This is a genomic window from Chitinophagales bacterium (assembly GCA_013816805.1).
Lineage (GTDB): Bacteria > Bacteroidota > Bacteroidia > Chitinophagales > UBA10324 > MGR-bin340.
In genome coordinates, this window is the sequence record JACDDS010000001.1 from 373,358 (window position 1) to 417,149 (window position 43,792).

The following is a 43,792-nucleotide window of genomic DNA, read 5'->3' on the forward strand; positions in this document are numbered from 1 at the left end:
AATCAATCAGCTATTTACGGAATTGGCGAGACAGGCCTGGACTATTATTGGGATAAGATTTTTATTGAGGAACAACAGGAAAATTTTCAGTTACATATCGATTGGGCAATGCAGCTTGATCTTCCTGTCATAATTCACAGTCGTGATGCATTAAATGATTGTATTTCAATTATTCAGAAAAACAGGAATGAAAAGCTTAGAGGAATTTTTCATTGTTTTTCAGGAAATGTGGAACAGGCACAGCAAATTACAGATATTGGTTTTTATATAGGAATCGGGGGAGTACTGACATTTAAAAACTCCGGCCTGGATAAGGTGGCGGAGCAGATTGATTTAAAACACATTGTATTGGAAACAGATGCTCCCTATTTGGCTCCTGTGCCATTCAGGGGAAAGCGTAATGAGAGCAGTTACATTACCAGGATAGCTGAAAAAATGGCAAGCATTAAAAGTAGTACCGTTGAGAGCATTGCTGAAATCACCACGGCAAACGCCCGAAAACTTTTTAAAATATAATTTGATGGTTATTTTTTTGAAATTTGCAGCTTCCATTTACAGAATCAATAAATATTTCCGGAGAGATGTCCGAGTGGCTGAAGGAGCACGCCTGGAAAGTGTGTTTACGTCAAAAGCGTAACGTGGGTTCGAATCCCACTCTCTCCGCAACCTAGAAATCAAATTAAACTGTTCCCTCGTAAATTTAAGGATTTATGGGGGAATTTTAGTTTCAGGAAGTCAAATTGTTCATAAAATAACAACAGTTTGGTTACCTATCTGGTTACCTTTTCTACCCTTGGCCGTTATAGGTAACCTATATGCTGAAACGCTTATCCACATTGTGTTTCAACCCCAAAAATGTTAATAACTTTTCTTTAAATTTGATATGATTTATATAGATTTGCTATAAAAGCAAATGGTAAAAAATAAAACGCTAGGCTTACTATTCTACCTAAGAAAAGATAAACTCAATAGAAATGGTCTGGCGCCCATCTATTTGCGTCTCATAGTTGACGGACAGCGTTCCAACCTCTCCACCAACCGCTCTATTTCACCCGATAGGTGGAACGATGAAGCCGATAAAGCAAGGGGATCGAATGAAGAGAGCAAAAGCCTCAACCAATACCTGGAAAGCTTTAAAAGCAAAGTCTATGAGCATCATAGGGATCTTTTAGAGAAGGGCAAGACTATCACTGCAGAAACCCTTCATAATGCCATTTTGGGTGTAGGTGACAAGCGATATGAGCTGGTTGAGGTCTTCAAACAGCATAATAAGGAAATGAAACAAAAGGTGGGTAAGGATTTTGCGCTGGGGACGATGGAGCGGTACGAGACCACCCTGCAGCATATAGAGCAATTCCTGAAGTCAAAATACAAACGAAGCGATATTCCGCTCTTTGAACTAAACTTCAAGTTTGTAACCGACCTTGAGCACTATTTTAAAACCCGTTCGCAATTGCAACCACAATTCCACGCTGAAGTATATCCATAATGTAAGGAAGATCATCAATATAGCAGTAGCCAATGACTGGCTTATAAAGGATCCTTTTTTAAAGTACAAATCCAAGCTCGAGGATACAAAGTTCATTTACCTCACTATAGAAGAATTGGAGCGTATCAAAAACAAACCAATTAGAATTCCAAGGCTTGATTTGGTCCGTGATCTTTTCGTTTTCAGCTGTTACACGGGCCTGGCATACGCCGATTTAAAAAAATTGACCTCCAATCAAGTGGTCATTGGTATTGATGGCGAAAAATGGATACAGGAATACAGGAAAAAATCTGATATCAGATTCAGCATTCCCTTACTGCCGGAAGCACTCGAAATCATTGAAAAGTATAAGAATGACCCCCAGGCCGTTTACAAAGGCAAGCTTTTGCCGGTAATCAGTAACCAGAGGCTGAATGGTTATCTTAAAGAACTGGCAGACATATGCGAGATTGAAAAGAACCTTACATCACACGTGGCCCGCAAGACATTCGGAACCACGGTACTTCTCAATAACGATGTGCCCATAGAATCGGTGAGCAAGATGCTTGGTCATGCCGATATCCGTACCACTCAGAAAAGTTATGCAAAGGTTCTAGACAAAAAGGTGAGCGACGATATGGGAAAGCTCAAAGAGAAAATTTATGGCCAAAAGCCTGAAATCAAAATGCTTGTCAGCGCATGAGCAACTATCTGGAATATTTTGAAAAATTACTTACGGACGAGGATACTCGAGAAATAGTTTTCAGAAAAGTGGATAAAATCGATAGGGAAAATATGTCCAAGCCTTTTTGTGAACGTTATTCCATAATGATTTTTTCCTGTTTCACCCTTTTTCAAAAAGAAGCCGATAATGCAATACAGCAAATAAAACAGCATGTATATGAATTAAGCGATGAAAAGAGAATTACTGTTTTCATAAATCAGGTGTTTGGTAACATCAGTATGCTAAAGGCTAAAAATGGTAAATGGAAGGGCCTTGAAATGATTAACTTGAACCGCAATGATCACAAAGCTTTTAAAATTGCTACCGATAATGTACTTGATTATTTAGACAAACAGCTTTTTTTAGAATATTACAATTATATAGATATTTCAAATGCAGTTGATGAAGAACTTGATGAACTTAATTACATATGTGCGTTTTACAATTTGTATATTTTTTTTAATAACCATCGTACTGATCGCAAATGCAACTGTTTAAAGGCTGCTTATGATAAATCTATTTATACCACTAATGTTGAGAAAGAATTTTTTGTTAAAAAATATGTTCATTACGTTCGTAAATGGCGGAATACACAAAGGGATTTAGGTGCTGAAAGGTCAGAAGTAGATTTCATTAAATCCCAGATAAATAAGAAGCGATTTAGTGTTGATGATTCTGGAAAACGGATCCATTACTTCATCAGGAAATTCGAAGTTACACTGCCTTATTTTTCGTTTGATAAGGAATATTTTACAGAAAATATTTCTCCATTCTTTGAATGGAAAAATCAATTTCTTAAAGATAGGTTGGAAGAAATTCAAATAGGTGAAAAGGAGTCGTCCGAAATACAAGTATCAGAAAACATTCGGGGTAAGGTTAAGACCGATTTAACAGTTGCTCAGCTTGGTTATTTATTCAGGTCATTAAAAAAACAAGGGGCTATTCACTTTAAAAGTGATACAGAAGCAACGAATTTCGCTGCGGATTTTTTTAGCAGTGAAAAAACTGAAAATATTTCTCCTGAACAAGCGAGGAAAAAATCTTATGTTCCTACAATAAAAGATTTATCTGGATTAAACGATTTGTTGAATAATATGCGCAATGAAATTCTTTCTCACCTGTCAAAAGCATCGAAGTTGCATCAAACTAAATCAAACTAGTTTACTTTTCTTCAAAAAAATAATTAGCTGAAACGCTTATCCTGTCTGCGTTTCAATGGGGGACAGTCCCCTTTTGTCCCCCATTATACCTGTATTTATCCATAACAATGCAATTACTTTGGATCATTAAATCATTCAAAGCTATGCCGGTCCAAGTTGTAACTACAGACGATCTAGTTTCTTTCAGAGAGGAATTACTTCATGACCTGAAAGAGTTTCTAAGTGCCCAGCCAAAGCACCGCAAATGGTTGAAATCTGAAGATGTGCGTGAGATGCTCAATATTTCACCGGGAACACTTCAGACCCTTCGCATCAACCGCACTTTACCTTTTAGCAAAGTAGGAGGTACCATTTTCTATGAATATGATGATGTAATAAAGGTATTAAATGAAAACAAACGCACTGCTGAAAAATGAAGACTTTGTTAGTCCTTACAGCAAGAAGCAAGCAGCTAAGGAAAAGTGGCTCAATAGCCATACACTTGTTCGGTTCGTTAAAATCCTTAATAGGGATCGCTCATAATTACCATCATCATGGCCTTATTGGATTCTCAAAGAGTGGTTATAAAAGTGGTTTCAAACTGGCACAGGCAGATTATCTGCACCAATGTCAATATAACGGAAATTCAAAACTGATTTCTTATCTTTTTATTCCTACTCGTTATTCAGTATTGTAATGGCAGAATGGGCAAACAAATATCCCGTTGTCTCTATATTTAAAAATGTAACTGATTTTCAGGCAAGTGAAGAATATCCAATTCTTGATACAGTTTATCAGATAAACAATGGTACTCACCGTAAGTTAATCGAGCCGCTTCGGCAGCTCGTAGCAGAAGGCAATACAGATGCTTACAACACAGCAAAAAAAAGATTGCCCTCATTCGCTCCTTGCGGCATTTTTGATGGGGCACGTAAAGCGGATAGGCTGAAAGCCTATTCTGGCTTTGTGGTGCTTGACCTTGACAAGCTTTCATCTGAACAAGTTTATCAGATAAAGGAAAAAATAACGACTTCACCATTTACATTTAGCTGCTTTAGCAGCCCAAGCGGGAGTGGGTTAAAGATCCTTATTGAAGTAAACAGCCGGCAGGAGCACCATGAGCAGGCTTACAGGCAGACTGCCGACTATTTCGAGCAGTACACAGGCATATGCTTCGACCGTTCGGGAAAGGACATTACAAGGCTTTGCTTTATGTCTTACGATCCACAAGCTTACCTAAATGTTACCAACGAAAAATTTCCTGTTATTATAGCTGACAAAGTACAAAGTCACAAACAAAGGCCTGGAAAGCCAATTGTTGCCCCTACTGAAGATGAGAAGTTTGTATTATCCTTTGAAAATCAAATCAGTTTTACCGATCAAAAATCAGATTATGGAACTCACAATCGAAACAATTACATATATCTGCTGGCATCTAACTGTAACCGAGCCGGTATTCCGGAAGAGGCCACTTTGCAACTCTGTTTGCAAAGATTTGATCTCGATGGTAAAGAAATAACTGCCTCTGTTCGTAGTGCATATCACCACCACATTGCAGAGTTTGCAAAGTTTGCAAAGTTTGCAAAGTCGCAAAGTGAAGCTTCAGAGGATCACCTGAAAAACACACCAATAATTCCCGAAGAACTTTATTCTTTAATGCCAAAAATTATTTATGAAGGTGCAAAAGTTTTTCAAGGTCCACGTGAACGCGATGTTTTTCTTACCGGAGCATTATCCATTCTTAGTGGTTGTTTGCCTGGTATTAAGGGAGTTTATGATGGGCAGGAAGTGTTTCCAAATCTCTTCTCATTTGCTATAGCACCTGCGGCAAGTGGTAAGGGCGCCCTAAAATTTGCAAAAATGTTGGCTGACGTATATCATACAAATGTGGTAAGAACGAGTAAGGAAGCAGAGCAACAGTACAATAAAGAGCTTGCAGAATACAAAGCATGGCAGCAGGCATGGAAGAAGTCACATCCTACGGTTGAAGAACCGCCTGAGAAGCCAGCATTCAAGGTCATTTTTATCCCGGCTAACACAAGTTATGCAAAAATTCTCTCACACCTGGAGCAAAACGAAGGTTTTGGAATCATCTGTGAGACCGAAGCAGACACAATGGGAAATGTGTTCAAACAGGATTGGGGTGGTTATTCTGATATGTTGCGCAAAGCATTTCACCATGAGCGTATTTCCAGTTCTCGAAAAATTAATAATGAATATATTGAAGTAAATGATCCACGCCTTTCTGTGGCATTGACCGGAACACCCGGACAAGTCATTGGTCTTATTACATCATCGGAAGATGGTCTATTCAGCCGCTTTCTTTTTTATGCCTTTAAAGTTGACCAGAAATGGAAAGACGTTTCACCTCGTGCCTACCATGTGAATTTAACAGAACACTTCAAACAACTTTCTGAACAAGTATATGGTGTTGTCCAGTTTCTTTTAAATGAGGAAACCTGGATTGATCTATCGGATGACCAATGGCAGCTTTTAAATGAAAAATGTTCTTTATGGCTCAATGAAGTGGTTGTGTTTACTGCGGAAGAAGCAGCAAGCATTGTAAAGCGCATGGGATTGGTTATCTACCGCATTGCAATGCTCTTTACAGCGTTGCGAAAAATGGAAAATGCAGAGTCAACAGAAAGAATCATTTGCAGCGATAATGATTTCAGAGTCGCACTTGGCTTAGCGAAAATTTACATTGATCACTCTCTCCTGATGTTCAATAACCTTCCGAAGCAAACTGAACAAATTCATTTTAAGGGCGGTGATGTAAAAAGAAAATTTTTTGATTCCTTACCTCAAGAATTTAAAAGAGATGAGGCAATAGCTATTGCAAGCAAATTTAACATCCCTGAACGCACCGTGGGTGATTGGTTGCGAAAGATGCAGGGCCCATATCTTAGCCAGCCAAAAACCGGTTATTATAAGAAAATATAAGCATCTGACTTTGCAAACTTTGCAAAGTTTGCAACACTTCATGAAGAAGCAATAATCCTCCTCTTTATTTTTACTACTTTCTTTTTTACATTTAACAGATTATAGACATAAACATATGAAAATCGCCTGTGGACCAGAAAAAAATAGAATTTATTCAAATTTTTCGCCAAAAAGTTCTTCTCGCTAACAAAGAACTCACAAAAAAAGAATTGTTTAAGGATCTTCTGCACCATTTATACTCGGGTGATGAAGAAATTGACAAAATAATTAATTTAATAAGTGCCGGTGCAGAATACACCGTTCTGAATATTCCAAGAAAAGATAAAAAGCATCGTGGCAGCGCAGACACCTTATACAACCGCATCATTATTGAGTTTGAGAATGATTTAAAAGTTTCTTTAAAACACGCTAAGGAACAGTTAGCCGGTTATATGTTAGGGCAGTTCAATAGTGGTGAAGGATATACTTATACATTGATTGCTTCTGATTTTATTAACTGGAAAGTGGTAGTGCCTGATGTAAGCCAGTTAGAAAAACTGCAAGACCTTCAGGAACATGAACTGATACTAAATGAGGTTCCTACTTCTTCATTTACACTTACGGAAAGCAATGCAGAAGATTTTTATTATTGGCTCGACCGTTTTCTTTTCAAAGAAGAAAAGCAAAGAGCAACATTAAAAAGAATTGAAGAAGCCTTTGGCTACCGCAGTTCAACTTTCATAGAAAGTTTTCGCCAAATATCTGCCGTGTTTCAGGATGCAAAAAAGTATGGTGAAGTACAGGTAAGCTATGAGCAATGGAGAAAGTTTTTGAGCATTGCTTATGGTTCATTTGCTGATACTGACAGCGCTTTTGTTATACATACCTATTTAAGCGTATTGGCAAAAGTTTTAGCGTATGAAGTATTAAGCAATGATGATTATGTGGACGATGCAGAAATGAAAGCCATTTTAAACGGCAGCATTTTTCATAAATACAACATCCGCAATTTCGTTGACAATGATTTTTTCCATTGGGTTCATAAAGACATTTACTTTCAAAAATTAAAAAAAGTCTTTCGCCTGGTGGCGCAGGAAATTTCAACTTTTGACTTTAATAAAGTTGATGAAGACGTTTTAAAAGGAGTTTACCAGGACCTTATTGATTTAGATACACGCCATGCTTTAGGTGAATATTATACACCGGATTGGCTTTGCGAAAGAGTAGTGCAGGAATTTGATTTTAAAGCAACAGATAAAATTTTAGATCCCAGTTGCGGTAGCGGTTCATTTCTCCGGGCTGCTATCCATCGTTTAAAAGAACTTAATCCCGAAATAACAACAGAGCAGGTAAACAACAGCATCTACGGAATAGACATACACCCTTTGAGTGTGCAAATTGCTAAAACAACTATGCTGGTAAGTTTAGGAAAAGAAGTTATTAATGCAAAGAAGCCCATTCATATCAACATCACGTTAGCTAATACTTTATTAGCTCCTGAAGGTGTAAAGAATTTATTTGGTGGTGAGTTTTTAATGCACATTGATAAAGACAAATATTACCTGAATACACAGGTGTTTGAAGATGTACGTTTGTTTGATGAAGCCTTAGAAATTTGCGAAGAATTAGCCGAACAAACACAGGGAAAGAAAATAGAAACCTTACCGGTATTTAGCAACATTTTAAAAAGGCAGTACAAGCACGGTGGTATTAACGACCAAACCACTGCAAGTTTTTACCAGATTTACACAGGCTTAAAAAAAGTAAAAGAAGCCGGCAGAGATAGCATCTGGAAGTTCATTGTACAGAATTTATACAAGCCTTATTTCCTTAGCGAAAAGTTTGATTATGTTATTGGCAATCCGCCTTGGTTTACTTTCAGCAGTATTAAGAATGAAGAATACCAAAATATCCTGAATGCTTTGGCAGAAAATTACCATGTAAAACCAGATAAGGTTGCCAACTTTCCCCACCTTGAAATTGCCGCAATTTTTCTTTCTTATTGCACCAGTTATTTTTTAAAAGATAAAGGACAATTAGCCTTTGTACTGCCAAGAAGTTTTTTTAGTGCAGACCATCATGATAACACAAGAAGCGGAAAAGCAAAGGGCTTTCGCTTAACCAATATTTGGGATCTGCTACAGGTACAACCTTTGTTCCGTGTGCCTTCATCAGTTTTATTTGCAATAAAAGCAGATGATAAAAAAAGAAGCCTTCCTGCTTCAGGGCAAAGTGGGCTTTCTTTTAGTGGCAACCTGCCTGCACATAACTGTAATTGGGAAACAGCTTCTAAGAAATTGACAGAAGAAGAAGTAAAATGGTTTTACAGTAAGCAGGGAAATTCATCTGCATTCTCCAATAAGAAAGTTAAAGCCCAAACAAAAATAAATCCATACAAAGCATTATTTAAACAAGGCGCTACGATTGTTCCAAGAACTTTTTATTTCATCCAGTTTACACAGGAATTGCCGCCCGACTTTGAGGACAGGATTATTAATATTAAAACTTCAGATGCTGTACAACCTGATGCAAAAGTGCCGTGGAAAGGCTTAGATTTTTCAGGCAAAATTGAAAGCCAATTTATATTTAGAACTGCGTTGTCAAAAAGCATTTTGCCTTTTGCATTATACAAACCTGATTTGATTGTTCTTCCTATAACCATTGAGCTTAACAAGAATAATCAAAAGCAAATCAAATTACATTCTGCTAATGAATTAATGAAACAAGGTTATTTAAATGCCTCCAAGTGGTTTCAAAATACAGAGAATGTTTGGAAGGTTCATAGAACTGAAAAAAATCAGGTAATCAGCAGTGAAGATTATTTGAATTGGCAGAATAAACTTACTGAACAAAATTTGATGAACCAATTTGTTGTACTCTATAATACATCTGGTAAAGATGCAAATTCAGTTGTGGTTGACAGAAAGAATTTAGATTTTGAATTTTTGATAGACCACAAAAACTACCTCTTTACAACATCTTTAAAAGAGGAGGCTTACTATCTGTCCTCTTTTTTAAATTCAAGTATTCCGAATGAAATGATGAAAGACTTTCAGTCAAAAGGTTTGTTTGGTGCAAGAGATGTACACAAAAAAATTCTTGACATCTATTATCCAAAATATGATGATACAAATGAAGTGCATCAAAAATTAGCCGCACTTAGCCAAACAGCCCACGCTAAAGCATCACAATATTTAAAAGACAATGTTCCCAAACAGGAGCTTTCTGCCATACACTTAGGCAGGATAAGAACAGATATTAAAAAACATCTTTCAGAAGAAATGAAAGCAATTGATAAGTTGGTTAAAAAAGTGATTCAATAACACCACATTTTTATAGGAACTAATATTTCTTTAAATCTAATATTAAGTGCTACATTTGAGACAACTTACCTAAGATAGCCCTTCATTTAACAACTCTCACTAACTTTGCCCTATGAATTCCCGGGATCATAAGAAACAAAGAATATTGGAAAAACAATATTCCAAAGTGATGAAAACCTTTCAACCACCTGCTGTTGATCCTTTAAGAAATCAATGGACTAAACCCGGTGATTTCTTTACACAATTTTCTTTGTATAAGGAAAATCCCCGCAGCATTACTTCTACCAATACCTCCATCATCCGTTCAGTGTAATTATGCCAAATTGGAAAGAGGTACTTGATGAAATCCAGCAAGAAGTTAATAGTGGAAATCAAGGTGCTCTCGATAAAGTAAGGCGAAAGTATCTTGCAAAAATATTTGATAGAACGGGCCGTAACGTTATCGCTTATTACTCCGGTTGGCTTCAGAAAGGTAATGTTGCTGATGTTATCGTAAATGATAAGGATAAGAATGCTCTGATGGTCAACATTCACAAACTCGACCGTTCAAAAGCCTCGATTTAATTCTTCATACACCAGGAGGCGATTTAGCAGCAACCGAAAGCATCGTCGATTATCTATATTCAATGTTTGGAGAAAACATAAGGGCCATTATCCCTCAAATTTCTATGTCCGCAGGCACCATGATTGCATTTTCGTGCAAACAGATTATGATGGGAAAGCAATCGAATTTAGGGCCAATAGACCCACAGTTGGGTGGTGTTGCTTGCCAGGCTGTACTTGATGAATTTCAGCAGGCAAAAGACGACATTAAAAGTAATCCTCATGCAGCACCACTGTGGCAACAGATCATTAGTAATTATCACCCTACTTTTCTTGGCACGTGCCGCAATTCCATTGATTGGTCTGAGAAATTGGCTATTGACTGGTTACGTAGAAATATGTGCAACGGCAACTTGAGAAAGACTAAGAAAATTCTTAAAGCATTCAGTGATCATCAAAGAAGCAAATCGCACGCTCGGCATATCTCAAAAGATGATTGTAAAAAAGTTGGTCTATCGATAATTGACATGGAAACTGATCATGATCTTCAGGATTTGATTCTCACTGCACATCATGCTTTCATGCACACTTTCGGCAGCACATTTGCTAACAAGATTGTAGAAAATCATTTAGGAATCGCCTACGTCGAGATGCAAGCAACTTTCCAGGCACAAATGCCACCTCCGATTCAGAATTAATGCAAGATCTGTTGAGTGTTAAGCAATCACAACTTTTAACCACTAATGCCAACGGCAACAGCAAAAATCATTCACACTTTTCTCCTTCTTTGAAAAGCTAAAATCGAAGAGTGAAGTAATTTGCATAAAACGGGTACATTTGTTAAACGTTGAAAACTGTAATGAAAGAAAGATAGAAAGTAGTGTGAAGAGTTGAAATAAATTTAATCACTATTGCTTCCTTGTCAGCAACACTTTACCTGGGAATTCTCGGTTATTTATGCGGGCTTTTACAAAATATATTCCCTCCGGTAAAGAAGCATTAAGCTGTATTTCGGTTCGAAGCGTTCCATCTACCATTGCTGACTGCCTTCTTAAAACCAATTGACCTGCAGTATTCAGTAATTCAATATCAACCAACTGATCAGCATTGCCAGGAGCTTTTAAGGTTATTTGAAATGTTCCAGTGGTTAAGTTAGGCGAAAGAGTTAAGGGAACTTGTATTTCTTCATATTCATTTAATTCACGATAAGCTACTGCGTTAGTTTCAAAAACATTTTTTCTTAAGCATACGATCCAATAATCTTCATAGTTGTTACCCGATGCATTATGTAAACCGATAACGTCTCCGTTATCTGACTCTGCAAAACCCGCTACTATATACTTGTTCGTTTGCGTTACTACGATGTCATTAGCAACTTCATCGAGTGATCCACCCATGGAGATTTCCCCTGATAGAGATAAATTTGAATCTAATTTCACAATCCAATAGTCAAAATATCCAGGATCACTATGGTTGCCTGTTACTTGTCCATCATGAGATTCGCTCTGTCCTGCTATCACAAAACCACCATCGTAAGTAGGTTTGATGGAGCTTGGACCATCAGTCTCACTGCCACCAAATGAATTTTCATTCAGCAGTTGGCCGACGTCGTTAATTTTAACAGCCCAATAATCGCTAGCTCCATGATTACCCGTTACATCTCCATCGGTGCTTGAACCCGTACCTACAAAAACAAAATTTCCATCATTACTCTGAATAATCGAACTTATTCCTTCTGACCCACTGCCTCCATATGACTTTTCCCAAATGATATTCCCTTCACCGTCAATATCGACCGCCCATGCATCACCAAATAGAGTTGAACCATGATGTCCAGTTACATCTCCGTCCTTAGAATACGATACACACCCAAAAATATATTCTCCATTACTCAAAGGAATAATTGAATTTGGATATTCAGAAGCACTACCACCGTATGTTCTTTGCCATAAAATCTTTCCGTAACTATCTATTTTAAAAACCCACGCATCATATGGGCCTCCATGGTAGTTAGTTACATCTCCATCGGTTGATGACGTGTAACCAACAACAATATATCCGCCATCATTAGTGATTTCGATACTGTGAGGAGCATCAGTACGGGAGCCACCATAGCATTTTTCCCATTGAATGTTCCCTGCTGAATCAATTTTTAAGATCCAGATGTCCTCTGATTCTTCATATATAACAGGGTGATGTCCGGTTACATCGCCATCCATTGAACTTGAAAACCCTGCCACTATAAACCCATTATCCGGGGTTTGTCTAACGCACCACGGTACATCGTAACTTGTCCCTCCATAACACTTTCCCCATTCTGCCTTCCCATTCTTGTTGAGTTTAACAATCCAATAATCATCCAAGCCATGGGCTCCCATTACTCCGCCGCCATTATGACTAGCATTGCCTGCTACTATAAACCCACCGTCTCTGGTTTGCTGAATAGAATGAGCTATGTCGGAGCCCGGGCTACCTAATGTGTTTTGCCATTTAATAGCCGGATTAACCTGGGCCGTAGAAGTAAATGAAATAAAACAAAATACGCCGTAAAAAAAGAGGATTGCTTTCATTTTTGAATAATTTTAGGTTCTGCTTTATCGATTTGACCTTATATTTTAATTAGTTTTATAACGTCTTTTTGACCATTAGATAAGACAGTCTTAAGAAGATAAATTCCCGGAGCATAGTTTTTTCCAAAAACAAATTGATTTTCAGAAGCAGTTAAAACATCTAGGACAGTACCTGTCATACTACATACTTCAATAAGAGAATATGTTTCCGGAATAACTATCGTAAATTCTTTATCTGTTGGGTTTGGATAAACTGAGATGATACTTTCATTAATGTCGTGTTTGGGCATGGATTGCTCCGGCGAGGCACAGGAATAGAATAGAGAAAGTAAAGGTTTTCAAAGAAGATAGGGTTATAGTTGGTGAAGTAAAAATTCATATGAGCCACATACTGGCTGTATATAAAACTAAAGGTAATCGAAAAGGTTTAATCATAATAAAAATATTTTATTTATTATTTTTTAATATAAATGTGAAGAGAAATTGAGGGAGAGAAAGGGGCTTAACGGTTCGATGCATTTCCCCCTTCCTTTGTACAAAATGTCCTTATTTAGATCATGACTCATTCGTGAACGTTCCGATTTATTTATTCGAGAATCGGAAGAATTGTTTTGGCAATACCAATGTTTATCCGTGTACACTTCTTAAAGTCATTAACGAGTTTGACAGAACAGAAGTAAAGATTGAAATTCCAATAAAAGCAAAATCAAAAAAAGGCTATACCAATTCATTTGGCATGACATCCAATCGTTGGACGCAGACAAACATTCTTTTTATGCGACCGAAATTGGATTAACACCAGAAGACGCTGTGAGAAATCAAGTTGGTTAAATTTTATAAAGCCGTTTGCCTGCTGCTTACATGGGGCTTGCTGCTATGGCGTGGAAACGAACAAGCTATCAACTATGTGCAGGCTTCAGCAGCAGTTCCAGCTTGACGAACAATGTCAAGCAACAGTTCTAACAATCATCTTTATTAATTTTATTGGGTAGTGGTTTGAGGCTGGACGTTCATTGAATGCCGCCACAGCAGCAACCCCTGAACGTTCTGTGCAAGCTAAATTGACACCCTAATTGGAACCAGCAGACATTAATCTTGATAATACTAACACTCTAACAGGCTTCTATAAGGTATTAGAAGCAAACGCAATAGTATTAGACAGAAACCATGACATTACTGAGTTGCTTCTCAAATACAAAAACAAAACAAACTCAGACGACGAAAAGCAAAAATTACAATGGGAGATTGAGGCATTCCTATATTCCTTTCACGGAAGCAGTATTTTTTCTTTCTCGGCCAGTAATGGAAAAGAGATAGGCGAAGTATCAGAATATCCTAAATTAGACACTCATCAAAGTAACGCATTTACCTATTTAAAGCTTAGGTCTGAGCTTTCAACTTCGCCATTACTAAAAGCAAGATACAATCATCTTATTTGGAAAAGTATAGTGAAAAAAAATGCAACTTTTGCAATTAACGCTTCTGAGAATTACATAAAAGCAATTGCCCAATGTTGCCAATTATCAACTACAACCGAGAGTGAATATGAACATTTAATTGGAAGGTTATTTGAGAATTTAGTTGCGGTTGTTGACGAAGCAAAAGTAAATATTGACGAAACTAAACAAGTAGCCTATCAATTACTCTTTAAATTCCCCAATCTATCTTTTTGGCTAAAACATGGAATTATAGATGATATGCTTAAACATCCTAAAATATTTAAGCCAGTAGATTTTGAGAATGTTCTTTCCATATTTGACACTCCCTTAAAAATAGTTAATAGTAAAACAGACGATTTCGCATTAGTTAATTATCACTTACCTACAGCTGTTAAAGTAGCTCAAAAAACAAAGAGTGATGTAAAGAAATGGTATAACGAAATAGGACTTGCATATTTGAGACTTGCCGAAACAGAGACAGACGAAAAGAGGAATTGGATAAAACTGGATGAATATCGAGCAGCAATTGATGCGTTCAGACAAAGTGGAAACCAACAAAAAAAGGAAGAAACCGAACAATTATATTTTCAGTTAAAGCCAGAAGTACGATTAGAAGAATTCAGAATTGATTTTGACGAAGAGACCATAAAAAAATTGCAAAAGTTTCAGGATGAACTAAAAGAGAAAGCGTTAACGCTACTAAAACAACCGCCGGATTTTATATACAGCACAATTGCAAATGGAAGTTTTTTCCCAAAATATGACGATGTTTTGATGGCTTCTAAGCAAAATAAAAATAATTTTTTAGACTTTGTAACCACAATATATTTCGACAACAATAAGAATATTACAAGAAAATCTGCAGAGAAAGACGAAACACAAGAAATCTTAAATACCTATGAGCTTCGTATGAAAGAAACTTTAATCCCCTTTCTCCATTATGTAATTGTTTTAGGAATAAAATCAGGGCATCTAACGTCTCGGAACTTTTTAAGCTTTTTAATTCGTCACTCATGGATTGGTAAACCACACACAAAAACAGATTTAAGTCGTAATCCAGAAATTACGAACTGGATAAATCAAATTGCACCCGCAATTGATGAATTTTTTAATCAAGTGTTGGCGTGGGGTGAAAGCAAATATTACGCTCCCAATTTTATTCTGTGCATAGATAGTTTAACTTTAAAAATTGAAGGACTATTTAGGAATTTCAGCGAACGCTTAAACATTCCAACCAGTAAAGGAAAAAAGAAAGGGATGCAAGAAGCTTTGGCTCATGACATAATTAATAATGAAATAATTAAGCAGTACTTTGACGAAAACGACATGCTCTTATTTGACTATGTTTTTTCTAACGAAGGTGGACTAAATATCTTAGGAACAACATAGCCCACTGCTTTTACAGTGAGAATGAATATCATCCAGACAAGATGCTACTGTTAATTGCAGTGGTGTTACGATTAGGAAAATACAATATTCACTACAAAAGCAATTAGCCAGCACACAACCATTAGTCTTTGTTGTTTAAGTAGAAACTTTGAATCATAATATCCCAAACATAACTAGCTTCTTTTCCCTTTCCCATTTCAAATATTCGTCACTTTTTACATAATCGTCCCATAAATTTTCTCCTGCCAAAACAATATTCTCGTCAATCTCGAATTTCAATCCTGTCTGCAAATAAGGAGCTAAAAAATCTGTTTCAAAAGGAATTAATATTGTGGTTTTCTCTGAAAATATCGTTTTTCTACGAGGTAGTTTGTAAGATCTGTTATAGTATCTAATTCCTTTAAAATTGTCACAAATACCTTAACGTTGTGTGCGGCTAACCAAAAACCATGCAAAATTCTACAGATAAATTGAAGCGCATTAAAGTGGACTCTTTGTATGGAAAAAAGAAGCATTTTAATGCTGCAGATCGATTCAAGAAATATCATTATAAGATTGGCATACCTCTCATTGCAATTAATATTTTGACAGGCTCAATTTTATTCTATGTGTTAACTGACGGGGCAACTAATTGGATAAAATACGTACCGCTTGTTTTAGCATTAATCGCAGCTTTATTAAGTGGTTTTCAAACCTACTTAAACTTACCTCAAAAAGTAGAAGGTCATAGACGAGTAGGTAATCGTTATTTGTCTGTCATGAAAAAATGCGATAGGCTGCAAGGTTATATTGCAGACAACTTAATCACTTTGGAAGTAATGATACAGCGGCTAGAAGAAATCGCTACTGAAGCAGATGATATAAATAAAGAAGCAGAAGCTTTTCCAACAAATGAAAACGATTATAATGTTGCCCAAAAAGGAATAAAAGATGGTGAAGAAAATTATACTGACAATGAATTAAATCTCTGAATATGGCAATATATATAGACAATTATTTACGAACTCTATCAGGCAAATATTATTTGAAAAATAATTCCGATGAAGTCACTAAAATAGATAGTTCTATAAGTAATCTATTTGGTAACCTTAATAAGGAGTTAGGCAATAAAATAAGAAGGAAATTTGTTTTTGGGTCATATGATCGAGATACTATTTTACCTAGAAAATTTGATTCTAAATCAGATGTAGATGTGATGATAATTTTTAATCACACTTAATACGAGAGAACTCCTGATACCTACAGGAGTTGGTTAAAAGACTTTGCCGATAAATATTACAAAGATCGGTATGGCTCGGATGTGGTTAAATCATTTCCAACGGTTGCAATAAGATTGAATAATATCCATTATGATTTAGTACCTGCCAAAGAAGAAGAATTTATATTTATGAAAACGATTTATATACCTGGAAATTCTGGTTGGAGAAGTACTGATCCGAATGATGTTAAACAGAAACTGACAGATGCAAATACCAAATATAATAATGTAGTTCGCCCAATAATAAGATTATTAAAAGCATGGAATTGTAATGTCAGCTATCCGTTTGATTCGTATCTAATGGAGTTGAAATTAACAGGAATGAATTTCTATAATGATACAGTCCAAACCGGCTTCTTTTACGCAGTAATGCAGCTCAATGCAGACTTGGGTGATCCTCAATTCAAGAAAGACAAAATTGAGAGTCTAAAATATAATACCAATGAAGTAAAAAAGGCTTTGGATGGAGATGATATGGATAGAGCAAAAAAATGGCTTCATAGAGTGCTGCCAGAAGCCTGACAAAGGGCACACAACATAGGCTGGTGCAATATGGGGCATCAAAACAAAATCTCATCATTTGAATTTCAATTTAACATAAGTACATGGGCTGAGTAGCGGAACATGAAATGCCCCCACATCGCCAAGCCCTAAAGCTGAATATTTTCTCACTTCTGGCATATTATCCCTTCTTAATTGATTTATATATAGCTGTAAGCTTCACCATAGCTAAAGATTTATGACTAAAGGAAATAACTATGCCTAATAAGCTACGTGAATATCGCAAACGAGCCACTATCCACAGCGGGAATAATGTTAATAACAATTAGATCAACCAATAATAGATATTTATCGATTTTAAAAGTTCTTGTTCATCTGATATTTGACCCACAGTTAATCTAGTTGTAAAGAGTTATATAACTGGGACAGTGGAAATATTTCACTTTTCTACTACTAGCTTTTCATTCCATCTCTCTTCTGCTGTTTCCAGGGTTACCAAATAGATACCAGTCGAAAAGTCACTTACATCTACTACTTTGGGTTTTGAAGAAGGTGAAAGCATGAATGTTTTTACTGTTCTGCCGTAGGTATCGGTTATAAAAAGTTTTGCTGGCTGTTGGGTATTGGAACTTATACTAAAATAGTTTTTTGAGGGATTAGGAAAAATTTTTAATACTTTATTTTCTTTTATCAATGGTGCCGAGGTTGCGATGCCGTTTTCGAGGTAAGCGACATGGTTAGCTTTTACACCACCTGCTTTGAGAAAAGTACCTCCAACATATAAATCACGATTAAAAAACCCCATGCTGAATACCGGATCCTGTACTCCAAAGCCGACGTCTAACCATTCGCTGCCATCCCAGTATGCTACCCTATTGGGATTGCAGGTATCTTTTTTACTGGTTCCAAACCAACCGCCGGCATATACACCATGTTCTCCATTAGATTGTAAATCTTCCACTTCACCGCATATCCCTGGCATCGTATGCCACATTTGCCCATCCCATGCTGCAACCCAATTTGCATCGTTGTCACCAGCCTGGTCAAAGAACCCTCCTGCAATAACCATATCATTGTAAACAGTTAATGCTTCTACTTGTCCTAAATTATCAAATTCTTTATATATAACACCGCCATCAAAGAAATCCCATTGATGCCCATCCCAGGAAGCAATGTTATTTACAAGCGAATCACCGATATAGGCAAATGCTCCTCCTACAATCAACTTATCTTTATAGATGCAGAAGTCATCTACATTGCCTTCCACGCCACCCCCTACAATTTCCCATTTCTTTCCATTATATTTTTTAATGCCTCCAAAAAAGTCTCCACCAGCAAAAAGAGTATCGTGGTACATTATAAAAGCAAATACAGGACCTGCAACTGACGGTAAATCGTCTAGAAAATGGTTGTTATAGAATCTACCTACTCCATGCTGATTGGAATATACCAACGTATCATGCAACATGATAGAACCCGTCACTTCAGCATTTATAGAAATTCCATTATGTTCTACGGTATTCCAATCAGTTCCATTCCATATAGCAAGATAGCGTGAAATCGTATCACCTGCATAGTAGAATTCACCACCCACATATAACAGGTGATTAACGGTATCCTCTGAAAAGGTATTAACGATACCTCCGGTAGGATCTTTTTCTTCGCGAACCCCAGCTCCTAATGGTGACCAAACTTGGCTAAATGATACCTGATTAATATTAAAAAGCACTATAGTAAATCCTAAAATTTTCCCAATTTTTATCATATTTTGAATATTGATTTCACAATTACCTGATCTCCTAAAATTACTTTTACAAAATAAGGACCTTCTGGCAGGTTATGGTCCAAGGTAATTTTGGCTTCCATATTTTGTAAAAAAGGTCTTTCCGAATAAGATAAAATTCTTCCAAACGGATCCAGAACCTCAATGAATAAGTTAGAGGCAGGCTTTTGAATGCTATTTTGATAAATCATTAATTTAAAATCGTCTTCTGTCGGATTTGGGAATATAGCTATTTGTAGTGAATTTTCAATGAGTGATGAATTGTTAGCTGTATCACTTTGCAGTTTATTCGTTAAACATTGGCTGTTATCTTTTACGACAGTGAGCGTTAAAGGTTCTGAGAAAAAGATACAGTTAATGCTGCTTTTAGTGTATCTACATTGATATATTACGGGCAAACCAAGCGGTACATCATCATAATTAATCGAATAAGTTGGATTTGTCTCACCAGGAATATCAATTCCATTTTTTTGCCATTGCTGGGAATAGCCACTGGCCTCAAGGGCTGTAACTACATAAGATCCATTAGATTTACAATCCACAACTGTACCGCATGCATCACACCAGGTTTGTTTCTCAACGGTTACTGTTACGTCACCTGAAGAGCAACACCCAGCCTCGTTATTCGAAGTTTTAATGCCATTAGCTGTAAAAGTATATGGTTCAGTTCTATATGGAAGAGAGGTAGTGTTTACGAGGGCACCTGTTAATTTTTGTAAATACGTGCCTGGTGACCATTGATAAAAATCAGCATCACTTGAATTAGTTAATTCTAAAGTAGCGCATTCACCTTCTTTAATGGTTATATTTCCATATTTAACACCTACGGTTGGGTCCGCATCATTAACCGTGAATTCTATTATTGCTTCATTTGTAGCATTTTCGCATCCAGGGAAATCTGAGGCTGTTTTCCCTTGGACTATATATGATACCGAACTATTATTGCTCAGATCATCGCTTGGGGTGACTGTATAACTACTTTCCGTAGCACCAGAAATTTGGTTACTTAAATTATTTTTATACCACTGATATGATCCATCATAAGTGTGGCTTCCGCTTTCTTCATCAGCGCCTGAACTTTTTATTTCTACACTTTCCCCTGTACACAGATCTAGTCTAGGAGGTGGTGTTATTATTATACTGGGAACAAGATTTACCGTAGTAAATTTTTTAATTGATTTTGTTCCTTTAGTTATTATGACCATCGCTGTAAATGATTCAGATGGATAATTATTATCTGTAGTCGAGATTGTTAGAGTATAAGAACTAAGGCTAGAGTTTGCATGTCTTAATAATATGTTCGGCATTTCGGACACATTGTACCAATCATAGGAATCAGTTTGGGAACCAAAAGGAGACGTAGCGGTCAAGCTAATATTTTCACTTGAGCAAAAAGCATCTCCATCAGCATAGTTAACTGTTATTGCAAGATCATTAATTCTATTAACATTGGCGGACCCCAATGAAAAGCATCCAGTTGTATGGTCTACTCCTGTTACCTGGTACGCCATATAATCATAAGTATAAATCTTTTTATAATTATCTGCTGCTGAAAGGTAATCCGTGTATTGATTCGGACGCGCATAAACTGTGCTCGCTTTAATCTTGCTGCTTCCTGCAATTGGATCATTATAAAGTCCGAGGGTGGGAGACCACCAATAGTGTAAAGTTGAATTCGTGCTGGACGCAGTTAACTGTTGACCTTGTGCTGTGCTTAAATCATATGATCCTAATGAGGTAGGGGTAACAGTTATTACAGGCGGATCATTGACAGTTATCTGGCAACTGGCCGAATTATTTGTATTATCCGCATCTGAAACTGTAATAGTGAAATTTCCTGACTTTTGAGGTATAAAGGTTACATTGTTTTCCTCATAGCTGCTTAGAAAAGATTTATAAGAAGATGGCTCTTGCTGACTTGATAAATTCCAATTGTATTTTGAAGCACCAGTAACTGAAAGATTTACACTTGTTCCCTGAATAGGAGCACCATTTCCTGATGTACCATTGAATAATTTGTAACTACAAGGTACAACACTAGACTCGCATGTAAGATGTATATTGGTTTTAATCTGATAAATACGAGTGATGGAATATGCGGGTAAAGTGACAAATGATTGTGAATTTACTGAAGCAGTAGACAATGTTGGAGGGGTAATAAGCAATTTAGGATATTTATCAATATTTTCTGTACTTGCTCCTTTATATACTCCACTCTGAGTATAGTATGCTATCTCATTTCCACCTATGACATACGCAATAGGGTTGAGGTAACTTTTCTTCCCAGTTGCAACGCTTATTTGTTCATAGCCAGCGCCGACAGATGTAGCCCATTCAAATTCAGATAACAATACAGATTTATCTGTTCCTCCTAAGTTTAGGATTATCACCTGCTCTATATTATAAGTTGAATTGGGCCTATTGAATTTCCAACCATATAGAACGGTATCAGTCAGGCCCACCTTTATTACTTCTGAAGTCTTAAAGCTTAATTTAATCGCTTGTGTATTCTCTCTCATAGCTTCTCCAATTAATTTCATTCCATTTCCTACAGCGGTAAGTTGCCATGGTAAAGTTATGAGCTGAACAGATGAATGTATCGGGCTGCCGTCAAAATCGAATCCATGATCATCTACAAAAAAGGCACCTTGGTGCGCATCCAGTGTCATCGTTTGAGCATAAATATGCTTAATCTTTGCAAACTCTAAGTATTGCAAAGTCATTGCTGACATAAACAACCCATGCGCCCAGCTTCCCGGCACTTGATGTAATTGATCACTCATATTATATTCTGTGATCCATGCTCCAACTGAATTTGGAATTACTTTTAATGAATTATCCCGAAAATATTTATTGACAGCTTCAAACGGGTAAGATAAAATGTCTGGTAAATCGCTTACTAAAGGAAATGCATGTCCTAGAACACCAGAAGCAGGATAGTGATGAAAGCTTAATGCATCGCCCGATATCAAATGTAATTGCGAATTGCTCGATATATCCTTTGCAGGAAGATTCATAACAGCATTCCACGTATTTTCTCGACAGATTTTACCGTCCAAATTTCCTACATCTTCGGTATTATCTCCATCTTCTAATCCTGGAGATGCAGCGACTACACTTACTTTCACATCATCATAATCATCATGAAGATGATCTATATATGAGTTCGCCGCTGAAACATACTGTTGTGCATTTGGAAAGGCACACCATGTCTTATAATGCCCACCCAAATAAATTTCGTTTCCAAGTTCTACATACTTCAAGTTAAGCTTTAAATCGTCGGCAAAATCCAAAGATTTTTTGTCATAATCATATGTAGAGTATAGCATATTAAAGAAAAATAAGGCATCCGCATGGTTGCCGTCTAAAGAAAATTTAATATCCGTAAAGTGATCACTAATAACATCGCCTTTCGGTTTGTATAAATCATCTGCAATACAGCCAATATTTTCAGGGAAATTAATTGGTAAATTATTAGCATTCAAAGGATCTTGATTCTGATAAATATCAGGTTCATAATACCAGCCTTTATTCCAATCCCAAACACCGGACCCATTATGAAGTCGGAAAAGTCTGCTGTTTAAGGAAGGTAAATTAGTTATAAGCGATAAATCATTCCATCCCCCGTACCCATTGCCAATCAGATCACTTGCATCCTGATGAACAGTTTTTGTATTTTCTGTATTATAACCTAGAAAATCTTGATACGTATCCCCATCTTCGTCCAAATCATGGACATAAGAAGATAGCACCTTTGTAGGAACATATGAAGCAGGGTAGAAATTAACATTACGTGATACAAAATCAATAAGTGCAGAGTTTAGTGAAATGTCATTCTTTGCCATTAATGATGTTTTACCATAAATAGAATCACCTTCTATGTTTATTTTTGAAAAAATGTTTCCTTCAAAATTGACCCAATGGTGTACAATACATTTATTGCTGACAATAAAAAATATTCTTGCAGGATCATGAGAAAGATTATTTACAAAAGCCCCTTTATTTAATACAAATGAATCCCGAATAAGAAAAATAAAATACGCATTGTTTCCTCCATTTAAGGTTAGTGTATCGTGCAAATATGCTGCACTATCTATCCTATATACACCTGGCGAATATGTTTTTGAAGATAGATCATTTGGAATTAAATTAGCCGGTAATCTATTGAATTTAGCAATTACTGAATCTAAATCTGTAAGAGCCGAATCTACGGTAGTGTTATTGATATATAAGCCGTTCGTTGCTGTTACCGTCGATGAAATTGATGTTTTCGCTCCAGCACGCCCCGCAGTATTCGTACTATCAACCGCTAAAATTGTATGCCCTGACAGTAGGCCATACAAACTAGTTTTATTTATCGAGGGCGGTTTTACTGTAACAATTCTATCATTCAATGCGGAGCATCCAACGCTATCAGTAACTAAAACAGAGTAAACATCTGAAAATTGATAATTAGTTACAGGATTAATCACCGAATCAATTCCTATAGTTTCCGATGTAGACCATAGTATCGTATAAGGCGCCTGACCTCCTGAAACTGTTGGTGATCCCCCCAGAGTTAATGAATTGTAACCAATGGTAAGTGTAGTATCTCTCCCAGCATTAACAATTATGGGCGCATCAATTGTTACCTTCACAGTATCTTTAGCTACACAACCATTTGAATTAGTAACGGTGAGAATGTAATTTGTAGAAGCAGAGGGTTTCACGATAGGATTTGGTAAAAACGAAACTGTATCGCTACCGACCTTCCAAATAGTACTATAAGGGGCAGTTGCTAAAGTTGCAGTAGGTCCGCCTCCTATTGTTACAGTACTGCCATTACATATTAATCGATCTATTCCAGCTTCAGCCTTAGGCGTAAGTTTAATTGAAACAATTGCCGTGTCAGTAGCAATTGAATGATCTAAATCAGTTACAGCCAGAATATAAGTTGTGGTTGTATCAGGCAATGCATTTGGATTGGCTGCTGTCGATGAACTTAATCCTATACTTGGTGACCATGAATACGTTAACGGCGTTAAACCTCCTGTACCTGTCGGACTTGCTCCTAATATCTTTGATCCACCTTTACAAAACGCTGTATCCGTTCCAGCATGCGCATACAATGTGGGCGACTTTTTACTAATTGCAAAATACCCAAATGCACTTTGATTTGCAGAATTTTGTATACTCCCACTCGTGGTTGTCCCCGTTGTGGTCACCGCCCCTGTATTATGCCATTTAGCCCCATCCCACCGTCCAATCTTTAGAGTAGAAATTGTATAAATATCGCAAGTTGTTGCATCCCAGTAGAGGGTAAGCTTTACATTGCTACTGCCAATCATTCGCTTCGTATTCCAGTACTCACAGGCACTGACGTAGGTAAGGGAATCTTTGGCACTTCCTAATGTCTGTTGTGTATTAAAGTATTCAGCTCTGAAGGCATCAGTAGCCAATGACGGTGCAGTAATCGCAATCGGCTTGTATACACTTCCTTTCCCTACCGGAAAAGTAAAGGAAGTATTTCCTATCTTGATTACGGGTCCTTTGACAAAGCTACTATTGGAAACACTGGTGGCAGTTGCTCCACTCCTAAGGGTTAGGACATTGGTTGTATCGGTAATAATATACCCATTGACTAAATCTAAATTATTGGAAACCGATACTGCCTTTTGTAATGTTATCTGTCCTCCATTTTTATCCACCACTATCTTATAAAACTGCGGTGATACTGCACCATAGATGTTTTGATTATTTGTACCGGTGAATTTGAAAGTCGTATTCCCTATGGAAGTTAATGAAGTATTGTTCCATTTAATATCTTTCAATATTTTTAATATGCCACCATTAATAATACAGTCAGCACTTTGGGAAGTGACAAACGTGTCAGCCACTTGTACCGTACCAGAAACAGTATGTGTTCCTCCTAAGCCAAACATTTCAAGGTCGTAGAACTTCATGGTGCCTGAGGAGCTGTTCTTTAAGGTGTTGTTGTAGTAGCACATTACCCTTGAAGTGCCTTCGTTGACAGTACCGGTGATGTATTCCCACATGGAACTTCCCCCCATACCTATTCTCCCCATTAAGGTTACCGTCCCTCCGGTTTTATTAAATTGAATATTAGGTAGCTTTCCTGAAATGCTACTTCCCTGGTTATCATTAATAGTTTGGGTACCCGTGCCATTGACAATGATAGTAACCGTTCCTCCTCCAACTGAAGCTGTGTTTGAACTTAAGATATTACCCGGTACTTCAATAGTAGAGCTGGTGGTGGTGTTCAGGAAGAGTTGATTGCTGCCGGACAATGTCAGCTTATGATCCACCTCAAGCGTTATGTTCTTAATAGTAAATTGTGTTGTTTGTGATGGGGCAGTGAATTCAGCATCGTAGAAGATATAGCGGCTGGTGTTGGCTGATGAATTGATAATCGTCGTAGTATTCGAGGCTCTTTTGAAAACAACCTTACCACTGTTATGGGTGAAGCTTCCGGTTTTAAGAGTGACATCTCCTGCTAAGGTCATAGTGCCTGAAGTACTAGTGAAAGTGGTGCCGTCAATGGTAAATGAGCTATTACAGTTGATGGTAGCACTGCCTCCACTAAAGATCCCTCCTTTGAAGCTACCGATATCAAAGGTGAATGTCTTACCTGTATTAAGAGAAACGGTGCCCGTATAGGCAGAGGTCATGGTTATTTTACCAACGGTCATGTTTGAATCCAGGGTAGCACTGGCACTTGAGCAATTATTGAAGATGATCGTATCGTTGGACCGAGGAACACGAGATGCCACTGCACCATTACAGAGCGAATCCCTGTAGTTGTTCTTATCCTTCATGCTTGTGGAAGTTCCTTGTGGCTTCCAGTAGAAGTTCTTTTGAGCAGAGGAATGAAAAGCAATGGTGCAAAGTATGGCAAGGAATACGGAGGACAGTAATAGTTTTTTCATGTAGGTAAATGAGGTTGAGAATAGTCGAGAATACGAATCAATTAAGGTGCAGTAAGGTGTGGACGTATCTATTCCACACTATATTAAATAATGGTGCAGTATTTTTTGCTTAGAAGTACGATGCTTTGTACTCCATCTCTTCAACGGTACTTGCTTCAGTGGTTAGAAGAAGGTCGAGGTAATAGTCACCGTGAGAAAAGATTCCAAGTGGCAGCACAAGCATGTTATCTGCTTCGCTTAGGTTGGTTCCTAAAGTGAAGGTTTGATTCGATAGATCACTGCTGTCGGGAGCTGAGCCGATGAGTATTTGTACCGATTGTACTGGAAGGCTGTCTGAGAGAAATACAGTGAGGTTACCAGAAGGCCAGTCAATGGAACTATCTAAGATTTTTGTTTGAGCCTTTGTAACAAGCATACAAGAGAGAAGCACACAGAGTGTGGAGAAAAGTTTCATAAGTGGAATAGGGATTTGAAAATGTAAAATAATACATCAAAATTACACCTAAGACATATATGATTCTTAAAGGTTTAATAAGATATTATACAAATTCCTCAACTTTTCTTACTAAAAGAATATTGCAGTGCAATCAGTTAATTATTCAAAGTTCATCACGTATAGCAAAAATCCTCTTTCGCCTAAGGCCTTCACCACGCTTCGTAATAAATAAACATTATCGAAACGTAATACATATTTTCTTGTACCTTCTTTTTCGGAAGGTCTACTATGCCTAATAAATTAACAGACTACCGTAAGAATGCAACAATCACACAATAAGGGTTTAAATTAGGTTTCTCATAATGAAAACCGAAACTAAAGGAACCCCTACCATAACTAATGGCCACATTGGTGTTCTTGTGGGCAGTGTATCTGATCTTTCATCTATTGATTTTTCTCCCTGGGGATGCAAGTGCTTTCATATCAATAGTTCGAAATTTCAAGAATATATTCATCTTTATTCTAAAGACAGCGACTGGTACGAATTAACATGGCGCAATATCAATTCTGCATGTAATGAATCCGCAGATGGAGATAAAGATTTTTTGGGCAAAGACAATCTTAATGTACTTGTCCCTCTTTCTCTTGAAACATTACCTTCAGAGGAAGACATTCATGACATACGGTTAGCCCTCCTTTTAATTTTCCCTTCAGAAATTTCCGTAAAAAATATCATAAATATTCAAGTCTACGATCATAAATACATTCATTCAAACTCATATTCAATAATACCATTTCATCCAATTGGAGAAATGGAGAATATGTATATCAATTTTATTAATATACAATACTTGCAGATTGATGAAGTGAATATATTCTTGAAGTTGTATAAAGAAAGAAAACCAAAATTGAAATATGTTCAGCTCGCTCTTAGTTTTTATGAAAGCTCATGGAGAGTTCAGTCTTATGATTACACACTTTCGTTCGTTAGTTTGTGTATTGCATTAGAAGGAATAGTACAGGGAAGTGAACAAGTATCTTATAAATTAAGAAGAAATATTGCGGTATTATGCGGTGGTAAATATGATCAGTCAGTTCTGATTCTTGGAAATGTTAAAAAGATTTATGACACCCGTTCTGATATAGTTCATTCAAATGTTGACCGTAATCCATATGCTAGGTTAAATCAGTATTATGATTACACTAAGGCTATTGTTTCAAGAATGATTATTGAAATGATTTTACATAATTTATCTGATCTAAAAACTCTTGATACAAGACTTGGAGAACTGGGGTTTGGAGATAAAGCAAAAATCTCTTCTGATTATACAGAATGTGTTCCGAATCAGAAATTAATGGAGGCGGTAGTTTCGACAAGTTTAAAATAATTAATGTGAGTTTTTAATAATTTCAAATGGAGTTTTTCTATGCGAATGAAATTGTCGGATTATAAAAAGCTTTCAAAGCAGGAAAGAAGTATGGTGCCGGCAAAGGAACGCCCGTTATCTCAAGGGTGTAGCGTTGTTATAATAGCATGTTTCTTTTTGGTTCTTATTGTGATGATTAAAACGTGCACCAGCGACGATTCTACAAATCATAAAGCTTCAGTGCCAGGTAACCATGACGTTGTTTACAATAGTGACTAGGATGGGTCAGTTTCACAGATAAAAAGCTACTTAAAAGAGCATTTGAATGATTATGATAGTTATGACCGGTGAAGTGGGGGAGTGTAGTACATCTGCCAAATAACCAGGGTTTTGAGGCATGGCATACATACCGGGCCAAAAATGCCTTTGGTGGTAAAATATTAGTAAAACAAGTGTTCTTTTTTGATGAGCAGGGAAATATTACCAGCGTTCAGAATGATGAACCATAAAATTGCGGGTAAAATGGCATCTAATCGCCGTTTTTAGTCATTAAATAACCTTCAAATGCTAATTAACCGAGGGTTAAATGGTAATTAATTGTGTGCCTTTCGTTTTAAATTTCAAAAAGCCGTTTTTCTTTCAAAGCAGCCAGTGGCGTGTATTTCGCAGTTTTTATCTATCAGTCAATAATTGTCATTTTGTTTTACCCCCGTACAAAGAAGTAGTTTGAATTATTTTTAATTTAATAAATGATTCAATCGCTCACCTCATAATTTCACTCTTGCTTGAATCTGGATTTCAAAAGGATGTGATTCCTCCTACACAAAATAATGTGAGTTTATCACCTCACGTTGTTATTCTTGGTGCAGGTGCAAGTGTCGCAGCCTTTCCAAACGGGGATAAAAAAGGTTATGAATTGCCTTTGATGCAATCTCTTGTTAAGTTACTTAATCTTGATAAAATCTTACCTCAAGAATATTATCTCTTATTGAATGATTTTGAGGAACTGTATAACGGAATTTCAATAAATCCCTCGCTCTCCAGGATAAAGACCGATATTGATGATATACTATATCAGTATTTTTATAATCTTAGAATTCCTGATACGCCTACTCTTTATGATTATCTTATTCTTTCATTAAGAGAAAAAGATATTATTGCAACCGTTAACTGGGATCCGCTTTTGTTACAATGTTTACGCAGACATCATAAAATAAAAAAAAGATTACCTAATGTGATTTTTCTACATGGAAATGTTGCAGTTGGTATTTGTCCAGATTGCCATATTAGTGGCTATAAATACAATCAAATCTGCCATCGTTGTTACAAACCTTTTCAACCACTGAAACTTTTATATCCAATTCATAAAAAGGACTATACTGAAGATGAATCCATCAACAGAGAATGGAAACAATTGAAAGGATATTTAAGTCAGGCATTATTCATAACAATTTATGGATACAGTGCTCCGGAATCTGATATTGAAGCAAAGAATCTGATGTTGGAAGCGATAAAGGCTAACAAGTCCAGAGTATTTTCTGAAATTGAAATTATTGATATTAAATCCAAGACTGAAATTGAGAATAGTTGGCATCACTTTTTTTATAAAACGCATTATCGATCGATAGATTCTTTACAGCAAAGCTACTTATGGTTTCATCCAAGGAGGAGTTGCGATGCTTTTTTTTCAGCATATGCCATGAATAGTCCTTTCGACAACAATCCGTTCCCTGCCTTTAATACCATAGACGAAATGCATGATTGGATAGAACCATTATTAAAGGATGAAAGGAAAGTGGAGGCAAAACAAAGTATGTTTACCTATAAGGCAAATCAATTATACAAATGATAATCGCCATAACTTAAATTGAAGATTTGCCTTGCCACACCTCCTATTATCTATCGGATGTGGAAGTAATAACTTTTACTACGGTGTAGTAAAAGCCATCAGGCAATAACGCTACGGTGAGTAGCCTCCCCATAGGGATCAAACAATTGCAGGGTGGCTGTTCCGCTATCGTTGTATCACCATCTTTTCACTAAATCTTTCATTCGAATTTTGCAACGTAATTAAATACAAGCCTTGTGCGAGATCATGTACATCAATTTTTAAGTCTTTTGATGCTGGAGACAGGGTACAAGTTTTTATGGTTCTTCCGTATTGATCTATAATATAAAGCAGCGAGGCTTGGTTGATATTATAGTTAAGATTGAAATAGTTAGTTGAAGGATTTGGATTTATTTTTACTTCTATTAGCTTCCTTACGGTATTAACATTAGTAGCATAATTTAGCCTTCCTATTCCTTTAATTTCTTCACCGTCGGTCGAGTAAAAATCTATAATTCCTCCCACGTAAAGTTGATGTTTAAAAAATGCTTGTGAAAATGCAATCCCTCCATCAGTAAAGTTTAGATCATGCCAATTATTTCCATCCCATGTAGCTTCCCTATTCACGAAACATGAAGTTCCTTTATACATATCCCCAGCTGCATATAATAGACTATCCTTCGATTTCAAATCGTATGCTACACCACAAATTTCCTCATCGTTCATTGGAGCCCAGTTCTTACCATTCCACTCTGCAAACATTTGACAATATACCCCTCCTGCGGTATCAAAATTTCCACTTATTACAAGATTGCTATTATAAAGACCGATAGAGAAAACATTTCCATCATATTGAGACTTACTATATTTTGTTCCGCCATTCAAATCATCCCATGAAGAACCATTCCACGCGGCAATATTATTAAAACTGGAATCGCCAACAGATTTGAATAAACCACCTATAATTAATTGGTCCTGATAAATACCTAAGGCATTTACTTCACCTGGAATAGGTCCGTTTATTCCACCTCCTACTGCTTGCCAATATTGACCATTCCATTTACTAATGCCTGCTCCGGATTCTTCTCCGGCATAAAGTGTATCATGATAGACACAGAATGCATTTACAATATCACCTACCGTAGGTACATCCTGAATGAAATGATGGTTTACATAACGCTTTAGCCCTTTGCCGGAGGCAAGTAACAAAGTATCATGCATCATGATAGATGCCGTTACCTCATTGGCAGCAAACTCACCGTCATCTTCAGTGCTCAGCCATTTATTGCCGTCCCATATGGCAAGGTTTCGGGAAACCGAATCCCCTGCATAATAAAATAAACCACCAACATACAATAAGTCATTGATAGTATCAACGCTCAATGTATTTACTGTAACAATTCCATCTGAGTCTTCGGGGCGAACACCAGTTTCCAATGAAAACCATACCTGCGCACTTAAATGGAACGATAGAAACATCGGTATAATTAAGAAAAAAAGTTTTTTCATTTTGTTTTAACGATTGTTTTAACAATTACATCATCGTTTAAAATAACCCTGAGCAGATAGTTGCCACACATTAGATTCTTATCCATACTTATGATAGCAGATAAGTAATTGCTCATCGATTGAGTTGCTACAGTGAGTAGCCTGCCAAAGGGATCAAACAATTGCAGGGTGGCTCCTCCATCTGAAATATCACCCGCGGTCTTTTTAATGGTTACATTGAATGATTCGGACGTCGGATTGGGAAAAACAGTTACATCGTACTTGTGGTTATCAGAAATATGTGCATACCCTGAATTTGAAACTTTAAAATCCTCATGACCAAAGTCGCCATTTGTATAAGTAAAAAATTCTTTTTCGCTGTAAAACGTACAATTCAAATCTTGATTATAGTACTTGCATCTGAAGGTATCAGTGGCTAACGGATAACCGGGATACGTCACTGTGTAAGAAGAGCCTGTTGCGCCGCTTATATCCACCCCGTTTTTCTGCCATTGAAGGGTATAATCCGTAAGCTGTTCAGCAGTTAATAGCTTTGAAAACGAAAATGGCAATCCTAATGGACTGGTATAGGTCTCTTCAGTACAATCAGCACACCAAGTATGACACGATACTTCTACATAAACGGGTGTCTGTGCGCAGCAACCATTCTCATTATTGGATGTTATTTTAACGCTGTTTATATATAGCTCGTACTCATACGGATCAGTACCTTCCGCTGAGCAATCAGGATTGATCAGTGATTCAGTAATCACTGAAGTGCCGGTGAGGTCCTGAAGGTAAACACCCGGTGTCCATTCATAATATTCGTTGCTGCCTGCTGTCAATTTTATCTGAGCGCATTCTCCACTAAGAATAGAAATGTGATCTCCACCCTGATCCTCAAAACTGACAGTTGGGGCAGAGCCGTTAACTGTAAAGGTAATCGATGCTTCATTCGTACTGCCTGAGCATAAATTTGCCGAGGTCACCTTGCATTTATATGTTATCTCACCGTTGACATCATCACTACTAGGGGTGATATTATTGAGAACATTTTGGGTTGCACCAATTATCACGGTACTTCCCTTATACCACTTGTAATCGCCGTCAAATTGACCATTTTTATGATCTGCAGCTATAGCATGGAGATCTGCCTTATCTCCTTCGCAAACCGTTAGTTCCGGAGGAGGCACAATTGAGACACGGGGGTAAATTCGTATTGGAACAGTCGATCGTACTGTTACGTTTTGATCGTCTGTTATCTCTACCAGCAAAATCATTGAATCTGATGGGTAATTGGCATCTGAAGCACCCAGGTTTAGAGTGTTACTTGTCCCGGAGGCCAACTGTATCTTGTCTCCATTAACATTGAACCATGTATACACAGGGTTACTGTTTAAAGGCGAATGTGCAGTTACAATAATAGGATTTCCGCTGCAGAAATAATCCATTCCTGAGTCATACTCCGGGTCTAATATCTCATCATCAGACCTGCTGATATTAGAAGTGGCAAGGCTAAAGCAACCGCTGCCATCGATACCAGTTAGAGTATATTGCATATATGGATAAATAAAGATATGCTTGTAATCATCACCATCTTCGGCTGTGAGATAGGTGGTATATTCATTAGGCCTTGCATATACTTTATCACCTTCAATAGTACTGTTTCCTGCTGTAATATTATCATAAAGACCCAAGGTGGGCGACCACCAAAAAGAGGTGTTGGAAGGACCGCTTGCCTGTAGCTTTTTACCCTGACCATTTGATAAATTATAGGTTCCAGAAGTTGGAGAAACTGAAACACCAGGGGGCGTATTTACATGAATAGTGCAGGTTTGTACCTTGTTAGGGTCACCATCGCCGGTTACCGTTACGTTTGCAGTGCTTGTCGTTTGTGGTATAAATGTTACATTATTTCCTGTATAGCTGCTCAAGAACGATTCGGTAGAACCCGGTGTATTAGTTCCATTTATCTTCCAATCGTAAGTAGATGCTCCGCTCACAGAAAGATTAGCCGTAGTTCCTTTCACTGGTGAACCCAGTTGACTTAGAATTTGATGATCGCACGGGTTATTAGGAACATTACAGTTTAATGTTAACTGTGTGGCAATTTTATAAAGACGGGTTACAGAATATGGTGGTAAGTATACGAAGACCAAATCTGTTAGATTTGAAGAGAATTTTTTAGGATAGATGTGATTAAGAATGGGAAATGCCCCATCTCCTTTTTTACTATTTCCAGCTTCTGTCCCGCTAATATGTTGACTAGTTGTGGTTTGCCAAAAATATGATACATCATCATTACCAAGAATATAGCATATAGGGTTTAAATAATCTTGACTTGCTTGTCCAGGAATACTCTGAGGAAGACTAATTTGCTCATACCCTGCTGATCCTGTCCATCCCAAATCAAAAGGTCTGATCCATTGACCAGCTGAACCCAGATTTAAAATAATTGATTGTTCTAAGGAATTACCGGAATTGCTAAAGTTCCATCCATACAAGGTCGGATCGGTTGTATTTGAAATGAAGCTTTGTGAATTGAAAGTTAATTTTGAAGCGAGTGCATTATCTTTTAAAGCTTCACCGATTAATTTTAAGCAATTTCCAGTTGCTGTTAATTGCCACGCAAAAGTTGTGATTCCGGAAAATCTATCCGAATAATTAAAACCATTTATGTCAGTGAAGAAAGATCCTTGCGGAGCATCCTGCGCCATTGTTTGAGCATATACGTGTGATATAGGTTCAAACTCTAAATATTGCAATGTAAGGGCAGCCATAAACAAACCATGAGCCCAGCTCCCTGGTACATCATGGCTGGATTTCATATTGTATTCAGTTATCCATGCTTCCACACCGCTTGGTATAACTTTTATGCTATTGGACCTGAAATACTTAGTTACGCTTTCAAAGGGCTGACTAAGAATAGCCGGTAAATCGGAAACTAAGGGAAAGGTATTCTGAATATTATCGGTAGGGTAATTATGAAAGCTTAATGCATCACCTGAGTTCAGGTGTAGCCTGCCGGTCTGAGTACCTTTTTTAGGCAGATCAAGAAGTGCATTCCAGGTATTCTCTCTGCAATCCTTACCATCGGTATTAAGATCAACACCAGCCATATCGCCATCTTCAATACCAGAGGAAGCTGCAACCACGCTCACATGCACATTTGTAAAATCAGGATCAGCATGAAGTTTGTCTAAGTATTCATTCGCGGCGTTTAGATAATCAGTAGCATTTGGATAAGTGCACCATGTTTTGTTATGCCCGCCAAGATAGATTTCATTTCCAAGCTCAACATACTTAATGTTCAGCTTCAAATCCTTTGCGAAAGAAAGCTCTTTGCTATCATAATCATAGGTTGAATACAGCATATTGAATACAAATAAAGCATCCGCATTATTTCCGTCCAATGAAAATTTGATGTCTGTCAGGCGGTTATCGATCACATCTGGTTTAGGCGCAAATAAATCTGGGTCAACACATCTGATATTTTTGGGGAGGTTAAGGGGTGTTTTAAAATTTGAATTGGTATTTTCATATGAATAGATTTCCGGTTCATAGTACCAGCCTTTATTCCAATCCCAGAAACCTTCGCCACTGTGCAGGCGAAAAACGGTGCTGTTAAGCTTGGGTATATTTGTAATTAAAGAAATGTCATTCCACCCTCCATAATTGGGGTTTTGAGAATTACATCATCGTTGATGCCCTTGGTATTTTCAGTATTGTATCCGAACCAATCCTCTTTACCGTCATTATCTTTATCCAGTTCATGTGTCAAAGACGATACCGTAATCCCAACGTATGAGCTTGGAACGTATGATAAATTACCTGAAGATGGAAGAGTAAATCCTTCCACGAAATTCATAGTTATAGATTTATCGGTCATCAATGCAGACTTACCTGAAAGGCTATCGCCTTTTATACTATCCTGGGCAATAATATTTCCTTCCATATTTGTTTGTCCATGAACTTTACATTTTTTTCCGATGATAAAAAACACGTGTTCAGGATAGCCAGAAAGGTTTCTCACCCAGGCTCCGGAATGCAGCACCAATGAATCCCTTATTATAAAAATAAAATAAGAACTGCTATTGCCGGTAAGAGTTAATGTGTCATCCAACCATGCCGTGCTGTCCACTTTATAAACACCGCCTGAATAAGATTTATGACTTAAAACACTTGGAATGGTAGTGGCCGGCAATCGTTTATACCTGGCTATAACCGAGTCCAAGTCGGTGATAGCTGAATCTACAGTTGAATTACTGGTGTATACACCTCCGGTAGCTGTTACATTGGATGATACGGATAATTTTGCTCCGGCCCTCCCTATTACCTTAATGCTGTCCACCGTATTCACCCTTTGTCCCGAAAGAAGTCCATAAAGTGAACTTTTATTGATTGCCGGAGGCTGTACCCCTATTATAATATCATCAAGAGCAGTACAACCCACGCTATCTACAACAGAAAGGCTATAAGAATTGGTAAACTGGTAAGAGGTGGTAGGATTTGCTGCCGTACCTGAACTAAGGTGATCATAAGGAAGCCAGGAATACGCGTAAGGACTAGTTCCTCCTGAAACCGTTGGGCTTCCACCAAGAGTTAAGGAGGTATAGCCGATGCTAAGAATAGTATCTCTTCCTGCATTTATGTTTAAAGCAGGGTCTACTTTAACAACTACTGTGTCCTTTGTATTGCATCCATTGGAGTTGGTTATCGTCAGAATGTATGATGTTGTGCTGGTGGGAGAAACTGAAGGATTTGGTAAAGTGGAAATTGTTGTTGCTCCTACTTTCCAATCAACCGTAAAAGGAGATGTAACTTCAGTTCCTGTAGGACCTCCGCCGATTGTGGTTGAATGTCCAGCGCAAAGAATACGGTCTGCTCCAGCGTCTACCTGAGGTTTTACTTTTATAGTAATATTAGCTGTGTCAGTGGCAGTCGTATGGTCTAAGTCTGTCACAGTTAAGATATATAAGGTTGTTTGAATAGGCGAAGCAATAGGATGGGTAATGGCTGTATCGTTAAGCCCTGTGGAGGGTGACCACAGATAATTAAGCGTACCCACACCCCCTGAGCCTGCCGGATTTCCGCCAAGAGTTTTTGATCCTCCGGTACAGAATGTAGTATCCGTTCCCGCATGTGCATATACTACAGGTGATTTCTTTGAAATAGTAAAATATCCAAATGCATTTTGATTTGTAGAATTTTGGACGCTGCCTGTTGTAGTTGTCCCCGTTGTCGTCACCGCACCCGTATTGTGCCATTTCGTTCCATCCCATCTGCCAATCTTTAGTGTAGAAAGTGTATAGATATCGCAAGTTGTTGCAGCCCAATAAAGGGTAAGCTTCACGTTGCTGCTTCCAATCATTCTTTTTGTATTCCAGTATTCACAGCTACTGACATACGTCAGAGAATCTTTTGTGCTTCCTAATGTTTGTGCACTATTAAAGTATTCCGCTCTAAACGCATCAGTAGCCAATGATGGTGCAGTAATGGCAATCGGTTTATAGACACTTCCTTTCCCTACCGGAAAAGTAAATGCCGTGTTTCCAATCTTGATAACAGGTCCTTTAACAAAGCTACTATTGGAAACACTGGTTGCTGTTGCTCCACTTCTAAGCGTTAGGACATTTGTTGTATCGGTAATAATATACCCATTGACTAAATCTAAATTATTGGAAACAGATATTGCTTTTTGTAACGTTATCTGTCCCCCATTTTTATCCACCACCATCTTATACAACTGTGGTGATACTGCACCGTAGATGGCTTGATTATTTGTACCGGTAAATTTGAAAGTTGTATTCCCTATGGAAGTTAATGACGTATTGTTCCATTTAATATCCTTCAATATTTTAAGAGTTCCGCCATTAATGATACAGTCTGCACTTTGTGAGGTAACGAAGGTGTCAGCTACTTGTACCGTACCGGAAATAATATGCACTCCTCCCAAACCGAACATTTCAAGGTCATAGAACTTCATGGTGCCGGATGAGCTATTCTTTAAGGTGTTATTGTAGTAGCACATGACCCGTGAGGTTCCTTCGTTTACGGTTCCGGCTATATACTCCCACATAGTGCTTCCACCCATACCTATTCGCCCCATTAAGGTTACCGTACCTCCTGTTTTATTAAACTGAATATTAGGGAGCTTCCCCGAGATGCTGCTTCCCTGGTTATCATTAATAGTTTGGGAACCTGTACCGTTAACAATGATAGTGACTGTTCCACCTCCAACGGATGCTGTATTTGAACTTAGAATATTACCCGGTACTTCAATAGTGGAGCTTGTGGGGGTGTTCAGGAAGAGTTGATTGCTTCCTGACAACGTCAGCTTATGATCCACCTCAAGGGTAATGTTCTTAATAGTGAACTGTGTGGTCTGTGACGGAGCAGTGAATTCTGCATCGTATAAGATGTAGCGGCTGGTGTTGGCTGATGAATTGATAATCGTCGTGGTGTTCGAAGCTCTTTTGAAAACAACTTTACCACTGTTGTGCGTGAAGCTGCCTGTCTTGAGGGTGACGTCCCCTGCTAAGGTCATGGTGCCCGAGGTGCTGGTGAAAGCAGTGCCATCAATGGTAAATGAGCTGTTGCAGTTGATGGTAGCGCTGCCACCACTGAAGGTGCCACCTTTGAAGCTACCGATATCAAAGGTGAGCGTCTTACCGGTATTCAAGGAAACGGTGCCGGTGTATGCAGAGGTCATGGTTATTTTACCAACGGTCATGTTTGAATCCAGGGTAGCACTGGCACCTGAGCAGTTATTAAAGATGATCGTATCGTTGGACCGGGGAACACGAGATGCCACTGCACCATTACAGAGTGAATCTCTGTAGTTGTTCTTATCCTTCATGCTGGTGGAAGTTCCTTGTGGCTTCCAGTAGAAGTTCTTTTGAGCAGAGGAATGAAAAGCAATGGTGCAAAGTATGGCAAGGAATACAGAGGACAGTAATAATTTTTTCATGGAGGATAAGTTAAACTTAATGGGAAAGATGGAGAAGAAAAGAAGAAAGAGAGAATATAACTTGATCAGTTGGAATAAGTCGCCTTATATTCCATCTCATCTACAGTATTCCCTTCGACGGTAACCAAAATATCCATGTAGTAGTCACCATGCGAAAAGCTTCCAATTGGAAGAACCAGCATGTTATCTGCTTCGGTGAGGTTAGTTCCTAAGGTGAAGGTTTGGTTAGATAGATCACTGCTGTCAGGCTGTGATCCGATCAGTACCTGCACCGATTGCACCGGAAGGCTATCTGAGAGAAATACGGTGAGGTTGCCGGATGGCCAATCGATTGAGCTGTCCAGGATTTTTGTTTGGGCTTTTGAAAAAAGCACGCTTAAGAAAAGGATGACAATAGTGGAGAAAAGTTTCATAGGCAGATATGGATTGTTTAAAAAACATTGGTAAGAATAATTTCTAAAATTAGACCTATGACATATATAATTCTTATAGGTTTAATAAGATATTATACAAATTCCTCAACTTTTCTTACTAAAAGAATTCAGTCAAGTACAATATTCTGAGCATAGGAAGTTATAGGGCCTTTTTGATTATTGGTGCTTGTAAAGAAGAAAAAGTTAAATAGATCAAATAATTTAAATCGTTATCAAAAAACTCAATTAAGTATTACAGGAGTCAATAGTCAAACCCTAATCAATATCTATAATACTATAGGAAATTTAATTTACAGAACTACCGTGCAGCCGGTTAATGGTTTTATTCATGTTTCTATTGATTTGCACGATCAGCCCGCAGGTGTTTATTTATTAAAAGCAAAAACGGATCGGGGAGGTTACGGAAAAGATTTTGAAGGAATGAGGAGTTTAAGATCTTCCAAAAAAGATTGTCACGCCGATTCTGCAGTGATTGGTTGCAAAGATTAATTCCAATATTGATATTATTTCTCTTATCCATATGCGATGAAAGATTGTAGTATGCAACAGCTGTATTGAATAAATCCCATAATATATTTATAGAATCATTATATTTCTGGTGAATTGCCAATGCATTCGTTGAATAATCAATGGCATTATGTAAATTAAAAATAGGAGAATCAATTTCTGCTAAAGCGATGTATGCGGTGTTAAAATTATTTAGAATCTGTGCATATTCATTGGGATAGTCTTCAAACTTAAAAATCTTAAGTGCATTTTTAAAAATACTTATTGCAGATTCGATACTTTTTTTATCATGATAAAATTCGAAATGATTTCGAAAAACATTCCCAGCATTAAAGTAAAAAGCAGGGCAAACTTTACTGTGGATATCTCTTAATATGCCCCATCCCTTTCTGAAATAATATGTTGCCGTATCTGTATATTTCCCTTCATCATTCAGTTCGTACACCATTGAATAGTATGTTCCAATTGAGGTACACAGAGAACCATATTCAAATGATAGGGTATCGTAAGCTTGTAATTTTTTAGCTCTTCTAAAGTATGTAATTGAAGTATTTAAATTGTTCTTTTCATCACTTAATTGAGCTAAAACTAAAAATTCATTGCCTATCTTTTCATAATAGTATGCAAAAAGTGTGTCATTCGCATTGGTAGGAATTAAACTCTCTAAACTCAAAAAATAATCTATAGCCGCTTGAATCTCTTTCCGATTATTGTTACTTGATGTTGAAATATTAATTAAACAGAGTTCATTCTGAACTTTAGTCTTAAAGTAAAGTTCTTGATTGTGCTCTAAATATGAGTTGGTAAGCATTTTTTCATACTGAATCAATGCAGAATTATACAAAAGTTTATTATACAGATCAGTTGCATAAATATAATCATTCTGTAAGTTATTTAACTGCCGTTGTTCTTCATTTCTATTATCCATTTTAGATATTATTTTATGGATCAAGATTGGTAAAATCAATGCAGGCAGAGCAATAGCGCATAGATATTTTAGAAATTTCTTAAGCCCACCTTTTATCGGCTTTGTGTATTCTTTAATTCGATGCAAAAACATACTGAAATCATAATAGGTGAAATATATTTTCATTACCCTTAACGAGACCTAATATAAGGCGATTTCGAAACGTACTACTTCAATTGATGATTGAGAAATAAGTTTTATGATTTGTTTCGTGGCCACAATAGGATTTATTAATTTTATCAGCTCTCATGTAAAACGAATCAAACAGATAGCAGCATCCGGCTAATCACCGGTGAGGGCGCTACAAAATTTGATTCGTTTTATTATTCTTGCAACATCTCCATTGCAATTGCTAAATCTCCGGCAAGATTTTGATTCCATTTATAGCTTTAGGGTTTTTAGATTTTATAACTAATACTGAATATTCAGTTGCTAACATCTATCCTTATCCGATACAAGGGGTGTAATCATTAGTGATAAAGGATTACCAACAGTAGGGGCATCGCTGTAGCGCACTATTAGAGCTATTGTATTATACCATATGGTGTGTATTGTATTGCACAGCATATATCATGGTAAAATAACCTCTTGCAATTGCAATCACGGATAGGGCGGGGCGTGCTTTTCTTTGAGAAACTGCCGCAAAAAAACGGCAGTATACGACATAATTTGTTGAATTACTTTCTATTACATATTACGCTGTTAATTGTCCGCAATTTGAACTTTTATGGTTGTACCATCATAACTGATTGATAATGAGGTAGAAAAAGAATGTTTCGTGCTAAAAATAGTTTGCTAAATACTTGCAAAAGGAGGTTTAGTTTTGTATATTTATATGTTGTTAAAAACAACATAACTCATTCATTTTCTAACAATTAAACCCATTTTCATCATGCAAAAAACTGCTTTAGCTGTAACCGCAAAAAATGACGGAAATACAGTAAATCCAAAAATTAACGGTGTCGACCTTACAACCGTTGAAGTGCAAGAAACTAAGGCCCCCGAACCTGCAAAGGTGGTTGCAATTAAGCCAGAGGTTAAGATTAATAACACAGAAAACAAGATTCAGCACATTATCGGAATCGGGCAAAAAATCCGGAGAAGGACGGAAGTAGCCCAAGCAAAAGCCAACCTTGAAAATTTCATTTTGAAAAACGAGGATGATTCCGGTTCACTCACTTTTGAGGACACTAACCGGAAACGGTTTGCTTCTTCTGATCCTGATCTGATGAAGAAAGTACAAAAGACCATCATTGCAGCTTGTGACGAAGAAATCCAAAAGCTGAATCTTCAGATCAATGAATTTTCCTGTTGACATTTTTCCACTGGGTGCGATGGTGACAGCTCGCACCCTTAAATCTAAACTCATGAAAAAAGAGACAATTCAAGAAAAACGGCAACGGCTGAAACAGCTTAGTTCCGGATTATCCATACTTAAAAAGGAGGGCGCAATAGATACTATAAACGAGGGTTTGGTTTCCATCTACCAGGAGCAAGGGCATGATGAGTTACAAAGCTTTGCCGCCTGGAAGCGTGACGGCTACAGCGTAAGACGTGGCGAACATGCTTTATTACTTTGGTCACGGCCTGTAAGGAAACAGCAGGACGAAACCGGAGACGAATATTCATTTTTCCCTATTGCTTTTGTGTTTTCAAATTTACAGGTTGAACCGACCAGCAACGGACAACCCGCGGAAGTAGTAGACATCAAAAGGAAGAAACGCAATGGGAAAAAGAAAGCCGCTTAAAGTAGTAAGCAGAGTTCACGAGCCAAGGGTAAGAGGAGAGCAAACATTTCCCGCTTTGCGGATTAGCGGTAAATGGCTTAGAGAATTCTGTGAAATTGGAGATCACTACCGGATTATAAGAGTTGAAAAAAGTGACGAGTTAGTGATTCAGTTTATACGCCGCGCCTCCTAAATTGCTGACAGAAATGGCAACCCTGACAAAGGGTCATTTCTGTGCAAAAAAAACTTTTCTTTTGAAATAAAGAAAAAGTTTTACCAAAAGAAAGCAAGCCCCTTCCTTCACTCAAGACCTTTTGAAGTTGCTAACACTAAGGATCGCTAATTACAATTAAATGAGGCAGTAAATTTATAGGGATGAATTTGGTACCGTTATAACCGTTACTTGCAAAATATCTTTTTGACCTTATATTTATGATTAATATTTATATTGACTATGAGTAAAATAAATACGGCAGTAGCTACAGATTATATAAAATATTTGCAGTTTATTGAAGAGCGTAAAAATTCATTAGATAGGACAATTGTTGTATGCGATAAAAAAAATAGCAGGCCAGATAAATTGTATAAAGAATCGAAATTAATAGCTGATTGGGTTTCAAATGATATTGATCTAATGATTGAATGTAATGCAGCTGATGGGAAAGCGTTTAAGTTTCAATTCAGAGCTAAGCAATTTTCTGATGAACCTTTGTTTAGGTTGGATTCTGATGGAGCAGCACATAGAAATTCAAAATTTCCATTAAAAATTCAGCAAGTAACTACGCCTCATTTTAATAAATTTAATGAACATGGTCGAGTAATAGCATATAAAACAAGTCAATTGAAAAATGAAAACGAAGCGAAAGCGATACAGAATGATATTAATTTAGGCTTTGCTCATTTCTGTTATGAAGGAAACATTCGCTATAAAGAGGACGACTTAAGCGAAATATCATTAGTTGGATCATCAAACCAATTAGATTTAGATTTTAAAGACAGCCCGGAGAGAGATTTTTTAGAAAATATACATTTCAACATATGAATACGGATGGGATATTCAAGCATGTGAAAGATTCCTTCTGTTCTCTGTGGAGCTTTAAGGAAAGGGGACAGACTTTAGAAGTAATAACGCCTTTTTCGACTACAAACTTCAAATTTATTTCAATTTTCATAACAGAAAGGGAGGACAAAATTATTGTGACTGATGGTGGGTGGTTAGTTTCAGGGGAGTATGATAATCCTATAGATATTGAAGATGATATTATGACCCGGATATTTACTCATTATGAATCCATCTATGAAATTAAAAGACAACAACAAAGAAATGGACAGATTTTCTACTATAAATCAACAGATAATATAGACCTAATTCCAAATTTGGTTTACGATATAGGTAGTTTTCTGTCAGCCGTAGCAAGTATTAGCCAAATTCAATTTGAGGATCCAGCCGAAAAGGCAGAAAGGGAAAATTTTAGTAAAATGGCTAATAGCTTTATTTCAGGCGTTGTTCCAATTAATCATTTACGTTTTAAACGTTCTTTAGGGGACGATTATAAAAACGTTACGTTTAATGCCGTTGTAGAGAATGGGCAAAGGCTCAAATTGATTAAGTATATAACAGGGTCGCAACTATCTTTCTTCATGAGCAATTTTTCACGAGCTATCGTGGATTTCGAAATAGCATCTAATTCGCCTTTCAATCAATATATTGATAAAAAAATAGCATTGATAAATGATATTTCAACGGGGTATAAGGAAGATAAGCTTTATAGATACACAGAAACCCTTGAACAATATACCGAAATTCCGCCTGTAAAATGGACAAATAGAGAAATTCTTGCGACGATGTTATGATTAACAAAAAAATCAAACCATATTTTTTCCGTATTGTTCGTATTACCTCATGTGTTTTCTAAATTTATTTGCCCCTCGACACTTTAGTTAAATGTGTGAATATATTAGGGTATTCCCGAAAATGCAGAATGCGTACTTGGCAAAGATTCCACAGTAGTATGTGCAAAGAAAAATCCCCAAAAAAGTCACGAAGTGATCAATTTTGGGGCAATCAAATTTGCACTTCAAA

29 protein-coding genes, 1 tRNA gene and 1 pseudogene (1 of these 31 only partly in view) are annotated in these 43,792 nt (G+C 37.2%); 22 read left to right on the forward strand and 9 right to left on the reverse strand.

Annotation, left to right across the window (positions count from 1 at the left end):
* The 10 genes and pseudogenes from H0W62_01715 to H0W62_01760 form a co-directional block, all read left to right on the forward strand.
* Positions 1-516, forward strand: the 3' portion of a protein-coding gene (locus tag H0W62_01715; GenBank protein MBA3647260.1) for a TatD family hydrolase. The gene continues 261 nt to the left of window position 1, outside the view; only the last 516 of its 777 coding nucleotides appear in the window; the start codon falls outside the window, past its left edge; it ends in the stop codon at positions 514-516.
* A 59-nt stretch (positions 517-575) separates the two neighbouring features.
* A tRNA-Ser gene (locus tag H0W62_01720) sits at positions 576-663 on the forward strand.
* 250 nt (positions 664-913) lie between these two features.
* Complete coding sequence (locus tag H0W62_01725) at positions 914-1,489, forward strand: phage integrase SAM-like domain-containing protein (protein ID MBA3647261.1); 576 nt, start codon at positions 914-916, stop codon at positions 1,487-1,489.
* Positions 1,425-2,171 (forward strand): tyrosine-type recombinase/integrase, encoded by a 747-nt coding sequence (locus tag H0W62_01730; GenBank protein MBA3647262.1) that lies wholly within the window; start codon positions 1,425-1,427, stop codon positions 2,169-2,171. Before H0W62_01725 ends, H0W62_01730 begins: the two co-directional genes overlap by 65 nt.
* Positions 2,168-3,352 carry a hypothetical protein gene (locus tag H0W62_01735; protein ID MBA3647263.1) on the forward strand — a complete coding sequence of 395 codons (1,185 nt, stop codon included), beginning with the start codon at positions 2,168-2,170 and terminating at the stop codon, positions 3,350-3,352. Before H0W62_01730 ends, H0W62_01735 begins: the two co-directional genes overlap by 4 nt.
* Before the next feature lie 143 nt (positions 3,353-3,495).
* Entirely contained in the window at positions 3,496-3,768 is a 273-nt protein-coding gene (locus tag H0W62_01740; protein ID MBA3647264.1) for a helix-turn-helix domain-containing protein, read from the forward strand.
* A 259-nt stretch (positions 3,769-4,027) separates the two neighbouring features.
* Positions 4,028-6,274 (forward strand): DUF3987 domain-containing protein, encoded by a 2,247-nt coding sequence (locus H0W62_01745; protein ID MBA3647265.1) that lies wholly within the window; start codon positions 4,028-4,030, stop codon positions 6,272-6,274.
* 128 nt (positions 6,275-6,402) lie between these two features.
* The gene (locus tag H0W62_01750) at positions 6,403-9,576 is read left to right on the forward strand and encodes an N-6 DNA methylase (GenBank protein ID MBA3647266.1); all 3,174 of its coding nucleotides are present in this window, start codon (positions 6,403-6,405) and stop codon (positions 9,574-9,576) included.
* A gap of 112 nt (positions 9,577-9,688) precedes the next feature.
* A complete protein-coding gene (locus H0W62_01755) occupies positions 9,689-9,889 on the forward strand; it encodes a hypothetical protein (protein MBA3647267.1) in 201 nt (66 codons plus the stop codon).
* A gap of 2 nt (positions 9,890-9,891) precedes the next feature.
* Positions 9,892-10,817: pseudogene (locus H0W62_01760) on the forward strand (S49 family peptidase).
* 210 nt (positions 10,818-11,027) lie between these two features.
* Here the strand turns inward: H0W62_01760 and H0W62_01765 are convergent.
* Entirely contained in the window at positions 11,028-12,689 is a 1,662-nt protein-coding gene (locus H0W62_01765) for a T9SS type A sorting domain-containing protein (protein ID MBA3647268.1), read from the reverse strand.
* 38 nt (positions 12,690-12,727) lie between these two features.
* Complete coding sequence (locus H0W62_01770) at positions 12,728-12,979, reverse strand: T9SS type A sorting domain-containing protein (protein MBA3647269.1); 252 nt, start codon at positions 12,977-12,979, stop codon at positions 12,728-12,730.
* Positions 12,980-13,762: 783 nt separating this feature from the next.
* On the opposite strand from H0W62_01770, the gene H0W62_01775 reads away from it, so the two are divergent.
* The 4 genes from H0W62_01775 to H0W62_01790 all read left to right on the forward strand — a co-directional run bounded on the left by H0W62_01775 (position 13,763) and on the right by H0W62_01790 (position 17,297).
* Entirely contained in the window at positions 13,763-15,517 is a 1,755-nt protein-coding gene (locus H0W62_01775) for a hypothetical protein (protein MBA3647270.1), read from the forward strand.
* A 449-nt stretch (positions 15,518-15,966) separates the two neighbouring features.
* Positions 15,967-16,488, forward strand: a complete 522-nt coding sequence (locus H0W62_01780) for an SLATT domain-containing protein (GenBank protein ID MBA3647271.1) — start codon at positions 15,967-15,969, stop codon at positions 16,486-16,488.
* 2 nt (positions 16,489-16,490) lie between these two features.
* The gene (locus H0W62_01785) at positions 16,491-16,736 is read left to right on the forward strand and encodes a hypothetical protein (protein ID MBA3647272.1); all 246 of its coding nucleotides are present in this window, start codon (positions 16,491-16,493) and stop codon (positions 16,734-16,736) included.
* Positions 16,737-16,904: 168 nt separating this feature from the next.
* Positions 16,905-17,297 carry a hypothetical protein gene (locus H0W62_01790; protein MBA3647273.1) on the forward strand — a complete coding sequence of 131 codons (393 nt, stop codon included), beginning with the start codon at positions 16,905-16,907 and terminating at the stop codon, positions 17,295-17,297.
* Between the two features lie 418 nt (positions 17,298-17,715).
* Here H0W62_01790 and H0W62_01795 read toward each other — a convergent pair whose 3' ends face one another.
* The 3 genes from H0W62_01795 to H0W62_01805 form a co-directional block, all read right to left on the reverse strand.
* Positions 17,716-19,041, reverse strand: coding sequence for a T9SS type A sorting domain-containing protein (locus tag H0W62_01795; protein MBA3647274.1), 1,326 nt, complete (start codon positions 19,039-19,041; stop codon positions 17,716-17,718).
* Positions 19,038-25,985, reverse strand: a complete 6,948-nt coding sequence (locus tag H0W62_01800) for a hypothetical protein (protein ID MBA3647275.1) — start codon at positions 25,983-25,985, stop codon at positions 19,038-19,040. Before H0W62_01800 ends, H0W62_01795 begins: the two co-directional genes overlap by 4 nt.
* A gap of 109 nt (positions 25,986-26,094) precedes the next feature.
* The gene (locus tag H0W62_01805; GenBank protein MBA3647276.1) at positions 26,095-26,439 is read right to left on the reverse strand and encodes a hypothetical protein; all 345 of its coding nucleotides are present in this window, start codon (positions 26,437-26,439) and stop codon (positions 26,095-26,097) included.
* A 344-nt stretch (positions 26,440-26,783) separates the two neighbouring features.
* Between H0W62_01805 and H0W62_01810 the strand changes: the two genes are divergently transcribed.
* The 3 genes from H0W62_01810 (at position 26,784) to H0W62_01820 (ending at position 29,637) form a co-directional block, all read left to right on the forward strand.
* Positions 26,784-27,809, forward strand: a complete 1,026-nt coding sequence (locus H0W62_01810; protein ID MBA3647277.1) for a hypothetical protein — start codon at positions 26,784-26,786, stop codon at positions 27,807-27,809.
* A gap of 326 nt (positions 27,810-28,135) precedes the next feature.
* Positions 28,136-28,297, forward strand: coding sequence for a hypothetical protein (locus tag H0W62_01815; protein ID MBA3647278.1), 162 nt, complete (start codon positions 28,136-28,138; stop codon positions 28,295-28,297).
* A gap of 272 nt (positions 28,298-28,569) precedes the next feature.
* The gene (locus tag H0W62_01820) at positions 28,570-29,637 is read left to right on the forward strand and encodes a hypothetical protein (GenBank protein MBA3647279.1); all 1,068 of its coding nucleotides are present in this window, start codon (positions 28,570-28,572) and stop codon (positions 29,635-29,637) included.
* 165 nt (positions 29,638-29,802) lie between these two features.
* Here the strand turns inward: H0W62_01820 and H0W62_01825 are convergent, their stop codons facing one another.
* The 4 genes from H0W62_01825 to H0W62_01840 form a co-directional block, all read right to left on the reverse strand.
* Positions 29,803-31,125: a T9SS type A sorting domain-containing protein gene (locus H0W62_01825; GenBank protein ID MBA3647280.1), complete on the reverse strand. Its 1,323-nt coding sequence runs from the start codon at positions 31,123-31,125 to the stop codon at positions 29,803-29,805.
* On the reverse strand, positions 31,122-34,553 hold the full coding sequence (locus H0W62_01830; GenBank protein MBA3647281.1) for a T9SS type A sorting domain-containing protein: 3,432 nt from the start codon (positions 34,551-34,553) through the stop codon (positions 31,122-31,124). Before H0W62_01830 ends, H0W62_01825 begins: the two co-directional genes overlap by 4 nt.
* Before the next feature lie 197 nt (positions 34,554-34,750).
* Complete coding sequence (locus H0W62_01835; protein ID MBA3647282.1) at positions 34,751-38,074, reverse strand: hypothetical protein; 3,324 nt, start codon at positions 38,072-38,074, stop codon at positions 34,751-34,753.
* A gap of 65 nt (positions 38,075-38,139) precedes the next feature.
* Positions 38,140-38,487 carry a hypothetical protein gene (locus H0W62_01840; GenBank protein MBA3647283.1) on the reverse strand — a complete coding sequence of 116 codons (348 nt, stop codon included), beginning with the start codon at positions 38,485-38,487 and terminating at the stop codon, positions 38,140-38,142.
* Between the two features lie 183 nt (positions 38,488-38,670).
* Between H0W62_01840 and H0W62_01845 the strand changes: the two genes are divergently transcribed.
* The 5 genes from H0W62_01845 (at position 38,671) to H0W62_01865 (ending at position 43,563) form a co-directional block, all read left to right on the forward strand.
* Positions 38,671-38,997, forward strand: a complete 327-nt coding sequence (locus H0W62_01845) for a T9SS type A sorting domain-containing protein (protein ID MBA3647284.1) — start codon at positions 38,671-38,673, stop codon at positions 38,995-38,997.
* 1,877 nt (positions 38,998-40,874) lie between these two features.
* A complete protein-coding gene (locus tag H0W62_01850; protein ID MBA3647285.1) occupies positions 40,875-41,297 on the forward strand; it encodes a hypothetical protein in 423 nt (140 codons plus the stop codon).
* A gap of 52 nt (positions 41,298-41,349) precedes the next feature.
* Positions 41,350-41,730 carry a hypothetical protein gene (locus H0W62_01855; GenBank protein ID MBA3647286.1) on the forward strand — a complete coding sequence of 127 codons (381 nt, stop codon included), beginning with the start codon at positions 41,350-41,352 and terminating at the stop codon, positions 41,728-41,730.
* Between the two features lie 433 nt (positions 41,731-42,163).
* On the forward strand, positions 42,164-42,751 hold the full coding sequence (locus H0W62_01860; protein ID MBA3647287.1) for a hypothetical protein: 588 nt from the start codon (positions 42,164-42,166) through the stop codon (positions 42,749-42,751).
* Positions 42,748-43,563, forward strand: a complete 816-nt coding sequence (locus H0W62_01865; protein MBA3647288.1) for a hypothetical protein — start codon at positions 42,748-42,750, stop codon at positions 43,561-43,563. Before H0W62_01860 ends, H0W62_01865 begins: the two co-directional genes overlap by 4 nt.
* Positions 43,564-43,792: the final 229 nt, after the last annotated feature.

Excerpts from the sequence above, each read along its gene's own strand:
- H0W62_01800 (MBA3647275.1), bottom strand. The coding sequence starts at position 25,985 with ATGAAAAAACTATTACTGTCCTCCGTATTCCTTGCCATACTTTGCACC.
- H0W62_01860 (MBA3647287.1), top strand. The coding sequence starts at position 42,164 with ATGAGTAAAATAAATACGGCAGTAGCTACAGATTATATAAAATATTTG.
- H0W62_01835 (MBA3647282.1), bottom strand. The coding sequence starts at position 38,074 with ATGAAAAAATTATTACTGTCCTCTGTATTCCTTGCCATACTTTGCACC.
- H0W62_01840 (MBA3647283.1), bottom strand. The coding sequence starts at position 38,487 with ATGAAACTTTTCTCCACTATTGTCATCCTTTTCTTAAGCGTGCTTTTT.
- H0W62_01755 (MBA3647267.1), top strand. The coding sequence starts at position 9,689 with ATGAATTCCCGGGATCATAAGAAACAAAGAATATTGGAAAAACAATAT.
- H0W62_01740 (MBA3647264.1), top strand. The coding sequence starts at position 3,496 with ATGCCGGTCCAAGTTGTAACTACAGACGATCTAGTTTCTTTCAGAGAG.
- H0W62_01745 (MBA3647265.1), top strand. The coding sequence starts at position 4,028 with ATGGCAGAATGGGCAAACAAATATCCCGTTGTCTCTATATTTAAAAAT.
- H0W62_01795 (MBA3647274.1), bottom strand. The coding sequence starts at position 19,041 with ATGATAAAAATTGGGAAAATTTTAGGATTTACTATAGTGCTTTTTAAT.
- H0W62_01780 (MBA3647271.1), top strand. The coding sequence starts at position 15,967 with ATGCAAAATTCTACAGATAAATTGAAGCGCATTAAAGTGGACTCTTTG.
- H0W62_01810 (MBA3647277.1), top strand. The coding sequence starts at position 26,784 with ATGAAAACCGAAACTAAAGGAACCCCTACCATAACTAATGGCCACATT.
- H0W62_01785 (MBA3647272.1), top strand. The coding sequence starts at position 16,491 with ATGGCAATATATATAGACAATTATTTACGAACTCTATCAGGCAAATAT.
- H0W62_01790 (MBA3647273.1), top strand. The coding sequence starts at position 16,905 with ATGAAAACGATTTATATACCTGGAAATTCTGGTTGGAGAAGTACTGAT.
- H0W62_01725 (MBA3647261.1), top strand. The coding sequence starts at position 914 with ATGGTAAAAAATAAAACGCTAGGCTTACTATTCTACCTAAGAAAAGAT.
- H0W62_01765 (MBA3647268.1), bottom strand. The coding sequence starts at position 12,689 with ATGAAAGCAATCCTCTTTTTTTACGGCGTATTTTGTTTTATTTCATTT.
- H0W62_01850 (MBA3647285.1), top strand. The coding sequence starts at position 40,875 with ATGCAAAAAACTGCTTTAGCTGTAACCGCAAAAAATGACGGAAATACA.
- H0W62_01865 (MBA3647288.1), top strand. The coding sequence starts at position 42,748 with ATGAATACGGATGGGATATTCAAGCATGTGAAAGATTCCTTCTGTTCT.
- H0W62_01855 (MBA3647286.1), top strand. The coding sequence starts at position 41,350 with ATGAAAAAAGAGACAATTCAAGAAAAACGGCAACGGCTGAAACAGCTT.
- H0W62_01735 (MBA3647263.1), top strand. The coding sequence starts at position 2,168 with ATGAGCAACTATCTGGAATATTTTGAAAAATTACTTACGGACGAGGAT.
- H0W62_01805 (MBA3647276.1), bottom strand. The coding sequence starts at position 26,439 with ATGAAACTTTTCTCCACACTCTGTGTGCTTCTCTCTTGTATGCTTGTT.
- H0W62_01825 (MBA3647280.1), bottom strand. The coding sequence starts at position 31,125 with ATGAAAAAACTTTTTTTCTTAATTATACCGATGTTTCTATCGTTCCAT.
- H0W62_01770 (MBA3647269.1), bottom strand. The coding sequence starts at position 12,979 with ATGCCCAAACACGACATTAATGAAAGTATCATCTCAGTTTATCCAAAC.